Origin of the sequence: Mesorhizobium sp. M0830, from assembly GCF_040319965.1 — a bacterium.
Classification (GTDB): Bacteria; Pseudomonadota; Alphaproteobacteria; order Rhizobiales; family Rhizobiaceae; genus Mesorhizobium.
The window spans coordinates 1-57,671 of the sequence record NZ_JAMYOR010000010.1 but is presented as its reverse complement, the minus strand read 5'-3'; the positions used below and the strand labels follow the sequence as shown (position 1 = coordinate 57,671).

Genomic DNA, 57,671 nt, shown 5'->3' with positions numbered 1-57,671 from the left:
GTGTCGAGGAAGGTTACCTTCTGGCCGCTGTCGGTGACGGCCTTCTTGAAGCCGTCGAGCCGCTGGTTCTGGATGAACGAATTGAGCGCGCCGACAACGCCGATCTTGGCGGTTCCGTTCAGCTTGGTCTTGACGTATTCGGCGTAGAACTTGCCTATATCCTCGCCGGCCTTGGTGTTGTCGACGCCGACAAAGGCGACGTTGTCGCCATTCGGGATTTGCGCGTCGATGGCAATGACCGGAATTCCGGCAGCCTTGGCCGCGGTGATGGCCGGTTTCACACCGTTGACATCGATGGCGACGAGAATGATGCCGTCGACCTTCTGGGTGATGTAATTCTCGATCGCGTCGTTCTGCGCGCTTGGTACATTGTTGGCGTTGAAGATGACGAGGTCGACGCCGGCGGCCTTGGCAGCAGCCGTTGCACCGTCATTGATCTGGTTGAAGAACAGGGCCTGCTGGTTGATGGTCACCAGTGCATAGGTCTCGGCCATGGCGGAAGCAGAGCCGAGGGCGAGGGTCATGGCGATGGCTGCGGCGCAGCTTGAAAGGATCTTGGTAAGACGCATTCCGGTTCCCCTTGGTTTTACGAAAAGGCCCTTGATCGGGCTCACCTGGCGACTGAGCGCAAGGGCATAATTCAAGATGCTTGATTTCTTGTCAAGTGACTTGAATTAGCGTCAACGAAAGGAATCAGGAGATGCGCCGGATCAGAATGTCGCTGGCGTGTTCACCCAGAAAATGCTGGCGCGTTCATCTCCGACATTGCGGTACCAGTGCGGCAGTTCGGAGTTGAAGACGAAGGAATCGCCGGCGGACAGGCGAAACGTTTTTTCGCCGACCATCAATTCGATCGCACCTTCCAGGAGATAGCCGACTTCCTCGCCGGCATGCTGGATCGGGCCAGCGCTCTCACCGCCCGCTTCGATATGATGGATGTTGCACTGCAGGAGATGGCCGGGCGAATACGGAATGACCCGCTCGAGCGAAATACCTTCGCCGCGCCGAAGCGGATCGAGCGCTATCAACGGCCGCGATCCAGCCCGAAAGACGATGCCTTCCTCGCCATCGGATTCCTCGAACATCCAGCCAATGTTCGTGCCGAGCACCTCGACGAGCCGGTGAAGCATGGGAAGCGAGGGCGAGACCTTGCCGTTCTCCACCTTGGAAAGCAGGCTTTCCGAGCAGTTCGCGGCGGCAGCGAGCGCCTTCAAGGTCAGCCCTCGCGTCTGCCGGGACAGCTTCAGCCGCGTGCCGAGCCGCAAGAGGCTGGTGGCGGTCGAGCGCTCGTCACGCTTGCTGTTGTGGGTATCGATCTTGTTCATCGGGGGGCGCGAACATCTCCTCTGGTCGGGCCGACTCGTAAAACTGATCCTGTAGGATGTCCATCCTATGAAAAATGGAGGAATGGCTGGATCGCAATCAGCGACCTGCCCAGGCAAGCGCCGCCCCCGCCGTTTCAATGCTCGCGAATGGGCTCCGCCGCTCAGGCCGGTTCGCGCTTCAGCGCCTGTGCCATGCAGTGGATGCCGCCGCCGGTCTTGGAAATCTCGCTCATGTCGACGGCCGCGACCTCGAAGCCGCGTGCCTTGAGCTGACCGATCAGCGTCTGGCTGGAGGTCGGCGCGATCACCCGGTCCTTGCCCAGCGACATGAAGTTGCAGCCGAGCGCCATCGTATCCTGGAACGGCACGTCGATGATCTCGTGTCCCTTGCCCTTCAGCCAGTCGACGATGCCGGGCTCAGTGCAGGCGAGGCAAACGGCGGTCAATTTTTCGGCGATCGGCACCACCATCAGGTCGATATGGACATAGTACTCGTCGATGAAGGCGATGCGGGTCTCCCAGCCTTCCTTGTCGAACCAGGCCTGCACCTGGCGAGCGCCTTCTTCTTGCGTGCGGGCGCCGCCGCAGCCGATCAGCACGACGCCATCCTCGATGACGTTGAAGTCGCCGCCCTCGAATGTACCTGCCGTAACCATGTCGTAGATCGGGATGCCGAGTTTTTCGTAGGTGCGGATGGCGGCGTAGTTCTCGCCGCGCCGCCACCAATTGGCCATAGCGGTGATGACGGCGCCATAAGGCGTCATCACACTGGAATCACGGGAATAGACTTGCATCGGCAGTTCGGGTGTCGGTTCGTGCCAATGGATGTTGACGCCGAAATGTTCATAGGCCGCGACGAGGTCCTTGTGCTGCGCCTGCGCGATCTGGACATTGCATGGCGCCTCGCGCAGATGCTTGCGCGACAGCGAGCTGGTCGACAGATGACGCAGGAAATTGGGCGACCCGAGCAAGACATCGGTCAGGACGTCGGTCTCGTTGGCAAAACCCCAGGCGGTCAGCGGCTTGGTGCCGCCGGCCGGGTTGCGGCGCTGCAGCGAAAACGGCTCGGCGACAATACGGTCATGAACGGTCATGGGGTGCTCCTCGTGAGGTGGCTTGGGGTGTCTGATTGTTCGGGATCCACCAGTCCCGCCCGCGCGGGGTGGTGACGTATTCCGGCCAGCGAAATCCAATCGGCGGCTCGTAGTCGCAGAGCGGCGCGATCCAGTTCGAACCGCCGATGCCGCCGCCGGTGCGGGTGACGAACTCGTCCATCGCCGCACCGCGCGCGGTTTTGTCCTCCAGCAGGCGAAGGGCTGCCAGTGCGATGGTCTTCGACGCGCAGACGACCATCGGGTCGATGGTGGCAGGAATGCCGCCCAGCGCATTCATGACCCATGACGGATAGGGGTAGCCGGTCTCCGAACGCAGCGCCGGGCGGGCGACATAGAAGCGCGCAGTCGGCGCATGCCAGCTCATATCGGTGTAATCGTCGGAGGTCGAATTCACCTGCGAAGGCGGCAGATCGCGGCGCAGGATCGCCTCCGCCGCCTGCGGCTCGATCAGGCGTTCGAGTTCTTCGATGAACGGCTCGTCACTCGCCATGCGCCCGGCATTGACCTGTATCTCGCGCGCGACTGCCTTGGCCTCCTCGTCCCAGCGCGGCGGCCCGACGCTCGACAGCGCTTCATACGCGATCTCGGCCATGGTGTGATTGGCCAGCCCCGGCCGCGACTTCGACACCCAGTGCCGCTCATGGCGGCAGCCGCTCATGCTGGCAGCGGCCTCGGCATTGCGGTCGAGCACGGCTGCGATCTGCTCGGCCATCGCCAGTGTCGGCACGCGGATCATGTACTGGATCTCGGCCAACTCTGCCGGCAGGTTGTCGGCGGTCGCCTGGCCGGCGGTCAGGATCGCCTCGCTGATCGACCAGCCACCCTGGTGCGGCAGCATGGAATCGCGCAGCGCCTTGGACGTCATGTACATCATCATCAGCGCATCGTTGGCACCGGGCGCGCGCACCGCCGAATGCGCCTGCGGAATGGGCGCCGCGCCGCCCGCCGCCCGCGCCCAGCGCTCCGGTTGGTCGCAGACAAAGCGATAGATCATCGCGTAAGCCGCGCCGCAATGCGTGTCCCAGCGCGCGGTGTTGCAGAGCGGCAGCATGTAGAACGGATGAAAGGAGATCATGCCGGCAAGGCCGTCATAATACCCCTTCGCAGCATGGATCGGCTTTGATCCGCGCACCTTCTCGGCCGGCTCGCCGGTGAAGCGCAGCGTGCCCGGTATGCCGTGGCGCTGCATCGCCGCCTTGGTCGCCAATAGCCCGCCGAGGCTCGAAATGCCCAACCCGGAATGCGGATCGGTGTGGCCACCCGCATGTTCGCCGAGGCCCGGGCGAGGGCGACGGACGGTCGCCGCATCCTGGCAATTGCCCGGCACGGCGTCGTATTCGGCATACATGCCGATGGTCGGCCCGGCGCCGTTTGTCCAATGCGCGCAGAAGGCTGTGGGCATGCCGCCGGAACCTTCCTCGACGGAAAAGCCTTCGCGCTTCAGTCTCTCCACATACCAGGCAGAGGATTGATACTCGCGCCATGCAGTCTCGCCGAAGTCGAAAATGGTGCGCGTCCACGCCGACAACAGTGGCCGGATGTCGTCAAGACAGGTAAGCGCCGTTGCTTGCGCCGCAGTAGTGACCGCTTTCTCCATGGCCGGAGAAGAAAGCAGTGAAGCGGTTCATCAAAAAGTGATATGTTTTTCCGGCTCATGCAAATTCGGTTCACCTGAGGTCTCTTGCGCATACCATCGACACAAGCGCTGCGTGCGCTCGACAGCTTCGCTCGTCACGGCAGCGTCTGGCGCGCCGCCGACGAGTTACACCTGACCCGCAGCGCCGTGAGCCACCAGCTTCGCCTGCTGGAGCGCGACCTCGGCTTCGACCTGCTCGAACGCATCGGCAAGGGCGTGGCGCTGACGCCACGCGGCCAGCGCTACGCCAGCGACGTGCGCAAGGCGTTGACCGTTCTGGGCGACGCGGTGACACGCCATGCCGGCACCGGCGTCGGCGGCTCGTTCAGCATCAGTTGCACGCCCGGCTTCGCCTCGTTGTTCCTTTGCACCCATATCGGCGAGTTCCGGCAGATGTATCCCGATGTCGCGCTGCGCATCCTGACGCCGCGACGACTGGATGATGTCAGCAATGCCGACGCCGATGCCTTCATCGCCTTCGGGGTCGGCAACTGGCCGAACCGAGCGGTCGAGCTTCTGTGCGAGATTTCGTTTACGCCGCTCTGCAGCCCGACGCTGCTCAACAAGGTCGGTGGATTCTCGAAGCCAGCCGACGTTTTGCGCGCCAACCTCCTGCATCTCGGCGATACCGAGGATTGGGCGCGCTGGCTGGCGCTGTCGAAGGTCGAGAACCCCGACCCGGAGGGCGGCATCTTCTTTTCCGACATGAATCTCGTCTTCTCGGCCGCGATTGCCGGCCAGGGCATGGCCATGGGCGACGAACTGACCAGCGGCAAGGCGCTGGCCGAAGGCAGGCTGGTGCGTCCATTCGATATCGCGATCAAATCGCCGCGCTCGTACTTCCTGGTCTCCGAACACGCCAAGGCCGCGCATCCGGTGCTCGACGCCTTTGCCGGATGGTTGCGGTCGAAGCTCGCGGAAAGCAATGCCAAGGGCAGGGCTGACCACGGGCGCCACGCCAAGGGCATGGCTGACCACGGGCGTCACGCCAAAGGTATATCCGATCACGGGCGCCATCGATTGGATAGATGAATCAAATTTGCCGATCAGGCGAAAACTATTCGGTTGCGGTGAGGCCGCGCGCTGCCCTACGATTTCCCCTGAAGCGAGGAAACAGGCAGGATGCAGCAACCCGGCCGGGCCGCAGAGATCAAGGCAATTGGGATCGGCAAAAGCTTCGGCTCATTCCGTGCACTGGACAATCTGTCGCTCGATATAGGCCGCGGCGAATTCCTGACCCTGCTCGGACCGTCCGGCTCGGGCAAGACCACATTCCTGATGATCCTTGCCGGATTCGTGCAGCCGAGCGAGGGCCGTCTGTTCAGCGATGGCGTCGACATCACCGACCGGCCGGCCGAGCAGCGCGCTGCCGGCATGGTGTTCCAGGGCTACGCGCTGTTTCCGCACATGAGCGTGGAAGCCAACATCGCCTTTCCCCTCAAGGTGCGTAAGAAATCGGCGGCCGACATCAAGCGCCGGGTCGGCGAGATGATCGAACGCGTAGGCCTCAAGGGCCACGAGAAAAAGCTGCCGGCGCAGCTTTCCGGCGGCCAGCAGCAGCGCGTGGCGCTGGCGCGCGCGCTGGTGTTCGAGCCGGGCGTGCTGTTGCTCGATGAACCGTTCTCGGCACTGGACAAGGGCCTGCGCGGCCAGATGCAGGCCGAGATGAAGCGGCTGCACCAGGAGACCGGCACCACCTTCGTCTTCGTCACCCACGACCAGAGCGAGGCACTGGCGCTGTCGTCGCGCGTCGCCATCTTCAACCATGGCAAACTGCTGCAGGTCGGAGCGCCCGACGAGGTCTACGACCGGCCGGACAACCGCTTCGTCGCCGAGTTCCTCGGCGAGATCAACATGCTGCCGCTGAAGGGCGTCCACCCGGCAGGCGATGGCTCGACCGGCCTCTGCGAAGACCGTGCGGTCTCCATGCGTTGCAAGGCCGAGGCGGTGCGCGGCGATGCGATCCTGGCGATCCGGCCCGAATACATGTCGATATCAGGAGAGGCGGCAGCCGGTGAGAACGGCATCGCCGCGACAGCGACCGCCTCCACCTATCTCGGCGCGGCAACGCGGCTTGACCTGACGACGCGGCAAGGCGCCAAGGTCACGGTCTCGGTGCCCAACGAGGTGGCCGCAGCCGCGCTCAGCAAGGGCAACTCCGTCTGGCTCACCTGGCCGGCTGAAAAGGGTTTCCTCCTTCCGCAAGGAGGACAATGACGATCGGTGTGGCGAGACAAGTGCCCACCACTTTGCGGTACTATCAACGACAAAAAAGGGGAACTGACATGACACATGATACCAAGAAACAAGCCATCGAGAGCCTGTCCGCCAGGGCAGGTCGCGGCGAAATCTCGCGCCGCCAATTCACGCAGCTCGCAGCATTCGTGCTGGCCGGCACGCCGATGATGCTGCGCTCGACCGGAGCCTTTGCCGCGGCGAAGGAACTGGTGCTGGTCAACTGGGGCGGTGACGCCATCACGGCTTACGACGCAGCCTACGGCCAGCCCTTCACCAAGGAAACCGGCATCACCGTCAAGATGGATGGCTCGGGCCCGACCGAAGGCGCCATCGCCGCGCAGTTCAAGAGCGGCGCGCCGACCTGGGACCTCGTCGACGTCGACCCGTTCTCGGCCATCACGCTCGGTGCCCAGGGCGCCCTCGAGCCGATCGATTATACGATCGTCGACAAGAAGAAGATGCGCGAAGGCTTTGGCTGGGAATACGCCGCCTCGACCTATTTCTTCTCCTATGTCATCGCCTACGACTCCGAGAAGTACGGCAAGGACGCGCCGACCGGCATGGCCGATTTCTTCGACGTGAAGAAATTCCCCGGCAAGCGCTCGCTCTACAAATGGGGCGTGTCGAGCTGGGAAGCCGCCCTGCTGGCCGACGGCATCGCGCCGGCGTCGCTCTATCCGCTCGATCTCAAGCGCGCGCATGACAAGATCGCCGCCTTCAAGGAAAATGTCGTTGCCTATTGGGGCGGCGGTGCCGAAAGCCAGAGCGTGCTGCTCAATGGCGAGGCCTCGATGGCGATCGTCTGGTCGACGCGCGCTTCACTGATCGAGCAGGATTCGGGCGGCAAGATCAAGTTCATCTGGGACCAGGGCCTGATCTCGCCCGGTGCGCTCGCCGTGCTCAAGGGCAATCCTGGCGGCAAGGAAGCGGCCATGAAGTTCATCGCCAGCACCCAGGACCCGCAAAAGGAGCTGGTCATGTTCGACAAGCTCGGCCAGGGCCCTGCAAATCCGGCTGCCGACGCGCTGATTCCCGCCGACAAGAAGCGCATCAACCCGGTCGATCCCGAGAACATGAAGAAGCAGATCGCACTCGACATGGACTGGTACGCCAAGAATTACGGGGCAGCGCTCGACGAATACACCAAGATCATCTCGGCCTGATCAAGACCGGGATAATCGGGTTCATATGAGGTCCTATCTCTCCGACAGGATGGGCGCGGCGCTGTTGATGGCGCCGCTGCTCCTGTTTCTTGTCCTGGCCTATGCGTGGCCGTTCTTCGGCGTCGTCAAATGGAGCTTTACGCTGCCGACGCCGGGGCTCGGGCAGTATGAGGCGCTGCTCACCGACGATCTGGTGCAGTCGGTGTTCATCCGCACGCTGCGCATAGCGGCGGTCGTCACCGTGGTTTCGGTCGCCGCTGCCTACGCCATCACCGTCGTCTGGGTGCGAGGAACCCCGGCACAGCGCCTGATCGCCGAGTTCTGCATTCTCGTTCCCTTCTGGATTTCCGTCCTGACCCGTGCCTTCGGCTGGGTGGCGCTGTTGTCCAATCGCGGCCTGATCAACACCTGGCTGCAGGCGATCGGCTTCATTTCCGAACCGCTGGCGCTGGTGCGCAACGAATTCGGCGTCATCGTCGGCATGACGCATTTCCTCATTCCTTTCGCCGTCTTCCCGCTGGCATCGGCCATGCGCAGCCTCGACGACCGCGTGCTGCTGGCCGCGCGCGGCCTCGGCTCCAGCCGCATGCGCACCTTCTGGACGGTGTTCGTACCGATGACGCGCTCCGGCATCATCGGCGCGGCGATGATCGTCTTCGTCTTTTCGCTCGGCTTCTTTGTCACGCCGGCGATCCTTGGTGGCGGCCGCAGCGTCATGATCGCCGAGCTGATCTATCTCCGCATTTTCCAGAGCCCGGACTGGGGTCTGGGGGCGGCCATCAGCGTGGTCCTGGTGTTGTTCGTCGGCGCGCTGATGGCGCTGCTGTTCCGTTATGTCAGACCGAAGCAATTGATCTGATGCCGACCTATCGCCCCGGTCCCGTCTCGCTGATCATCGCCGCCTTCGTGGCGCTGTTCCTGCTGCTGCCGCTGCTCGCCGTCATCCCGGTGTCGCTGACGCCGAGCCGCATGCTGGCGATGCCGTCAGGTGAACTGTCGTTGCGCCACTACCGGTCGTTGGTCGAGGATCCGCGCTGGCTCCAATCAATCCTGCTCAGCATCCGCATCGGTATCGTCAGCAGCGCCTTTTCCACCGTGCTGGCACTATGCTTCAGCCTCGGGGTCTGGATGTTCCAGCCGCGCTTCACGGCGGCACTCGTCGGCTTTGTGCTGCTGCCCATGGTGGTGCCGCCCGTGGTCTCGGCGATCACGCTCTACTTCCTGCTCACCTCGATCTCAGGTTTCAGCTCGTTCTTTGGTTATGACACATGGCTTGGTGTCGCCATGGCGCATTCGGTGATGACCGTGCCCTTTGCCACCGTGCTGATGCTGGTCTCGCTCAGTCAGCTCGACCGCCGCATCGATCTTGCCGCGCGCGGCCTTGGCGCCTCGGTCTGGGAGCGCGCCACCCGGATCATCATGCCCAACATCAAATTCGGCATCATCACCGCGGCGCTTTTGTCCTTCGTGTTGTCCTGGGAAGAAATCGGCGTCACACTGTTTATCACCTCGGTCAACGCCATCACGCTTCCCCGGCTGATGTGGATGGGCCTGCGCGACAACATCGACCCGGCGATCGCCGCACTCTCGGTGATATTGATCATCATCACGGTGCTGGTGCTGGCGGTGCGCAGCTTCGTGGTCAGGCAGCGCGGGGCGCAGTGAGAGACAAAGCGCAGCGCAGGCTCACTTGAGACCTTCGGGGACAGCGCGTCCCATCCCATTCTGCCGGACATCTCGTCCACAAGGGCTCAGGGCTACCCCATCGCGCGGCGTATCGTTCTGGACAGGCGAGCAAGGAATGTCGGTCGGGACGATGCGTCGAGCTTCCACGACAGAACCGCCATGGCCATTTGTCGCGGCAGCATGCCGACAGACAGGAACCAGGCGGCAAGCACGGCGCGGCGGCGCAGGGACGCCGTCATTTCGAGGCTGGCGACAGCGCCCGCCGCCGCGAGCGCCAGGCGGGAATCGTCGGCGACGGGGTGCCGGTGCCTGTCCGTGCAGAGCGATGCCAGCCGTTCTTCCAGGTGGACAGGATCATGGCGAACAATTTCTGCCGGCACGACGGTCAGGCCGGCCTGCGATACCTGGTCCGACAGCGCCTCCATGCGGTGGAAATCGTGCTCTACCCGCCAGCGTGCCCGCTCGGCGAGCTTTTCACCGAAGACCGAATGGTTGGCGCCGTGGATTCTGTAAGCGCCGACACATTCATCGATGGACTGGACTTGGCCATAGAGCGGCGCCAGCGTCGCAAGATAGCCGTCGGCGCCCTGGCGGAAATCCGGTTCCGGAATCGGCATGATCGATTCCAGGGTCGTCCGGTCAAAGGCGAGCCCGCTGGTTACGGTCGTCTGGTAGCGCCCCTTGCGCAGAAGCTTCGGCATGACATCGCCGCTGTCGAAGGGCAGCTCCGGCGGCGGAAAGACGTCCTTGATGCGTTGCCGGTCATCGACAATGTGCAATCTGGATTGCACCTGGGCGGTTGCCTCGTCCCAGGTGTCGACGATCCTGGAGACGGCTTCCGGATAAAGATAATCGTCGGCGTCGAGGAAGAGGACGATTCTGCCGGAGCTCGCAGCAAAGCCGGTGTTGAAGGCGGCCGCGTGCCCGCCATTCTTTCGTCGCGGACAAGCAAGGATCCTGTCGCCGTAGGATTTCATGATGGTCCTGGAATTGTCCTGCGATGCATCGTCGACGACGATCACTTCGACATCGTCGTGGTCCTGCTCCAGGGCGCTGTCGATGCTGCGTTCAAGGAAACGCGCGTAATTGTAGTTCGGAATAATGATGGAAACCGGGATCTTGTGGGGGGTAGACTGCATCGCATTCGACCTCGCATCTTGCTTTGGTTTCGGCGAAGCCCGCTCGTGGGCTGCCTCGTCTTCAAGCTCGCTCCGCGAGTTTCCCGAGGAAAAGCACTCGCCTTTTCGTCGGGGACGGATCGTCACTCGTTCGCGACTTCATGCAAAGCCGCCATCGCCTTCGAGGATCGCGGTGACCGCGGTGCTGACTGAGTCAAGGGTGCCGCCGGCCAGCAAAAGCTCCGACGCTCCGGGTATCGACCAAGCTCGACGGAAATGGTGTCACGTTCGGTCACGGTAGACCGCAACGGACGCCTTGAAGGCACGTTCGATACTGGCCTTCAAATGCGGCTGGAACAAGCCGCTATCCGAAAACGGATGTCCAGACGCGTGGCCAGATGGTGTCAGGCAAAACAAACCTCACCGAGACGCGGCCAATCCTGCCTAGATCGCAACGCCGCGCAGCGCCCCTGACGACGTTGTTGGCAAAGTCGTATCAGCATTCATCAATCCGATGACGAATCGCCATCGCCTCCGCGCGTCGAATGGCTATATCTGACACAGTATGCAGAACCCAGACAGGCTTCCGAAAGGCAATGGTCGGCAGCGCAAAGGCTAGAGGAGAGGACGATGACCGCGCCCGGCGATTTGCAGCAGGCACTGTTTCTGAGGCTTAAAAGCGATGCCTCACTATCGACCTTGCTGGGCGGCGCCGGATTGCTCGAACGGGCAACCGACAATGCCGCTTTTCCCTACGTGACTTGTGGCCAGACCTCTGCGTTTGACTGGGATACGAGCGCCGAGAACAATAATGATCAACTGGTCACGCTGCATGTCTGGTCGAAAGCCAAGGGGGAAGCCGAAACGCTTGCCATCATGGACGCCATCAAGGCGCGGCTCGCCAATGCGGTGCTGGAGATTGGCCCCCACGGCCAGACACGACTCTCGCTCGAATTCACCGAGGTCCGCCATGATGAGGACCTGCTAGTATATCACGGGCTGCTGCGTTTTCGCGCGATAACGCAGGAAAACGCCTGACACGCTTTCAATATGGTCGAAACGGAGTCTAGACTGGAGCCTCGCGGGAAATCACGGTTTGAGGCGGTGAAATCCCAGGTTGACTGTCTCGCGTTGCAGGGGTGTAGCGAGGATGTTTTCGGCGACGTTCACTGTTCATTTCACGTTCAGCACCGATGCGCTACAACCTCGACCATGAAAACGCTTCGCTCCCACCTCCGAACCGCGACACTGGCGCTCTGCGCTGCCGGGCTGTTTGCGTCGCAGGCTGTGGCGATACCGGCCGTCGCGCCCGATCAGGCCAGCCCGATTGTACTGGCGGCGTCCGATTGCTACGCGATCGGTCAACAAGTGGCCGAACAGAATGGCGGAACGCTGGCCAAGGCCTCGCAATCGACGCGCGGCGGCCAGCCTGTCTGTGTCATCGTCGTGCTCGTTCCGGGCAAGGACGGACAACGTCCGCGCCGTTCCGAAATCGTCGTTCCACTGAACTGACCCTTCCGTTTCCCAGGCCGCCGGAATCGGCCTATATCTGACCCTAGCTCTTCAACAGGTATCGAACTCCGCATGCGCGTACTCGTCGTCGAAGATGACAAGGATCTCAATCGGCAGATATCGGATGCGCTGGTCGATGCTGGCTACGTCGTCGACCGCGCCTTCGACGGCGAGGAAGGCCACTTCCTCGGCGACACCGAGCCCTACGACGCAGTCGTGCTCGACATCGGCCTGCCGCAGATGGATGGCATCAGCGTCGTCGAGCGCTGGCGGCGCGGCGGCCGCAAGATGCCGGTGCTGATGCTGACGGCGCGCGACCGCTGGAGCGACAAGGTCTCCGGTATCGATGCCGGCGCCGACGACTATGTCACCAAGCCGTTCCACATCGAGGAGGTGCTGGCGAGGGTTCGGGCCCTGATCCGGCGCGCTGCCGGCCATGCCTCGTCCGAACTGACCTGCGGACCGTTGCGCCTCGACACCAAGGCGTCCAAGGCCGATGTCGACGGCGTGCCGCTGAAACTGACGTCGCACGAATTCCGCCTGCTTGCCTATCTGATGCACCATATGGGCGAGGTCGTCTCGCGCACGGAACTGGTCGAGCATCTCTATGATCAGGATTTCGACCGCGATTCCAACACTATCGAGGTCTTTGTCGGGCGTCTTCGCAAGAAGATGAGCATCGACATGATTGAAACCGTGCGTGGCATGGGCTACCGCATGCGTGAGCCGGAGGCGTAACTCGGAACCGCTCAAACCAACCGCAAGGACGCCGCTTTCGCTGCGTTTGTGGCCGCGTTCGCTGACGTTCCGCGTCATCGCCTTTTCCACTGTCTGGGCGATCGTGACGCTCGTCGTCATATTCACCCTGATCACCACACTCTATCGCCAGGCCAGCGAGCGCGGCTTCGACAGCCTGCTTTCGGCGCATCTGTTCAATTTGATCGGCTCCATCGGTATTTCCGACAACGGTGCGCTCACCGGTGCGCCCGACCTCGGCGATCTCCGCTTCTCGGAGCCGAATTCGGGCTGGTACTGGTCGGTAGAGCCCGCCTCGGAAGGCGTACATGGCGATCTTCACTCGTCGTCGATGACGCGCAAAATCCCATCGCCTGATGTCGCCGAGGTGCCCTTCAACGCCAGCTTCCAGCGCAGCTATCCGACCGAAGGCATCGATGGCGAGCAACTCGAAGTGTTCGAGAGCGAATTCGTTCTCGATTCCAAGAACCGCGCCGCGCGCTTCCGCGTCATGGGCAACCAGAGCGAACTCGAACAGGAAATCGCCAGCTTCCAACGCCGCCTGCTGACCTATCTCAGCCTGTTCGGCGTCGGCATGATCGCCATCAACGCGATTGCCATCCTGCTCGGCCTGCAGCCGCTGCGCCGGGTGAGGAATGCGCTTGCCATGGTGCGCGAGGGCACCGCGCAGAGGCTCGACGGCCAGTTCCCGGCCGAGATCGAACCGCTTGCCAACGAAACCAATGCGTTGATCGAAAACAACAGGCGCATCGTCGAGCGGTCGCGAACCCAGGTCGGCAATCTCGCCCATTCGCTGAAGACGCCGCTCGCGGTGCTGCTCAATGAGGGCCGGGCGCTTGGAGGAGCCAAGGGACAGCTGATCGCCGAACAAGCCGCTTCCATGCAGAAGCAGGTCGAGCACTATCTACAGCGCGCCCGCGTCGCGGCGCAGCGCGACAGCGTCGTCTTCCGCACGCCCGTGACGCCGCTGGTGCAGCGCATGGTGCGGGTTCTGCAGAAGCTCAATCCGCAGACAAATCTGTCGCTGTCGTTGCCTGCGACCGAAATCGTCTTCGCGGGCGAGCGCGAGGACCTTGAGGAGTTGATCGGCAATTTGCTCGAAAACGCGATGAAATGGGCAAAAAGCGCGGTGTTGGTCTCGGTCGTGCCTTTGACTGGCAAGGATGATCCGGCCGGCCTGTTTGAGATCGATATCGAGGATGACGGCCCTGGCATTCCCCACGACAAGGCGCGCGAGGCGCTGAAGCGCGGACGGCGTCTGGATGAGACAAAGCCCGGAACAGGTCTCGGGCTGGCCATTGTCGCCGACCTCGTCAACGAGTATGGAGGCGTCCTGGCGCTCGAACGGTCCGGCTTGGGCGGATTGAAGGCGGTGGTGCGATTGCGGAGCCTTCAGTGATGTTCAGGCACGGCCATTCGACATTGATGAACGGGGCATGTTATGGCGGCATGTCGATTGGTCCCGGATTGGCCGGCAGCGGCCAAATTTCAGACAAATCTCAATACTATGGCAGCGCCAACTTCTCCGATGACGCGGCCTCCGGCCTATCCATAGCAGGCTCCAACTCAAGAACACCGGTTGTTGGCATGAAGATTCGCGTCGCGCTTATTTCCGCAATGCTGGCCGTTTCCGGCTGCACCACCCTGAGCGGCAAGGGGCCGACCGTAGCAGTGACACCGGCCTCGACGCCTCCTTCCAGCGGCAAGGTCACCGCGACGATCATTTCGGCGATGGGCGGCGGCCTCATCGGCGGGTCGATCGGCGCTGGCCTCAGCGAGACCGAGAAGCGCAGTGCGCTCGAGGCTGAATATAAGGCGCTCGAATACACGACCAGCGGCCAGAAGGTAACGTGGAAAGGCGCCCAGGCTTCGCGCTATGGCGAGGTGGTTCCGGCACAACCCTATCGCGTCGGTTCGCAGGATTGCCGCCAGTATACGCAGACGGTTTTCACCGGCGGCGCCGGCGTGACGGCGCGAGGAACCGCTTGCCGTAACACCAACGGCAGTTGGACGCCGCTGACCTGACGGTGCATTTCGCTCGACCGCGCAGCGGTTTTAGGACGACGACATGCACAGAAGCTGAGACAGGGTCCGGCTGGTATCCGGTCGGTTGATGTCGATCAAGGACATGCGGCGCGCCTGCCGTCAAAGCGTCGCAGGAAGCCTGTGTTGGCACGGCAGAACTCTGCCATTATTGGAAGAACCATGCTGTTCTGGGTCATAGCCGCAATTCTCACGCTGGGTGCAAGCCTGGCGGTGCTGCTGCCGCTGGCCGCCAGCTCGAAGGGCGCGTCGTCGAGCAGCGATCACGATCTCGAAGTCTATCGCGATCAGTTGTCCGAGCTTGACCGCGACGCTGCGCGTGGCTTGATCCAGCCGGGGGAAGCTGCCGAAGCGCGCGCCGAGATCGCTCGCCGCATCCTTCGCCTCGACAATGCGGCAACGGCGGGCGATGCGTCCGTTGGCCGAATTTCGGTAGCGGCAAGGCTGGTCGCCACCGCGGCCGTTCTGGCGGTGCCGCTGGTCAGTTGGGGCCTTTACAGTCAGCTCGGCTCACCCGATTTGCCGTCGCAACCGCTCAGCGAGCGGTTGGCCAAGAACCCGGCCGACAGTTCGGTCGACGAATTGGTGGCGCGGGCCGAAGCTCATCTTGCTGCCAATCCTTCCGATGGCAGGGGCTGGGATGTGCTCGCGCCAGTCTATCTGCGCATGCAACGCTTTTCCGACGCGGCGGCGGCCTATCGCAACGCTATCCGCCTCGATGGCGACAGCGCCGTTCGCCAGGCCGGTCTTGGCGAGGCGATCGCCGGTGCGGCAGGCGGCATTGTCTCAGCCGATGCACAGAAGGCCTTCGAGGCGGCCTTGAAGCTCGACCCGGCCAATGCGAAGGCGAGCTTCTATCTGGCCATGGCGCTGGCGCAGGAGGGCCGCACCAAGGAGGCGGCCACAGCCTGGCGGGCAATGCTGGACAAGCTGCCGCCGGAGTCGCCATGGCGCAGTGCGGTCGAGCAGGCGCTGGCCAGGTCCGGCAGTCCCGCAGTCGCTTCCGGCGGCGCCACCAACGGTCCCGATGCCGGCGATATCGACGCTGCATCGTCGCTGTCTCCCGCTGATAGGGAAGCGATGATCAGCACGATGGTCGCCCGCCTCGACGACAAACTGCGGCAAAATCCGCGCGATCCGGAAGGTTGGATGCGCCTCGTTCGTTCCTATGTCGTGCTGGGCAAGGCCGATCTGGCACGTCAGGCGCTCGGTCGCGCCATTGCCGTCTTTGGAGCCGACAGTGACGAAGCGAAAAAATTCACCGCCTTTGCCGCCTCGCTTGGCCTGACGGCGACGGAGTAGAACAAGACATGACGCGCAAGCAGAAACGATTGTCGGTGATCGCGGGTGGACTGGCTTTCCTTGGCGCCGCCACCGGGCTGACCTTCTATGCGCTTGGCCAGAAGGCGTCCTATTTCTATATGCCGGCTGATCTGACCACCGCCAGTGTCCAGCCTGGCCAGCGCATCAGGCTGGGCGGGCTGGTTGAAAAAGGCACGATCCAGCGCGGGCAGGGGGCGACCGTCGGATTTTCGGTCACCGACACGCACAAATCGGTCAAGGTCACCTATACGGGCATCCTGCCCGATCTTTTCCGCGAAGAGCAGGGCGTGATCACCGAGGGCACTTTCGGCCCGGACGGCGTCTTCGTTGCCGACAGCGTGCTGGCCAAGCATGATGAGCGCTATATGCCCAAGGACGTGGCCGACGGCCTGAAGGCCAAGGGCGTCTGGCAGGAGAGCAAGAGTGAATAGCTCTGGCAGGAGAGCAAGAGTGAATTACAGCCATGGTTGAAACCGGACATTTCGCCTTGGTCTTGGCGTTTGCGCTGTCGCTTGTGCAGACGCTCGTGCCGCTGTTTGGCGCACGTCTGAACAACCAGCGCCTGATGGCGGTCGGTGGGCCAGTCGCGGTGACCGGCTTTGCCCTGACGGCGCTGTCCTTCGTGGCGTTGGCGAGCGCTTACGCAAGCTCTGATTTCTCGGTGGCGAGTGTGTGGGAAAACTCGCATTCGCTGCAACCGCTGATCTACAAGATCACCGGAACCTGGGGCAATCACGAAGGCTCGATGCTGCTCTGGGTGCTGATCCTGACCTTCTTCGGCGCCCTTGTCGCCGCCTTCGGGTCAAATCTGCCGGCGACGCTGCGCGCCAACGTGCTTGCCGTGCAGGGTGCCATCGGCGCCGCCTTCTTCCTGTTCATCCTGGCGACGTCCAATCCGTTCATCCGGCTCAATCCGGCGCCGATCGAGGGCCGCGATCTCAACCCGATCCTCCAGGATCTCGGCCTCGCCATCCACCCGCCCTTCCTCTATCTCGGCTATGTCGGCTTCTCGATCTGCTTTTCCTTTTCGGTCGCCGCTCTCATCGAAGGACGCATCGACGCGTCCTGGGCACGCTGGGTGCGGCCGTGGACGTTGGTCGCCTGGATGTTCCTGACCGGCGGAATCGCCATGGGATCCTACTGGGCCTACTACGAACTCGGTTGGGGCGGTTTCTGGTTCTGGGATCCGGTCGAGAACGCCTCCTTCATGCCGTGGCTGTCCGGCACAGCGCTGCTCCATTCGGCGATCGTCATGGAAAAGCGCTCGGCGCTGAAGATCTGGACGCTGCTGCTCGCCATCCTCACCTTTTCGCTGTCGCTGCTCGGCACGTTCCTGGTGCGTTCGGGCGTCTTGACTTCGGTCCACGCCTTCGCCACCGATCCGACACGCGGCGTCTTCATCCTGTGCATCCTGACACTGTTCATCGGCGGCTCGCTGGCGCTGTTTGCATTGCGCGCCTCGCGTCTGACGGCCGGCGGCCTGTTTCACCCGATTTCGCGCGAAGGCGCGCTCGTCCTCAACAACCTGTTCCTGACCACGGCAGCCGCGACCGTGCTCGTCGGCACGCTCTATCCGCTTGCCGTCGAGGCCTTTTCAGCCGACAAGATCTCGGTCGGCGCGCCGTTCTTCAACCTCACCTTCGGACCCTTGATGGTGCCGCTGCTGCTGGTGGTTCCGTTCGGGCCGCTGCTGGCCTGGAAGCGCGGCGATGTTTTCGCCGTCGCGCAGCGGCTGATGGTGGCGTTCGCCGCGGCCCTCCTGGCAACGCTGGTCACCGCTTTGTTCATCGACGGCGCGTCGGTGTTTGCGGCCCTGGGCGTCGGCCTCGCCGTCTGGCTGATCCTCGGGGCGCTCACTGACCTTGCCGTCAAATCGGGCTTTGGCAATGTTGCGCCGGGGATCGTGGTCAGGCGCCTGCTCGGCCTGCCGCGCTCGGTTTTCGGCACCGCCTTCGCTCATCTTGGCCTTGGCCTGACCACGCTCGGCATCGTCGGCACGCTTTGCTTCGGCACCGAGAAGATCCTGTCGATGCATGCCGGCGAGACCGTCGAACTCTCCGGCCATACGGTGCGTTTCGTCGGGCTTTATCCGGCCCAGGGGCCGAACTACAGCGAGGATCGCGGCCGCTTCGAGCTGATCGGCGTCAGCGGCAGTCCTGTTGGCGAAATCAGCTCCGCCAAGCGGTTTTATCCGGTGCGGCAGATGACGACGACTGAATCCGGCATCAGGACGATCGGTCTCTCTCAGCTCTACCTCTCGCTTGGCGACGAGGGCAATGACGGTTCCGTCGTGGTGCGTCTGTGGTGGAAGCCGCTGGTGACGTTGATCTGGGGCGGCGGCCTGGTGATGATGGCGGGCGCGGCGATGTCGCTGATGGACCGGCGCCTTCGCGTCGGCGCGCCGTCGCGGCGACGCAAGCAAGCGAGCGCGGTAACATCCGCGGGCCCGCCATGAGCACACGGCTTTCGCTGACCTCGATCGTCCTGCTGTTGGCGCTGTTCTTCGCCGGCACGGCAATGGCGGTGAAGCCTGACGAGATGCTGCCCGATCCGGCGCTCGAGGCACGAGCGCGGGCGCTGTCGGAGGGCCTGCGCTGCATGGTCTGCCAGAACCAGTCGATCGACGAATCCGACGCCGACCTTGCCCGTGACCTGCGCATCCTTGTGCGCCAGCGCCTCGTCGCCGGCGATACCGACCAGCAGGTGATGGATTACGTCGTCTCCCGCTATGGCGAGTTCGTGCTGCTGAAGCCGCGTTTCGATCTGCGCAATGCGTTGTTGTGGGGCACGCCAGTCCTGCTGTTGCTGGTGGGAGGCGTTTTCATCGTGCTGACCGCGCGGTCGCGCCGCACGCTGGCCACAAAATCCCTATCCGCCGAAGAGCAGGCATCGTTGGACGCAATATTGCGCCGCGACTGACGCCGCGGTCGCTGCTGAACATTACCAAAGTTTCATGTGTCGGAAATGGCGCTGTAATGTGCGCCTCTCTAATTCTCTCTTCCCGAGGATGCCGATCACGCAGCGTCCATTTGAAAAGAGGATACGAGAACCATGAATATTGCCCCCAATTCATATTCCGTCACCCGCAAGCGTCTCATGGCTGCCGTCGCGTCCATCGCGGTGGCCGGTGCGATCGGCGTCGGCGCGTTGACCAGTGGAACCAGCCCTGTTCTGGCCGACGCCGTGCGCATCGAGGCGCCGCAGGTGCCAGGCTTCGCCGATGTCGTCGAGCGCGTTTCTCCCGCCGTTGTCAGCGTCAAGGTAAAGGCCAAGATCAGCCCGGCGGCCGATGATGGCTCAGACCAGTCCGACGATCCGGACGGCATGAACAACATGCCCGATAACCCGCAGCTGCGCCGCTTCTTCAAGGAATTCCGCGGCTTTGGCGACCAGAACGGTCAGGACGGTAACAGGCGTTTCAGCCACCGCGACCACAATAACGACCAGCCGCGGCCGGTTGCGCAGGGATCCGGCTTCTTCATCTCCGATGACGGCTATCTCGTCACCAACAACCATGTCGTTTCGGAAGGCTCGGCCTTCACCGTGGTGATGAATGACGGCAAGGAACTCGATGCCAAGCTGATTGGCACCGACCCGCGCACCGATCTCGCCGTGCTCAAGGTCGATGGTGTCGGCAAGTTTACCTATGTCGACTTCGCGGATGATTCCAAGGTCCGCGTTGGCGACTGGGTGGTGGCCGTCGGCAATCCGTTCGGCCTCGGCGGCACCGTCACCGCCGGCATCGTCTCGGCCCGCGGCCGCGACATTGGCGCCGGCCCTTATGACGACTTCATCCAGATCGATGCGTCGGTCAACCGTGGCAATTCGGGTGGCCCGACCTTCAACCTCAACGGCCAGGTCGTCGGCATCAACACCGCGATCTTCTCGCCGTCTGGCGGCAGCGTCGGCATCGCCTTCGACATTCCCGCTTCGACCGCCAAACAGGTCGTTCGGGACCTGATGAAGAGTGGTTCGGTGCAGCGCGGCTGGCTCGGCGTCGAAATCCAGCCGGTCACGTCCGACATCGCCGAATCGCTCGGTCTGAAGTCCAACAACGGCGCGCTGGTTTCCAGCGCCCAGGACAACGGCCCCGGCAAGAAGGCCGGTATCACCGCCGGTGACGTGATCACCCAGGTCGACGGCAAGGACGTTGCTTCGCCGAAGGAACTGGCACGCCTGATCGGCGCCTTTTCGCCCGGCAAATCTGTCGACGTCACGGTGTGGCGCGACGGCAAGAGCCAAACGGTCAAGGTCGATCTCGGCACTCTACCGACCAGTGACAAGCAGGCATCAGCCGACCAGCCGCAGCCGCCCGCTCCGGCCAAGCCCGACACTCTGGCCGATCTCGGCCTGACCGTCACCAAGTCCGAAAACGGCAAGGGGCTTGTGGTGACCGACGTCGACCCCGACAGCGATGCCGCCGATCGTGGTATCCAGCCAGGCGACGTCATCACATCAGTCAATTCGACCGAGGTGAACGGCACAGACGACGTCACCAAGGCGATGACCGACGCAGTCAAATCCGGCCGCAAGGCGGTGCTGATGCAGATAACCCGCGACGACACCAATCGTTTCGTCGCACTGCCCGTCGCCAAGGGCTGACGCTGTTCGACTTTTCCCGTGCGGCCGTTTCAAACACCCCCGAGCCGCCGCACGGGAAAGCGTGGAGGAGCGCGTTAGTCAGTCATCGTGCTCTCCCCCGGCGGCAGCGGGCTCCCATCGCCCGCTGCCGCACTATCGTCTGAAAGCCTGATATTTCGGCTGAAAGCGTTCCGGCGGTCTTGGCGCAACCACAACGGGGACAAGGACTTTATCGCGTACGGCTTCGGATGATCTTGATCTCGATGCGCTTTGGCAAAGGCCACAATGCAGATGTCTGCCACTCAACGTTCCGGCGAAATCGCGTATAACAGTCCTATGAAGATTCTCGTCATAGAAGACGATCGCGAGGCTGCGGATTACTTGCAGAAAGCCTTTACCGAGGCCGGTCACACCGCGCATGTCGCCGGTGACGGCGAAACCGGCTTCGCGCTCGCCGATGCCGGCGACTACGACGTGATGGTCATCGACCGGATGATGCCGCGCCGTGACGGCCTGTCGGTCATTGCCGGTCTGCGATCCAGGGGCAACACGACCCCGGTGCTGATCCTGTCGGCGCTCGGCGAAGTCGATGACCGGGTCACCGGCCTGCGCGCCGGCGGCGACGACTACCTGACCAAGCCCTATGCCTTTTCCGAGCTTCTGGCCCGCGTCGAGGTGCTGAACCGCCGCGCCAGCGCCAAGGAAGCCGAAACCGTCTACCACGTCGGCGATCTCGAACTCGACAGGCTGTCGCATTCGGTCCGTCGCGCGGGGCGCGAGATCACGCTGCAGCCACGTGAATTCCGCCTGCTAGAGTATCTGATGCGCCATGCCGGCCAGGTGGTGACGCGCACCATGCTGCTCGAAAATGTCTGGGACTATCATTTCGATCCACAGACCAATGTCATTGACGTCCATGTCTCGCGGCTGCGCGGCAAGATCGAGAAGGGCTTCGACAAGCCCATCCTGCATACGGTTCGCGGCGCCGGCTACATGCTGAAGAGCAGTTAGCGGCGGCATGGCTCTTTCCGTGCCAGCCATCATGAAGACGACGGCAGCGCGGCTTTCGGCGCTCTATCTCCTGCTCTTCGCGCTCTGCGCGGTGGCGCTCGTCTTCTACATGACCTCCCTATCGGCGCGCATGCTGACGGCGCAGACCCAGGACACCATCAATGACGAGGTGCTCGGTCTGGCTCGCGCCTATCAACGCGGCGGCCTGCCGGTGCTGGTCCGTGTGGTCGAGGCGCGCTCGCGCCAGCCCGGCGCAAACCTCTATCTGATCGCCGACGCCAACGGCCAGATTCTGACCGGCAATGTGCAGAGCCTTGAACCAGGCGTTCTCGAAACCGAAGGTTGGACCAGCAGCCCGTTCTCCTATCAGCGCTTTGGCGAAGGAGAGCTCGAGCGTCTGCGCAATCTGCCCGCCGAGCAGGGTACCAACCAAACCGAGCAGAACGACCCGCAGGCCCAGGGCGAAACGGGCCACAATGCCATTGCGCTGGTGCTGCGGCTGCCAAATCAGATGATCATGCTGGTCGGCCGTGACCTCGGTGAGCCGGAGCGTTTTCGCGCCGTGATCCGTCGCGCCCTGATGCTGGCGCTCGGCATGATGGGGCTTGGCGGGCTGCTGATTTGGTTCTTCGTCGGCCGCGCGGCGCTGAAGCGCATCGACAGTGTGTCGGAGGCCAGCCGCCGCATCATGGGTGGCGACCTGACCGGCCGGCTGCCGGTGACCGGGACCGGCGACGAGTTCGACCGGCTTTCCGAAAACCTCAATGTGATGCTGGCCAGGATCGCCACGCTCAACGAAGGCTTGAAGCAGGTTTCTGACAACATCGCGCATGATCTGAAGACGCCGCTGACGCGGCTGCGCAACCGGGCAGAAGCGGCGCTTTCGGGCAAGCACAAGACCGCCGACTACCGTCAGGCACTGGAAGGCACCATCGCCGAGTCCGACCAACTGATAAAGACCTTCAATGCCATCCTGATGATCTCCCGGCTTGAGGCTGGCTACTCCTCGGAGAACATCGACCGCGTCGATCTTTCCGAGGCCGTTCGCGATGTCGTCGAACTCTACGAGCCGGTGGCGGAGGAGGCGGGCGTCTCGCTTAAGACCGACGTGCGGGAGACGGTTTTCGTCAATGGCAACCGCGAACTGATCGGCCAGGCGCTGTCGAACATCGTCGACAACGCCATCAAATATTCGACTGACGCCGCTCAGCCGGCTGTGCGCGTAGCCCTCGAGCGAGCCGGCACGGATGTTCGGCTCTCGGTCATCGACAATGGCCACGGCATCCCCGACGACGCCGACCGTGCCCGCGCGACGGAACGTTTCGTGCGGTTGGAAAAAAGCCGATCGCAGCCGGGTTCCGGCCTTGGCCTCAGCCTCGCCAAGGCCGTCATGACGTTCCACAATGGCCGGCTTGATCTCTCGCCCGGCAATCCTGGACTGTCTGTGGTCATGAGTTTCCCGGCACGGGAGGATCACTGATGAGCACGGCTGCGAGGGTGACGGACTGGCTGCTGAAGCCGGCGATCAGTCTTGCCCCGTTAGACGAGGACCGGGCGCGGCAAGAAATGGCCGAGATCGCCTCCGCCGCAGGCGAAGAGGGGCTGACAAGGCTGGCCAAGTTCCTGGCCCGTAAAGGGGAGGGCCAGGATCTCTTGGCAGCCATCTTCGATCTGTCGCCCTTCCTGCGCGATACGGCACGTCGCCGGCCACGGATTCTAGATGGGCTGTTCGAGCAGACGGTCGAGGTAAGGCTGAAAGCGATCGGCGCCACCATCGACCAGGCGCCATTGGCCGAGGAGGTATCGGAAGCCGGGCTCATGAGCGAACTTCGCCAGTGCAAGGCCGAGGCACATTTCCTGATCGCGCTGGCTGATCTTGCCGGCGAGGCCGAAACGGCGCTGACGGTTCGGCGGTTGAGCGACCTTGCCGATGCTTGCACCCGTGCGGCCGTCGACTTCCTGCTGCGCGACGCGCATGGCCAGGGCAAGCTCAAACTGCCGGATCTCGACAGGCCATCGAAGAAATCGGGCTGGATCCTGCTCGGCATGGGCAAGCTTGGCGCGCACGAGCTGAATTTCTCCTCTGACATCGATCTCGTGGTTTTCTTCGATCCGGAAGCGCCGGCCGTGATCGATCCGCTCGACGCCACCGAATTGTTTTCCCGCCTGACGCGCCGCCTGGTTCGTATCCTGCAGGATCGCACCGAGCACGGTTATGTTTTCCGCACCGATCTGAGGCTGCGCCCCGATCCGGGTTCAACCCCGCTGGCGATCCCAGTCGAGGCCGCACTACGCTACTATGAAGCGCGCGGCCAGAACTGGGAGCGCGCCGCCATGGTCAAGGCGCGTCCGGTGGCCGGTGACCTGGCCGCGGGCGCCTCCTTCCTCAAGGAGCTCCAGCCCTACATCTGGCGCAAATACATGGACTACGCGGCGATTGCCGACGTCCATTCGATCAAGCGACAGATCCACGCCCACAAGGGTCATGGCGAGATCGCCGTCAAGGGCCACAACGTAAAGCTCGGGCGCGGCGGTATCCGCGAAATCGAGTTCTTCGTCCAGACCCAGCAGCTCATCGCCGGCGGACGCTTTCCGGAACTGCGTGGCCGCGAGACCGTGCCGATGCTCGGCCAGCTCGCGGCGCGTGGCTGGATCACCACCGATGCGCGTGACGCGCTGGCGCGCCAGTACTGGTTCCTGCGCCGTGTCGAACATGCCGTGCAGATGGTTGCCGACGAGCAGACGCACACGCTGCCGGATGACGATGAGGGGCTGGAGCGAATCGCCCGCATGCTGGGTTTTGCCGATTCTGCTGCCTTTTCCCAAGCGTTCCGCGCTTCGCTGCAGCAGGTCGAACGCCATTACGCGGCACTCTTCGAAACCGCGCCGGAACTCTCAACCGGCATCGGCAATTTGGTCTTCACCGGCGATGTCGACGATCCCGATACGTTGCGGACCTTGCACGGTCTCGGCTTTCAGCGACCAAGCGACATCTGCCGCGTCATTCGCGGCTGGCATTTCGGCCGCTATCGCGTCACCCAGTCGGCGGAGGCACGCGAGCGGCTGACGGAACTGACGCCGGCGCTGTTGCGGTCCTTTGGCCAGACGCGCAGGGCTGATGAGGCCCTGTTGCGCTTCGATGAGTTTCTCGCTGGCCTGCCGGCCGGCATCCAGCTGTTTTCCCTGCTGCAGTCCAATCCGGCCCTGCTCAAGCTTTTGGCGACAATCATGGGTGCGGCACCCCGGCTGGCAGCGATCATCACGCGCCGGCCGCATGTTTTCGACGGTTTGCTGGATCCGGCCTTGCTGACGGAGCTGCCGGACCGCGCCTATCTGTCGGCGCGGCTTTCCGCCTTCGTCGAGGGCGACCGGCCGTATGAGGACGTGCTCGACCGGCTGCGCATATTTGCCTCCGAGCAGAAATTCCTGATCGGTGTGCGGCTGCTGGCCGGCTCGATCGACCCGGTGCGCGCCGGCCACGCCTTTTCCGACCTGGCAGATCTTACCATCGAGGCGGCGCTGCAGGCGGTGACAACCGAATTCGCAGCGCGCCACGGCACGATTGCCGGGGGCGTGGTTTCCCTGCTCGGCCTGGGCAAACTCGGCAGCCGAGAGTTGACCGCCGGCTCGGATGTCGACCTGATCCTGCTCTACGACCACGCACCGGATGCCGAGGAATCCGATGGCGATAAGCCGCTGGCGCCTTCGCATTACTACACCCGCATGACGCAGCGGCTGATCGCGGCGGTGTCCGCGCCGACGGCGGAGGGCGTTCTCTACGACCTCGACCTGCGCTTGCGGCCATCGGGCAACAAGGGTCCGGTGGCCACCCATATCGATGCCTTCAAGAAGTACCAGCGCCAGGAGGCTTGGACGTGGGAGCACATGGCGCTTTCGCGGGCGCGTGCCATTGCCGGCGACGCCAGCCTGTGCAGCGAGGTCGAGGCGGAAGTGGCGGCGGTGCTCGGCCAACCGCGCGATGCGGCAAAAGTGATGGCCGAGGCCTCGGACATGCGCGCCATGATCGAAAAGGAAAAGCCGCCACGCGATCTCTGGGACATCAAACTGATCCCCGGCGGCCTCATCGATCTCGAATTCATCGCTCAGGTGGCTGTGATCACCGGGCAGGTCGAGGCCGGGTTACGTGCCCCGGCCGTGCCAATTGCACGCGCCACCGGTACGGCCGAGATCCTGTCGCATCTGGCGCCGGGTTTCGCCGATGCCGGGGTCAGGCAGGAGCTTGGCGATGCCTATGCGCTCTATCTGGCACTGACCCAGATGACGCGGCTGTGCCTCACCGGAGCCTTCGAGCGCGACGATGTTCCGCCCGGGCTTTCGGATCTGCTTCTGGCGGTGACAGACCTGCCGGATTTCGGTGTGCTGGAAGCACATCTCAAAGAGACGTCGCAAAAGGTCAGGAAAGATTTCGACCTTTTGCTTCGTACGGGATGATCGCGACGAGCGGCTGTCTCGGACCGCATCGGGGGTGACGATGCAACAGGAGAAGACCATGAGAAAGACAACCAAACTTGCCCTTGCCTTCCTAGCCTTGGCCGGTGCTGTCGGCTCCGCGGCCTACGCCGAAAACAATGTCAGCGCAAAAATGCGCGAGGGCACGATGATGCGACTCAACAAGGCGATGAAGGATTCGAACGGCACCATCACCTTCGACCAGTTCTCCGACGCCATGAACGCTCGGCTGAAGAAACTCGTCGCCGACAATGGCGGCAAGCTGACCGTCGCCCAGCTCGCCGAGGCGCTGGAGAAGGCGCGCTTCGAGCAGATGGCCAAACGCATCATCGCCCGCTACGACACCAAGGGCGACGGCACCCTGACGGCAGACGACATCGCCGGTCGGGAGAAGAAAATCTTTGCGATGCTCGACAGGAACAATGACGGCAAGATCGAAAAGGGCGAATTGCCGAAGGGCGGCCGCTTCGGCCGCCACCGCCAATGGAGTGACGACGGCGAAGACAGCGATATGCAGTGAGGCTGTCTGGAGTAGGCTCCGGCGGTGCAGGCCGGAGCCTGCTGCTCAGGCCGCGGCCCTGATCGCCGACGCGGCTTTCTTCACCGGAATGCGCACCGATACGATCGTGCCGACACCTTCGGTCGAACGGATCTTCAGCGCGCCGCCCTGGAGTTCAGCCAGCGAGCGCGAGATGGCGAGGCCAAGGCCGGACCCGGCGTGACTCTTGGAGAACTGGTTCTGCACCTGTTCGAAGGGCCGTCCGAGTTTGCCGAGCGCATCCTTGGGGATGCCGCAGCCATTGTCCTCGATCGTCAGCACCAGCGCGGCGGACGTGTTGCGGGCCCTGACCGATATGTGGCCTCCCTGGCCGGTGAATTTCACCGCATTGGACAAAAGGTTGATGACGATCTGCTTGATCGCACGGCGGTCGGCGATCAGCGTCAGCGCGTCGGCGATGCGGGTTTCCACGGTGATGGCCTTTTGCGCCGCCTGCAACGATACGACGCGAACGGTTTCGCTGATCAGCGGGCCGAGGTCGATCTCTTCGCGGTCCAGCGAGAACTGGCCAGCCTCGATCTTGGACATGTCGAGAATGTCGTTGATGACGCCCAGCAGATATTTGCCGCTGCTGTTGATGTCGGTCGCGTACTCCTCGTAGCGCTCCGATCCGAGCGGGCCGAACAGCCCCTGTTCCATCAGTTCGGAGAAGCCGATGATCGCGTTCAGCGGCGTGCGCAACTCATGCGACATGTTGGCCAGGAACTCGGACTTGGCCCGGTTCGCCGCCTCGGCGCGTTCGGTTTCCTTCATATATTTGCGGTTGAGGTCGACCAGTTCGCGCGACCGCTCCTCTTCCGCCCGCCGCGCGAGGCTGAGATCATGGATCGTCGCCATCAGCCGGCGCTCGCTGTCGACCAGCTTCTCCTGGTGCAGCTTGATCTGGGTGATATCTGAACCGACGGCGACGATGCCGCCATCCCTGGTCTTCAGTTCGTTGACCTGCAGCCAGCGGCCATCGGCCAGCTGCCGCTCGAAAGTGGCGCCGCCTTGCAGTCCGCTGGTGTTGGCAAGCCGCCGCTCGGAAGCAAAGGCCTGCATGCGTTCTTCAAGAGCCGCTCGTGTGACGCCCGGCATCACGTCGCGGTCCGAAAGCCCGTTGTCCTGCTGGTATTTGGAATTGCACATGATCAGGCGCTGCGCCGAATCCCACAGCACGAAGGATTCGTTGATGTTCTCGATCGCTGTTCTGAGGCGAAGGTCGGCGGCCTCGGAACGCAGCGCCAGATGACGCTGTTCGGTGACGTCTACGGCGATCCCGATCAGCTGGATCTCCGGCGCTTCCGGATCGATGACTTGTGCCCGTGCGCGCATCCAGACCCACTGGCCGTCGGCATGCCGCATCCGGAACACCTGGTCGATGTGATCGATCTCTCGTGCGACAATTCTATTGGCAAGCTCGAACAGGTCGCCGTCCTCGGGGTGGATGATCTGATCGACTTCTCCGAAGGACAGCATCGTGTCGCAGGGCCTGTAGCCGAGCATGTCATACATCGATCGCGACCAGTACATCTTGCCGCGCACCATATCCCAGTCCCACAGGCCGCAGCGGCCGCGAACCAGTGCCATGTCGATGCGCTGATGCGCTTCGAGGTAGATGCGGTCAGCCGCCTGTGCGCGTGCCGCCTGGCCGAAATAGGCATAGAGGATGACGATCAGCACGCCGGCCGTCAGCACGAACAGGGTGACGTTCAGCGAAACAGTCTTGCGCCAGGCTTCGAAAACCGCGTCCTGCGGCACCAGGGCCGCCGCAGCACCCTTCTGGCCATTTGCCAGGCTGACCGCCGCATACCAGTCCCGTCCGTCAATGTTGACTTCCATGACGCCGGCGCGATCGCCGAACATGAACAAGGGTTGACCGCCCTCGACGAGGCCGTCGAGCGAATGGCCTTGCCATGGTATCGAGCGCGGCGTCACCGCGATGATCTTGAAAGCACTGTCGGTGATGACGAGCACATGGCTGCGGTCCATCGCGCCCTGACGGCTTGTGGTCTCCAGCAGATCCTGGATGGCGCCAGGCACCGTGTCCGAAGTGGTGGCGAGCGAACTGGCCAGTTGGCCCGCCGCCAGCGTCAGGATCGCCTTGGCATTGCGCTCGACATCGTCGCGCTCGTTCAGCAGCGACAGCACGCGCAGCGCCGCGATGACGATCAGGAAGGTGATGATGAGGACGGGTATCGATCGGCGCAGCAGCGGTTCGGCGGCCAGAAGTCGTCGGTACGCCGGTTCGGCGATGAGCCGCGTATTCCCGGCAAGACCGTCGCTGCGCGTCTCGCGATGCGCAAAAGCCGTCCCTTCGGGCGCGCCCCACGCGTCCGCCTTCGCCATAAATGGCACTCCCCGAATTTGCCTATGCTGCTTTGATCCGGCAAACGCCGCACATCCGAATCGTCAGTAAAGAATCAAAGGTGATTCGCCTTGTCCAGTGGCCCGGCGAAAAAAGATTAAAAATCGACTAAAATAATGCCGAAACGGCCGATCCTCCCTCGGGCGCAAGCCAAGTCTAAGCCAGCGTGCGCTCGACGATATCCCTCAGATCCGCCGACAGGTTTTCGGCGTTGGCGATCGAAAGCAGCGCTTCCCTGGCCTTGGCCTGCCGCAGAGGTTCGAGCGAACGCCACGATCTGAGCGCCGTCGCCAGTCTTGCCGCCACTTGCGGGTTGCGCTTTTCGACCTCGAGTACCGTTTGCGAAAAGAACCGGTAGCCTTCGCCGTCGGCCCGGTGGAAGCCGGTCTGGTTGGCGCTGGAGAAGGTGCCGATCAACGAGCGTACGCGGTTCGGGTTGCCCATCGAGAAGGCCGGGTGGTTGGTCAGGGCCATCACTGTGTCGACCGTTTGCGGTCCCGGGACACTGGCCTGGATCTGGAACCATTTGTCCATGACCAGCGGGTCGGAGCCATAGATCGTCTCGAAAGCCGCGAGCGCCTCGATCGCCTCGGGCGAACCGTGGTGACGATGCGCGAGCACGGCGAGTGCGGCCGCGCGGTCGGTCATGTTAGTCGCAGACTGGAAATGCCCGGCGGCGAGGGCCGCTCCGCCCGGCTGCAGCGACAGATAATCCAGCAGGGTGTTGCGCAAGGCGCGTCGCCCGGCGCTCGCCGCGTCAGGGCTGAACGCTGCCTTGTCGGCAAGGCTGAGGTACAGGCTCGAAAAAGCGCCGCGGTTTGCGGTGCCGATCGCCAGCGCCAGCGCCTCGCGGGCCGCATAGATGGCGTCGGGGTCGATATTTCTGCCGATGTCGCGGGCAATGTCGGCTTCGCCCGGCAGTGCCAGCGCCAGCGCCCGATAGGCCGGTTCGAGCGTTTCGTCGCCGGCGATGCTGCCGACGAGTTCGGTCAGCCGCGCCGCGAAGTCGGGCTGCTTGCCGCCGAGGATCTCGCGGAAGGCTGATATCAGCGCATCTGTCAGCAATGTGTTGAAGGCCTGCCAGCGCGAGAAGGCGTCATTGTCGTGACGGGCGAGGAAGAACTGGTCATCGGCTTTCTGCTCGACCGACAGCGTCACCGGCGCCGAAAAGCCTCGGTTGAGCGACACGGCTGGGCGTTCGGCGACGCCTGAGAACCGCACCATGTGGCGGCGCTTGCGGACATGGATGACGCCGTCCTCGATGCTGGCGCCCTCGACGCCGCTATACTCCACGGCCTTGCCGCCGGCGCCGATCAGGCCGAAGGCGAGCGGGATGTGCATCAGCCGCTTGCGGCTTTCGGAAGGCGTCGGCGGCACCGACTGCTCGATTTCGAGCGTGAATTCTTGCGCGGCCGGATTGTGCGTCGAACTGATCGTCAGGTTGGGCGTTCCTGCCTGATGATACCAGAGCGCGAACTGCGACAGGTCGCGGCCGGATGCATCTTCGAACACTTTGATGAAATCCTCGATCGTCGCCGCGTCGCCGTCGTGCCGCTCGAAATAGAGGTCCATGCCGGCGCGAAAGACCTCGGCCCCGAGAATCGTACGGATCATTCGCACAACTTCGGAACCTTTCTCGTAGACCGTCGCCGTGTAGAAATTGTTGATCTCGCGGTAGCGGCGCGGCCGCACCGGATGCGCCAGCGGGCCCTGATCCTCGGGAAACTGGTGGGCGCGCAAGGTGCGCACCTCGGCGATGCGCTTGACCGCCCGCGAGCGCTGGTCGGCGGAGAATTCGTGGTCGCGGAAGACCGTCAGCCCTTCCTTCAGGCAAAGCTGGAACCAGTCGCGGCAAGTGATTCTGTTGCCTGTCCAATTGTGGAAATACTCATGCGCGATGATCGCCTCGATATTGGCGAAATCAGCGTCCGTCGCGGTCTCGCGATCGGCCAGCACATATTTGTCGTTGAAGATGTTAAGGCCCTTGTTCTCCATCGCGCCCATGTTGAAGTCGGACACGGCGACGATGTTGAAGACGTCGAGATCGTATTCCCGTCCGAACGCCTCCTCGTCCCATTTCATCGACCGCTTCAGGGCGTCCATCGCGTAGCCGGCCAGCTTCTCCTTGCCGGGCTCGACATAGATGCCGAGCTCGACCGCGCGGCCGGACAGGGTGACGAAACTGTCGGCGAGCTGGCCGAGATTGCCGGCCACCAGCGCGAACAGGTAGGACGGCTTGGGGAAAGGATCGTGCCATCTGGCATAGTGCCAGCCGTCGCCGAGATCGCCTCTGTCGAGCGGGTTGCCGTTGGACAGAAGCAGTGGCGCCTCGTCACGCAGCGCTTCGATCCGCACGGTGTAGACGGACAGGATGTCGGGGCGATCGAGGAAATAGGTGATGCGGCGAAAGCCTTCGGCCTCGCACTGCGTGCAGTAGACATTGCTCGAGCGGTAGAGGCCCATCAGGGCTTCATTGCCCGCCGGCGCCAGCTCGGTCTCAATCAACAACTGGAAGCGACGCGCGGCGGGCGGCTTGAGGATGGTCAGCTGGTCTGGGCTCGCTAGAAGATCCGACGATTTTACTTTCTTGCCGTCGATCTCGATGCGCTTGAGCGTCAGGCCGTCACCGTCGAGCACCAATGGTGCCGACATGGAGACGCCGTCACGTCGCTCGACAGTAAGCAAAGCGGTGACGCGCGTTGCGTCTGGCGAAAGGCGGAAGGTGAGGTTGGTTTGCGGAATGAGGTAGTCGTTGGGGCGATAGTCTTCGAGCTTGAAGACCTGGCCGGTGTCCGTGCGCATTCCGTGGCTTTCCTGTCGATTGCGTTGGCGGCGGATTGTGTCCGCTGGCCAAGAAATTTGAAGTCCGCGCTCTTTACACGAAACGGCCCCTCGACAAAACTAAGGCAATGCCTATTTCAGGCGTTCTTCTCCCGTCATCATCACGAGGCAACTCATGACCGTCGTCACACCGAAATTCGGCATGGGCGCATCCGTGCTGCGGCGCGAGGATGCCGCCTTCATCCAGGGGCAGGGCCGCTATACCGACGATATCCAGCCGGCTGGGGTCCTGCATGGCTATGTCCTGCGCTCACCGGTCGCCAAAGCCAGCTTCACCATCGGTTCAACCGAGGCCGCGAAGACGGCGCCTGGTGTGCATCTGGTGCTGACCGGCAAGGATCTTGCTCATCTGGGAGATCTCAGGTCCGGCGTCATGCAGGAACAGCCGGACGGCACCAAGGCGCCGACGCGCGACATCCCGATCCTGTGCCGCGACCGGGTCCACTATGTCGGTGATGCCGTTGCCTTTGTTGTCGCCGACAGTCGCGCCTTGGCGCAGGATGCCGCTGAGCTGATCGACGTCGACTATGACAGCGAAGGCGCGGCTTCCGGGACGGCAGCGGCGCTTGCCGAAGGCGCGCCGCTGGTCTGGCCGGAACTCGGTTCCAACCGCGCCTTCAGCTACCACATGGGTGACAAGAAAAAGACCGACGCGGCTTTCGCCAAGGCCGCCCATGTCACGCGCATCGAATTCGTCAACAACCGGCTGGTCTGCAACTACATGGAGCCGCGCTCGGCAATCGGCGAGTGGAACGTGGAGGAGAACCGCTTCGTGCTGACCACGGGGTCGCAGGGCGTGCATTCCATGCAGTACATTCTGGCCGTCCTGTTCAAAATCAAGAAGAATCAGCTGCGCGTCATCACGCCGGATGTCGGCGGCGGTTTCGGGCCGAAGACCTTCGTCTACCGCGAATATCCGCTGGTGCTGGAGGCGGCAAAGCGGCTTGGCCGCCCGGTCAAATGGGCCGGCGACCGCACCGAACACTTCCTGACCGATGCGCAAGGGCGCGACAATGTCGTGACGGCCGAGATGGCGCTGGACAAGGATGGCCGATTCCTCGGCATGAAGGTGGACCTGCTCGCCAACATCGGCGCCTATATCTCGCAATACGGCCCGTTCATTCCCTATATCGGCGTCACCATGTCGACCGGCGTCTATGATATCCAGGCGCTCGACGTCTCGGTCACCGGCCTCTACACCAACACCTGCCCGGTCGACGCCTATCGCGGTGCCGGCAGACCGGAGGCAGCGTTCCTGCTGGAAAAACTGGTCGATGCCTGCGCGCACGATCTCGGCCTGCCTGTCGAAGAGATTCGCCGCCGCAATTTCATTCGGCCTGAACAGTTTCCCTACCGCACCCAAACCGGCCGCCTCTACGACACCGGTGAATTCGAAGGCCATATGGAGCGTGCCATCGAACGCTCCGAATGGAAAGCGTTCCCGGCGCGGCTGGCGCAGTCGAAAGCCGGCGGCAAGATCCGCGGCCTCGGCATGGCGACCTATATCGAGGCTTGCGCTTTCCCCGGATCGGAACCGGCCTTCGTCGAACTCAACGGCGACGGCACGGTGACGCTGAAAATCGGAACCCAGACCAACGGGCAGGGGCACGCCACTGCCTATGCGCAGTTCCTGTCGGAAAAGCTCAATCTCGACATCGACAAGATCCATGTCCGCCAGGGTGACACCGACGAGCTGAAGGCTGGCGGCGGCACCGGCGGCTCGCGCTCCGTTCCGCTCGGCGGCGTGTCGGCATCGCGGGCCGGCGAAGACCTGGCCAACAAGATCAAGCGCATCGCTGCCGATGAGCTGGAAGCCTCGGCCGGCGACATCGAGCTGTCTGATGGCGCTGCCCGCATCGTCGGCACCGATCGCTCGATCGATTTTTCCACCATCGCCAAGGCCGCCAAGACGCCTGATGATCTCAAAGGCTTTGGCGAGTTCGTGCAGGACGAATGCACCTACCCGAACGGTACCCATATCTGCGAGGTCGAGATCGACCCGGATACCGGCGCCACCGAGATCGTCCGCTACACCATTGTCGACGATTTCGGCGTCACCGTGAATCCGATCCTGCTCGCCGGCCAGGTGCATGGCGGTGTCGTGCAAGGCATCGGCCAGGCACTGATCGAAGACACGATCTACAGCGAGGACGGACAGCTTTTGACGGCGAGCTTCATGGACTACGCCATGCCGCGCGCCGACAATTTCCCGTTCTTCCATTTCGAGACCCGCAACGTGCCTTCGACCACCAATGCGCTCGGCATCAAGGGGGCAGGCGAGGCCGGCACCATCGGCTCGACCCCGGCCGCACTCAACGCGGTGACCGACGCGCTCTGGCGCGCGTATGGCGTCAGGCACATCGACATGCCGGCAACGCCGGCGCGCATCTGGGCAACCATCCGCGAAGCTGTGGGAGCGTGAAAGCCGGCCACGGCAGCCCCACAGTCAGCGACCATGCTGGCGGGCACAACACGCTCACCGGCATCATGCTCAAGATCGTGTCGGTGGCCGTCTTCGTCGGCATGCAGACCTGCATCAAGGCCGCAGGCACCGTTCCAGCGGGCCAGATCGTCTTCTTCCGTTCTTTCTTCGCTATCTTCCCGATTATCGCGTTTTTGGCTTTCAAGGGAAAACTCGGCACTGCCTTCACCACCAAGCGCCCGCTCAACCACATCGCCCGCGGCCTTGTCGGCGTCGGCGCCATGGGGCTCGGCTTTTTCGCGCTGACGCGGCTGCCGCTGCCGGAGGCGATCACGCTGAACTACGCGCAGCCGCTGCTGGTGGTGGTATTCAGCTCGATCTTTCTCGGTGAAACCATCCGCGTCTATCGCTGGAGCGCGGTTGCGGTTGGCCTGGTCGGCGTGCTGATCATCTCGTGGCCGGAATTGACACTGCTCAGTTCCGACCAGGCGCTCGACGACCAGGAGGTGCTTGGCGTCATTGCCGCCCTTGTCGCCGCGGCGATCTCGGCGGTCGCCATGCTGTTGGTGCGCAATCTCGTGCAAAGCGAACGCACCGCGACCATCGTGCTGTGGTTTTCGGTGACGGCGAGCGTCATGTCGCTCTTGTCGCTGCCGTTCGGTTGGCGGATGCTGACACCGCTCCAGGCGGCTCTTCTGGTTGCCGCCGGCTTCTGCGGCGGCCTCGGCCAGATTCTGATGACGGCAGCCTATCGCCATGCCGAGGCCTCGGTGGTGGCGCCGTTCGAATATAGCTCGATGATCCTTGGCCTGGTTGTCGGCTATCTCGTCTTCGGCGACGTTGCCACGGCTCACATGCTTGTCGGCGGCCTAATCGTTGTTGCCGCCGGGATATTCATCATCTGGCGCGAGCGCCAGCTTGGCCTGGAGCGCACTCGCACCCGCAAGGCGTCTTTGCCAGAAGGCTGATTACGACCGTTCTGCCCGCTCCTTCGCCAAGCGTACCAGAACCGTCCTCGTCTGATCATCGGCCGGGAAAAACGATTCGATCGCCAGTTCCGACAGTGTCACGTCGAGTGGTGTGCCGAACACCGTGATGGTGCTGATGAACGACAAAACCTGATCGCCATGCGCCAGCCTGAGCGGGTGCACGATGGCATTCGGCTCGACCGGCGCCGGCCGGCTGCCTTTCAAACCGGACGGGTAGCTGCGCAACTCGCGCTCCAGATCGACCAGCACCGGGTCGCCGCTGGCGTCAATCTGGTGTTTGAGACGCTCGAGCAGATGCGTCCGCCATTCCTGGAGATTGACGATGCGCGGGGCGATGCCGCCGGGGTGCAGGCTGAGGCGAAGCACGTTGACCGGCGGCTTGAGCAGCGACGGCTCGCTGACATCGGCTAGGAACGGAGCGATAGCGGCATTGGCCGAAACCAGGTTCCAGTAGCGGTCGACAGCGAGTGCCGGGAATGGCTCATGCCCCTTCAGCACGATCTCGACCGCCGCCATCGCCGGCGCCAATGTCTTGTCGGTCAGCGAGCGCTCGCCGAAGCTCGGCGCAAAGCCGGCGGCGAGCAGCAACTGGTTGCGCTGCCTGAGCGGGATCGAAAGCTGTTCGGCCAGATGCAGCACCATGTCGCGCGAGGGCGCGGCGCGGCCGCTTTCGACGAAGCTCAGATGCCGCTGTGAGATCTCGGCCTCCATGGCGAGTTCGAGCTGTGACATTCGTCGGCGCGTCCGCCATTCGCGAATGAGGCTGCCGGTGGTATTTTGGGCTGATGTCATGGAGGCATGGTTAGATCGGCGGACAGCGCATTTCAATTACCTGCGAGGTTATGGTCCTGTCCTTCTCCCACAAGGGAGGGCCGCCAAGCGTCTAGCCAATCGCCCGCAATTTCGCCTTCACCTCAAGCAAATCCCGCCACGCCAGCTTCTTGTGCGACGGCGTTCGCAGCAGATACGCGGGATGCAGCGTTGGCATGGCGGGAATGGCGACGCCGGATGCCGTCGTGTGGACGCGCCAGTTGCCGCGCAGGCGCAGGATGCCTTCGCTGGTGTTGAGCAAGGTCTTGGCCGACGGACCGCCGAGGTTGATCAGCACTTTCGGATTGACCAGTTCGATCTGCCGCTCGATGAACGGCCGGCAGATCTCGGTTTCGTGCGGCGTCGGCGTGCGATTGCCCGGCGGCCGCCACGGAATGACGTTGGCGATGTAGACCGAGGTCCGGTCGAGCCCAATCGCCGCCAGCATGCGGTCGAGCAGCCGGCCCGAGCGGCCGACGAAGGGCAGGCCCTCGATGTCCTCGTCGCGCCCCGGCGCCTCGCCGACCAGCATCACGGCGGCTTCCGGGTTGCCGTCGGCGAACACAAGGTTCTTGGCCGTGGCTTTGAGATTGCAGCCGTCGAACGCCGCCATGTGCTGGCGAAGCTCGTCCAGGGTCGTTGCCGTCGTTGCCAACTGGCGGGCCAGCGCCGCCTGCGCTTCGTCGGGAACCGTCGCCGACGGTGCGCGTGCAACGGGTGGTGCATTTGCTCTGTCGATGGCTTCGGGGCGAGACACGGTCGTTGAACGCTGCTGCGCGGCGGTATTGCCCGAGGGCGTCGCCGTCGGCGCACGCTCCATCGGCTTTGGCACGACCTCGGCGAACCGGTTCACCGGCTGGTCTTCAAGCGCCTCGTCGACGCCGACGCTGGCATAAAAGGCCAGTAGGTCGGCAATGTCTGGTCTGTTATGTGGGGAAGCGGCAGTCATGCCGGCACATTCGCCCCCATGACGGCAATTTGCAAGGCTGGCTGGTTGTTCTACCCGGTTGGTATGCGTGGATCCTGCACCAGATAGAAGGTCCAGCGCGGCGTATAGTCGGTCATCAGGAATTCGAATCTGGCGGTTTTCAGCGGGTCGACCTTGCCATTCCGGAACAGCAGCCGGTCATAGGGTTCGAAATCGCGGTCGAAATCGGCGAAATTGCTCGACCAGATGTTATCGGGCGTCTTGTTGCGCTGGTCGAACGAAAGTCCGTCGCCGAACACGCTCGGCTGATTCAGCATCTCCTGCAGCTCGAACTGGAATTCGATCCAGGCCTGGCCGCTGTTGTTGAGCACGTCAATGCGCATATACATGATGCCATTGGCGAATGCGCCGGCCGGGCCGAAAGCCTGGATCGGCTTTGTCGTGCGGATGGTCAGGGTCACCGGCGTTGACGAATTCAGCTCTTCGGTGATGACCAGCGGATCGTCTCTCGTTCCAACGCCTGAAGCGCCGGTGATGTGGAAGCCGCCAAGCTCGTCGGAGAAGGAGTAGGCGCCTGCCGCCCATACTTTCACTTCGTCCGCTGCGGCATGGCCCGGGGCCAGCACCAGAGGGGCCAAAAGGAGCGCCCCGCAGACACGGCCGGGCGTGAAAAGAAAGCGCGTCGATGAAAAGCCGGCTGGCTCAGGAAAGCGCATGGTTCGAAGTATGGCCGATAAGCAAGCCGTCGAACAATTAAAAACGTGGGCGCGCTGCGCCTCGGCGGGGCAAAACAGCCGCCCAGCACCGCAATGCGCGACTTTTTGGCCAAAACGGCATTGTCACGTATGCGCCGGTTTCCTGTCGCCGATTGATGCGCTATGCAGCGCAGGAGCCAGCAAGATACCCAAATGGGATAAGCCAGTGCGGAGGGGTTGATGAGCGACATCGAACGCGAAAGCATGGAATTCGACGTGGTCATCGTCGGCGCCGGCCCGGCCGGCCTTGCCGCCGCCATCCGCCTCAAGCAGGTCAATCCCGAACTCTCGGTCGTCGTCCTGGAAAAGGGCGGCGAGGTCGGCGCCCATATCCTCTCCGGCGCCGTCGTCGATCCGATCGGCGTCGACCGGCTCTTGCCGGGCTGGCGCGACGAGGATGGGCATCCCTTCAAGACGCCGGTCACAGACGACCATTTCCTCGTCCTTGGCCCAGCAGGCTCGTTCCGTCTGCCCAACATCCTGATGCCGCCGCTGATGAACAATCACGGCAACTTCATCGTCTCGCTCGGCAATGTCTGCCGCTGGCTGGCTGGTAAGGCCGAGGCGCTCGGCGTCGAGATCTATCCCGGCTTCGCCGCGGCGGGCCTGCTCTACAATGACGCCGGCGCCGTTACCGGCGTGGTGACCGGCGACATGGGCGTCGAGAAGGACGGCACGCATGGTCCGGGTTTCGCGCCGGGCATGGCGCTGATGGGCAAATATGTGCTGATCGGCGAAGGCGCGCGTGGCTCGCTCGCCAAGCAGCTGATCGCCAAATACAAGCTTTCCGATGGCCGCGAGCCCGGCAAATACGGCATCGGCCTCAAGGAACTCTGGCAGGTCAAGCCAGAAAACCACAGGCCGGGCCTGGTCCAGCATTCGTTCGGCTGGCCGCTCGACATGAAGACAGGTGGCGGCTCTTTCCTCTACCATCTGGAGGACAACCAGGTGGCGGTCGGCTTCGTCCTCCACCTCAACTACAAGAACCCCTGGCTGTCGCCGTTCGACGAATTCCAGCGCTTCAAGACCCATCCGGCAATCAGGGGCACCTTCGAGGGCGCCAAGCGCCTGGGTTACGGCGCGCGCGCCATCACCGAGGGTGGCTGGCAGTCAGTGCCGAAACTTTCCTTCCCCGGTGGCGCGCTGATGGGCTGCGCGGCAGGCTTCGTCAACGTGCCGCGCATCAAGGGCTCCCACAACGCGGTCCTTTCGGGAATGCTGGCGGCCGAGCATGTCGCCGAGGCGATCGGCGCCGGCCGTGCCAATGACGAGCTTTCCTCCTACGAGGCTGCATGGCGGGACACCGACATCGGCAAGGACCTGAAGAAGGTGCGCAACGTCAAGCCGCTCTGGTCGCGCTTCGGCACCATCATTGGCATCAGCCTTGGTGGCCTCGACATGTGGCTGAACACGCTGTTCGGCTTCTCGCCCTTCGGCACGCTGAAGCATGGCAAGGCCGACTATGCCACGCTCGAGCCGGCCGCCAAGCACGAGAAGATCGCCTATCCGAAGCCGGATGGCGTGCTGACCTTCGACCGCCTGTCCTCGGTGTTCCTGTCAAACACCAATCACGAGGAAAACGAGCCGGTCCATCTGGTTGTCGGCGACATGGACCTGCAGAAGCGCTCCGAGCATGATGTCTTTGCCGGACCCTCGACACGCTATTGTCCGGCCAGCGTCTACGAATGGGTCGACAAGGACGGCAATGCCGCCGCCGATCCCGCGGCAAAGGACGTGCGCTTCGTCATCAACGCGCAGAACTGCGTCCACTGCAAGACATGCGACATCAAGGACCCGAACCAGAACATCAACTGGGTGCCGCCCCAAGGTGGCGAAGGTCCGGTCTACCAAGGTATGTAAGCTACGCGCTGGTGGACCGTCTCGCCGGCCGCACGCAAAATGTTGGTCATGGCCCGGGTTGCCGGGCATGTGAAATATTAGGGCTGTTGAAACTGCCGCGCGCTTGTGGTTCCATCCCCAGACGACAGGGAGATGGCCAATGCGCTTGGCGGTTTTAGTATGCCTTGTGGTGATCGGCGCTGTGTGCGGTTCGGCTTCGATAGCCTCGGCTGGCACCAGGGTGCTGATCAAGACGCGGACCTATGACATCACCGGGAACACTGGCCTGGCGCTGATGAAGGCGATGGACCGCAAGGGGCCGAAGCACGGCTTCATGACGCATGCTATCGCCCAGACGGGCTACACCGTGGATTGGAACCTTGACGCCGGCCAGGACAATGGCTTCTGCCGCCTGCGGCGGGCCGACGGCACGCTCAATCTGTTTTACACGTTTCCGCGTCTCGCCTCGGCCACCGCGCCGGCGCTCCAGAAGCACTGGTCGCGGTTCTTCGCCGGCGTCCGCGCGCACGAAGAAACCCATGGTCGCATCGCCAGGGAAATGATGCGGGCCATCGAAACATCCATCTCCGGCCTCAGGATTGCCGACGACCCGTCCTGCTCCAAGACACGCCGCGAGGCGCAGCGGCGCATCAAGGCTACCTATGCCGCGTATGAGGTAAAGCAGATCGCCTTCGACGCCCGCGAGCATCGCGACGGTGGCCATGTCGAGCATCTGATCACCGCTTTGATCAAGCCTTGATCTCTTAACCTGGCGTCCTGCCGGTCTGGACTATCGCCGCGGTCGCGGTTTCATGATCATCGACCGGCTTCTGTTGTGCCTCCCTGAGCGAGAACTCCACCATCACCGGCAGGTGATCCGAGCCAGTGTCCTCCAGACGTGTTGCAGAATGGATGGTCAGCCCGCCCTTGCTGAAAACCTGGTCGATCGGCAGGCCGGCGAAGCGCCGCACGAAGTCCGGCAGCCTGATTTGGATCCAGGTCGGTCCGGCGGACGGCATGACGGTCAGGCCGCCGAGCGAGGCGACGCGCCGTACGGCAGCACTCCACGGCACGGCGTTGCAGTCGCCCGCCATGATGGCCGTCTCGCCGAGCGCGGAGAGCGATTCCGCAAGTTCGCCGATCTGCCAATACTGCTCGCGTGGCCACGGCCAACTGAGATGGATAGCGGCGACATCGACGTCAATGCCGCCGAAGTCGACGGTCGCTGTCGCCATGGCGCCGCGCCGTTCGCAACGCGCCTCGGTGCCGGCGGCAAAGGGCCGCCGCGAGATCAGCGCGACGCCGAATATGCCGTTGGGATAAGGGCAGAGGATCCGGTATGGATATGCACTGCTGATATAGCCAAGCTCGGTCGTCCACATCGCCGACACCTCGTCGAGGGTGATCACGTCGGGATTGGTCCGGCCGATCAGCGACAGCACCTTCTTCGGCGTCGGATTGTTGTAGCGCAGGTTCATCTGCAGCAACTTGTAGATCGCGCGATCTTCGACCTTGGCTTCATAGGCAGCCTGAACCGGCCATAGACTGGGCAATGTATTCAAGGTCGTGGCAAAGGCCGCCACGGCAAAAAGCAGTGCCACGGCCGCTTGCAGGCGAAATGTCGTGGCCAGCAGCGGCAGTGCGCAAAGCGCCATCAACACGGCAAGGTGGACGCGGAAATGCGAGAAAGAATCGAAGGCCGGATGCAAGGTACCTAAGAACCCGGCGACCAGCGCAACCGAGAACATCATCAGCGCGATAAATGCCAGTGATGCCGCCATGTGTCGACTGCGTCTCATCGGGTCAGGTCCGCGCGGATGGTCGGAAAATACCGGCTTGGTTATCGGCAGAAATGCGGCCCAATCAAGATGACGAGATGCTCGGGCAGCGCACAGATCATCCTATTGGAACGCGGTCTCCGAAAAACTTCTCAGTTTGCGCGAATGCAGCCGATCCATCGGCATTTCCGCAAGCTTTTCCATCGCCCTGATGCCGATGGTCAGATGCTGCGCCACCTGGCGCTTGTAGAATTCGGTCGCCATGCCGGGCAGCTTCAACTCGCCATGCAGTGGCTTGTCCGAAACGCACAGCAGCGTGCCGTAGGGAACGCGGAAACGGAAGCCGTTGGCGGCGATGGTCGCAGATTCCATGTCGAGCGCGATCGCCCGCGACTGCGACAGGCGCTGCACTGGGCCGCGCTGGTCGCGCAGTTCCCAGTTTCGGTTGTCGATGGTGGCGACGGTGCCTGTGCGCATGATGCGCTTCAAGTCGTAGCCGGACAGGCCGGTGACTTCGGCGACGGCTTCCTGCAACGCCACCTGGATCTCGGCCAGCGGCGGGATCGGGACCCAGACCGGAAGATCGTCGTCGAGGACGTGGTCCTCGCGCACATAGGCGTGCGCCAACACATAGTCGCCCAAAGCCTGGGTATTGCGCAGCCCGGCGCAGTGACCGAGCATCACCCAGGCATGCGGCCTCAGCACGGCGATGTGGTCGGTAATCGTTTTGGCGTTGGAAGGCCCGACGCCGATATTGACCATGGTGATGCCTCCATGGTTCGGCTTCTTCAGGTGATAGGCCGGCATCTGCGGCAGGCGAGGCGGCGCGACCCCGAGACCGGGCGCGCTTTGTCCGGCCAAGGTGATGACATTGCCCGGCTCGACGAATTCGGTATATCCGCCGCCGCCATCGGCCATCAGGTCGCGAGCGCGGGCAACGAATTCGTCGATGTAGAATTGGTAGTTGGTGAACAGCACGAAATTCTGGAAATGCTGTGGCGTGGTCGCCGTATAGTGCGACAGGCGATGCAGCGAATAGTCGATGCGCTGCGCCGTGAAGGGCGCCAACGGCCTCGGTTCGCCCAAGGCCACTTCGAAAGTCCCGTTGGCGATCTGGTCGTCGGTGCCGTCGAGATCCGGCACGTCAAACAGGTCGCGGATCGGCCGCTTGATGCGTTCGGCCGCCGCGCCGTCGACATGGGTGCCTTCGAGAAAGGCGAAATGCAGCGGGATCGGCGTGGTCGATTCCGACACCGTGACCGCAACGCCATGATTGCGCATGATCAGACGCAACTGCTCGACAAGGTAGCTTTCGAACAGGGCGGGCTGGGTAACGGTGGTCGAAAAATGCCCAGGCGTCGGCATATGGCCATAGGCCTGACGCGAGTCGATCTGGGTGAACGAGGTGGTGGTGACGCCGATCTCCGGGTAGAAGGCCCGGTAGCGCTTGCCATTGTCGCCGCCCGCCGCCGCCAGTTCAGCAAAGGAGTCGCGCAGGAACTTGGTGTTGCGGTCGTAAAGCAGCCGAAGTGCCGCGACGGCCTTTTCGGCGCGATCAAAGCTTTGCCGGCCAAAAGGCTCCGGCATGACGACAGATTCGATGGCCTGAGGGTAGATTCGCTTTTCCATGACTCAATATAGAGATTTGGATCGGCACTTGGGAGGGGTGTCGCGACCGAAGGCGGCTTAAGGGTCGTTTTTCTTTCCGCTGCATGTCGCCCCAAAGAGCGCAGCGATTTTGGGCGACATGCACGAAACGTGCTTATCCGCGCTGCAGGCTGACCAGGAGCACAAAGCCGATCCCGGACTTCTTCAAAGCCGGCGCTTCGATCGTCGAGCCGGCATCGGCGCGCATCATCGGCACGGCCAGAACCGGAGCGGCCAGAACCGCCAGGATAAGCGCCGCCCGCGGCAGGAGCCGAAGGATCTTTAGTGCGGTGGCGGCGATGCGGTTCATGGTGTTTCAGCTTTTCTTTTTGAGGTCTGGCTCTTTTGTTTAGTTGCGAAGGTGGGTGGGGCAGGCGAGGCGGCAGGTTCTGGAACTGGCTTCGTCCCAGGCGCGGGCCGGACGACCCGCTTCAGCGACGAGGATGGCGAAGAACATTCCAAACAGGCTCATCAGCAGGCAGACGATGGTGAAGCGGCGAGCAAGCATTGGTCGGGTCTCCTTCAACACGCCGGAGAATGCCCTGATGCAACTGAACCGGCTCTGATGCCGGCGTTCATCTGCGGTTCAAACTGATGGGCGGGATTTAGCGTCGACGGCGCCTGTTTCGGCAGGATGCCGAGGTTAGGGCGTTGCGCCGCGACAAACGAAAACGGAGCCCGTCAGAGCCCCGTCTTCATGTCACAAGGATATATATCTGTATATAGGTCGATCAGAGCTTGTGCCAAGTCTGGCTTTTGCAGATCAGTCCGCCGAGCACGCAGCCGCTCATCTTGAGCGAGCTGCCGGAAAGGGTCGCCTTGCCCGAATAGGTTCTGTCGTTTGCCGGATCGGTGATGTTGCCGGCATATTTGTTGTCGCCAGCCGCCTTGAGCGAGCCGATGGTTTTTCCGGCATACTTGCCGGACTTGAGCGTGATGGAAAACGAGCCGCCGCCGACGATGGCCGCGGTGTCGCCGGCCTGCGTCTTCCAATCACCCTCGATCGGATCGGCCGATGCCGCACCCGCCACGATCAATGTGGCCGCAAGAGCCAGGCTCACTTTTCGAAACATGTCTTCCTCCCTTTGGATGTCCGACCGGATGCTCCGCCCCTCGCCGGTCTGCCGCTTACGCTAACGTAAGCTAATCCAGCTCCCGGCAAAACAAAAGCGGTGCCGCTGCGGAAGACTTTCGGATTCTTGAAAGCGTCCGAATGCGTCCCATCGGCGAGAAAATGAAATGACCGGCGCAGCGCCTTTGTCTCCCGTGGTTAGCAAAGTCTTGACTTGGCAGCGGAGGATTTTTGTCAAATTTGACGCAAGCTCGCTGAATTGCTGGCTTTGTATCCTTAACGAATTTCCGCGTTTACCTCTTGTTTTAGCTTTGTTTTCCTCAAATTAAGCACGCCATTTAACGACGGATTCAAGCCTGCACGGCATTCTCGAAAGCATCGGAAGAGCAGCCGCAAGCACGAAAGAAGGCAGCTCTCAGGAGCCTGACAGGGGCCGGAAACAGGGGATTGAAATGGCACGTTTTGAAATGCTTGAAGCAGGTTTCGGCGCCATGGGGGCAACTGCCCAGGCCGACATTCTTTTCGAACTGGGCATGATGTATGCGACCGGCCGCGATTGCGAGACCGATGTCGTTGCCGCCCACAAATGGTTCAACATTGCCGCGATCAAGGGCTCGGTCCGCGCCGCGGAACTGCGTTCCGAACTGTCGGCGGCAATGTCGAAGGTCGAGATCGCCAAGGCGCTTCGCGAAGCCCGCGAATGGATGACCATCCACTAAGATCTGCCTACAGACCTATCGAAGACAGGGAAGCTCCGGGATCAAGACCGCACAGACGGCCAGACCCGGCACGACAGAAGGCCGCGCAAGACGGTCGATGACCTCCAGGAAAAGTGTGAAGCGGGTTTCCGTCCGGAATCGCGTCAAAACAAAGAGTTAGAGCGGTTCGCCGTTTCCGTGAGACGGTGAAATGCCCAAAGTGGAATCCGGTTCTCTCCGACAAGCGGAAACCGTTTGCCCCGGGATCATGCTCTGAAGAAGGAGAACGCGGCAGGCCGCAAGGTCCAGTCGCGCACGACACGGGGAGGGCGAGCGGGATTTTTAGGCGCGGGGCGCTCGGGAACAGCTCGACAGGCAAAAGCCGCGACCGGCCGGAACAAGGCCGGCGCGGCTTTTGCCCTGTTTGCCGCGGCGCGTTGCAGGCCCAATCGAGTGCCGCCAATGCGCCTAGACAGGTCCAAGGAAGGGTGAAATTGTCCCGGCTCTCTGGAAGAAGTGCGGCCGGAGCGGCCGCGCGTGAGTGGAGGAGTTCTACTGCAATGAAAAAATTGGGTATTTTGAACGCGGCCATTTTCGGCCTGATGATGAGCACGCCGTTCGCATTCGCCGACGACATCACTTTTGCGGTGGTCGGCCCGATGACCGGACAACTCGCCACCATCGGCGATCAGTTCAAGCAGGGCGCGCAGGCCGCTGCTGACGCGATCAACGCAGCGGGTGGCGTCGGGGGCCGACAGATCAAGCTGAGTATCGAAGACGACCAGTGCGATCCCAAGCAGGCAGTGTCGGTCGCCAACCGCGTCGTCGCCGACGGCGTCAAATTCATCGACGGCCATGCTTGCTCGGGTTCGAGCATTCCGGCCTCTGCTGTCTATGCCGAAGCTGGCGCTCTGATGATGACCCCGGCTTCTTCCAATCCGGTGCTGACCGACGCGGCGGCCAAGGCCGGCTGGCCGACGATCATGCGGCTTTATACGCGTGACGATGCGCAGGGCGCCTTCATCGGCCCATGGATCGCCAAGAAGTTTGCCGGCAAGAACGTCGTCGTCCTGCATGACAAGAGTGCCTACGGACAGGGCGTGGCTGACGCCGTCAAGGCAACGATGAATGCCGGCGGCCTCAAGGAGGTCTATTATGACGGCATCAACGCTGGCGAGAAGGACTATTCGGCTCTCGTCACCAAGCTCAAGGACTTGAAAGCCGACGTCGTCTATTTCGGCGGCTATCATCCTGAGGCTGGTCTGATCCTGCGTCAATCGGCGGAACAGAACCTGAAGTTCCAGTTGATCATGCCGGACTCCATCGCTTCGCCGGAATTCTGGCAGGTTGCTGGCCCGGCAGGCGAGGGCACCATGTTCGTGTTCCCGTCGGATCCGCAGGCAAAGCCGGAAGCCAAGGCCGCCGTCGAGAAGATCAAGGCGGGCGGCTTCGTGCCGGAGGGCTTCACGCTGTTCTCCTATGCCGTGATCCAGGCCTTCGCCGAGGGCGTCAAGCGCGCCGGCAGCGACGATCCGGCGAAGGTTGCCGAAGCGTTGAAGAATGGCACGCCCGTCAGCACCGTCGTCGGCAACGTCACCTTCGACGAAAAGGGCGACCTCAAGAATGCCAGCTACGACATCAACCAGTGGCATAATGGAAAGTACGCACCGATCGCCCAGTAACCGATCGCCTAGTAATCGTCGCCCTGGCGACTGGATAGGATGGCGAAATGGCCGGCTCGTCCCGGCCATTTTCTCGTTTGCCCCGTCGACGGCTTTCGGCTGTCAGCTCGCTACCGCGGTCGGGCGTTGTGCTCCTCCACGAACCGCACCAGCACCGTCCCATCGGTGACCTGCGCGCCCTCTGTCGCGATCTCGGCGATCACGCCATCATGTGGCGCGGCGATGGTGTGCTCCATCTTCATAGCCTCGAGGATCAGCAGTGGTTGGCCCTTGATCACTGCATCGCCTCTTGTCACGCGCACCAGTTTGACCAGCCCCGGCATCGGCGCGCGCAAGCTGCCTATACCTGCGGCTGCCTCATCGGCGCGCGCCAGCGGGTCCGGCACGGCGAAGGTGTAGCCAACAGCGCCTTCGAACACGGTGATGTGGCCTGGCCAGCGGGCGAGGCGCGGTGCAGTGCGAAAATCATGCGAATTTGTGCTGTCATAGGGCGCATCGAGCGCCACCCGGAACCGTCCATCCGGCCGCAGCGAAACCTTTGCCACGATATCGTCATCGCTGAACGTCAGCCGCGTGCGCCGCGCCACGTTGTGGAAATGCGCATAGCCGGCAAGGGACGACCAGGGATCGTCGGATGGCGGCGATGCTCCGGCGCCTGAGGCTGCGACAGCGGCGGCGGCAACGGTTTCGCCGGTCGGCGGCGGGACGATCGTCAATGTCTCCTGGTGCCTGCCGATCAGGCTGGTGTCGACGTCGCCCGAGCAAAAATCCCGATCGGCGGCAAGAGCGGCGAGAAAGGCGGTGTTGACGGTGGAGCCGGCGACCTCGGTTCGCGACAGCGCCGCACCAAGCGCTTGCAGTGCCGCCTGCCTGTCCTTGGCGTGAACGACCAGCTTGGCGATCATCGGGTCGTAGTAGGGCGAGATCGCATCGCCAGCCCGCACGCCGGTCTCGATACGTATCGCGGCGCCTTCGGGCGCTGCATCCGGAAATTTTAGATGATGCAGCGTGCCCGTTGCCGGCAGGAACCCCTTTGCCGCATCCTCGGCATAGATGCGCGCTTCGAAGGCATGACCGGCGAGCGCGATCTCGCTTTGTGTCTTCGGCAGTTTTTCGCCCGATGCGACCCGCAGCTGCCACTCGACCAGGTCGGTGCTGGTAACCATTTCGGTGACGGGGTGCTCGACCTGCAGGCGGGTGTTCATTTCCATGAACCAGAAGCGGTCGGCTTTCAGCCCCTGCGAGGCATCGACGATGAACTCGATGGTGCCGGCGCCGGAATAATTGATCGCCTTGGCGGCTTTCACCGCCGCGTCCGTCATCGCCTTGCGAAAAGCCGGTGTCATGCCGGGGGCGGGCGCCTCCTCGATCACCTTCTGGTGGCGGCGCTGCGCCGAGCAGTCGCGCTCGTAGAGATGCACGACATTGCCGAGACTATCGCCGAACACCTGCACTTCGATGTGGCGCGGCTTGTCGACGTATTTTTCGACCAGCACGCGGTCGTCACCGAAGGCGGCTTTCGCCTCGCGCCGTGCGCTGGACAGCGCTTCGGAAAACTCATCGGGATGCTCGACCCGCCGCATGCCCTTGCCGCCACCGCCGGCGCGCGCCTTGATCAGCACGGGATAGCCGATCTCGCGCGCCTTGGAGGCAAGCAGCACGATCTCCTGCGCCTCGCCATGGTAGCCGGGCACGACCGGCACGCCGGCCTTTTCCATCAGCCGCTTGGCGGCATCCTTCAGCCCCATGGCACGGATCGAGGCCGCCGACGGGCCGATGAAGATGAGCCCCGCCGCTGCCACCTGGTCGACGAAATCGGGGTTTTCGGACAGGAAGCCGTAGCCGGGATGAATGGCTTCAGCGCCCGTCGAAAGGGCAGCCGCGATGATCTTGTCGCCGCGCAGATAGCTTTCGCCGACAGGCGAGGCGCCGATATGAACGGCCTCGTCGGCCATCTCGACATGCAGGGATTTCGCGTCGGCGTCCGAATAGACGGCAACAGTGCGCACGCCCATCGTCCGTGCCGTGCGGATGACACGGCAAGCGATCTCGCCCCGATTGGCGATCAGGATCTTGGTGAACATCGAGCCTCCTGGGACACAGTTTGCTTGAAGCGACGCAGGCGCTCCGTCGCGCCCCCCTCTGTCCTGCCGAGATGTCCGGCAGGACAGAGGGGGGCGCTGTCCCTCCAACCTATCCGTTCAGACGTTCGCCCAATACCGTAGAGCACTCCCTTACCAAGGGAGTGCTCTACCTGGCGGTCGGTTGTACCTATTTGGACGCGGCGATCTCGCAGCCGCCGCCGGTCGTAACCTTGTAATGGCTGCCGGTGGCGAGACAGGATTTCATCGCCAGCTCTTCGGCCGCCTGCTGCGACGCATTCAGGTGCGTGCCGCAGACGATGCTGATGAATCGATTGCGCCATACAGTTCAACCTTCTCGAAGGGCAGCAACGGCATGCCGGTATAGTTCAGCCGTTTGCTCGTCGAAGCAGCAGAAAATGACGATTTCCGGTCTGCTTGTCTCGTTCAGGAATGCGTTGATAGTGCTGACGGCGATCCGCGTCGCCTCGTCTTTCGGGTAGCGGTAAATACCGGTCGAGATCGCTGGAAATGCGACCGAGCGGCAGTCATTGGCGGCGGCGAGTTCGAGCGACCTGATATAGCAGGAAGCCAGCAACTCGGCTTCGCCCTTGCCGCCGCCCTGCCAGACGGGGCCGACTGTATGGATGATGTGTCGAGCCGGCAGTTTGTAACCCCTGGTGATCTTCGCGTCGCCGACCTTGCATCCGTTCAGCATCCGACATTCGAACTCAAGCTCGCGGCCTGCGGCGCGGTGGATGGCGCCATCGACCCCGCCACCGCCAAGAAGCGACGTGTTGGCGGCATTGACGATGGCGTCGACATCCAGTTTCGTGATGTCGCCGGTGTGGATGCGGATCCTGTCCAGCGCCTTGCTCATCTCACATCCTGAACACGCCGAAGCGCGTTTCCTCGATCTCGGCGTTGAGCGCGGCTGACAGGCTGAGTGCCAGCACGTCGCGCGTCTTCGCCGGGTCGATGATGCCGTCGTCCCAGAGGCGAGCGGACGAGTAGAGCGGATGGCCCTCATGCTCGTATTTCATCAGGATCGGCTTCTTGAATTTCGCCTCTTCCTCGGCGGTCCATTCCCCGCCCTTGCGCTCGATGCCCTCGCGCTTGACCATGGCGAGCACGGTTGCCGCCTGTTCGCCGCCCATCACAGAGATGCGCGCATTCGGCCACATCCACAGGAAGCGCGGTGAAAAGGCGCGGCCGCACATGCCGTAATTGCCGGCGCCGAACGAACCGCCGATGATGATCGTCACCTTCGGCACCCTGGCGGTGGCAACCGCCATCACCAGCTTGGCGCCGTCTTTGGCGATGCCGCCGGCCTCGTATTTCCTGCCGACCATGAAGCCGGTGATGTTCTGCAGGAAGACAAGCGGTATCCTGCGCTGGCAGCACAGTTCGATGAAATGCGCGCCCTTCAGCGCGCTTTCCGAAAACAGCACGCCGTTGTTGGCGATGATGCCGACCGGCATGCCATGCAGATGGGCAAAGCCGGTGATCAGCGTGGTGCCGTAGTTCTGCTTGAACTCATCGAACTCGGAACCGTCGACGATGCGCGCGATCACCTCGCGCACATCATAGGGCTGGCGCAGGTCGGTCGGCACGATGCCATAGAGTTCATCCGCCGGATGAAGTGGCGGAATCGACTTCTGTAAGTTCAGGCTTACAGTCTTGTTCCGATTCAGGTTTTTGACGATCCGCCGGCAGATGGCGAGTGCATGGTCGTCGTCCAACGCATAGTGGTCGGCAACGCCGGACAGCCGCGTGTGCACATCGGCGCCGCCAAGATCCTCGGCGCTGACGTCCTCGCCGGTGGCCGCCTTCACCAGCGGCGGGCCGCCGAGGAAGATGGTCGCCTGGTTGCGCACCATGATCGTCTCGTCCGACATCGCCGGCACATAGGCGCCGCCTGCCGTGCAGGAACCCATGACGCAGGCGATTTGCGGGATACCCGCCGCCGACATGTTGGCCTGATTATAGAAGATGCGGCCGAAATGTTCGCGGTCGGGAAATACCTCATCCTGGTTGGGCAGATTGGCGCCGCCGCTGTCGACCAGATAGATGCAAGGCAAATTGTTCTGCAGCGCGATCTCCTGGGCCCGCAGATGCTTCTTCACCGTCAGCGGATAATAGGTGCCGCCCTTCACCGTGGCGTCGTTGACGACGACCATCACCTCGGTGCCCTCGACGCGGCCGATGCCCGCGATCATGCCGGCCGAAGAAATCTCCTCGCCATACATCGACCATGCCGCGAACTGGCCGATCTCGAGGAACGGCGAGCCGGTGTCGAGCAATTGCGCGAGGCGCTCGCGCGGCAACAGCTTGCCGCGCGAAACGTGGCGCTCACGCGCTTCCTCCGAGCCGCCGCGCTCGACGATGGCAGCTTTTTCCGCGATGTCGGCGACCAAGGCGCGCATGCGCTCGGCATTGGCGCGGAAGGTCTCGGAGGCGGGAGAGATCTGGGTTTGAAGTGCTGCCATACTATACCCCCTCCGCCATGATTTCCCGCCCGACCAGCCAGCGGCGGATTTCGCTGGTGCCGGCGCCGATCTCGTAGAGCTTGGCGTCGCGCAACAGGCGGCCGGTTGGATAGTCGTTGATATAGCCATTGCCGCCAAGCAGTTGGATGGCGTCCAGCGCCATCAGCGTCGCCTTCTCGGCGGCAAACAGCACGCAGCCGGCGGCATCCTTGCGCGTCGTCTGGCCGCGATCGCAAGCGGCGGCGACGGCATAGACGTAGGCGCGTGCGGCGTTCATCGTCGTGTACATGTCGGCAAGTTTACCCTGCACCAGCTGGAACTCGCCGATCGCCTGGCCGAACTGCTTGCGCTCATGCACATAGGGGATGGCCACGTCGAGGCACGCCGCCATCAGGCCGATCGGGCCGCCGGCAAGCACGGTGCGCTCATAGTCGAGGCCCGACATCAGCACCTCGACACCGCGGCCTTCCTCGTGCAGCACGTTGTCGAACGGCACTTCGACATCCGAAAAAACCAGCTCGCCGGTGTTGGAGCCCCGCATGCCGAGCTTGTCGAGCTTTTGCGCCACGGAAAATCCGGCCATCGTGTTCTCGACGATGAAGGCGGTGATGCCGTGTGATTTCAGCTCCGGATCGGTCTTGGCGTAGACGACCAGCGTCTGGGCGTCCGGCCCGTTGGTGATCCACATCTTGGTGCCGTTGAGCACGTAGCGATCATTGCGCTTTTCGGCGCGCAGCTTGAGCGACACGACATCCGAACCAGCGCCGGATTCCGACATCGCCAGCGCGCCGACGCGTTCGCCTGAACACAGCGGCGGCAAGAACTTTTCCTTCTGCGCCGTCGTCGCCCAGCGGTTGATCTGGTTGACGCAGAGATTGGAATGGGCGCCGTAGGAGAGGCCGACCGAGGCCGAGGCGCGCGAGATTTCCTCGACGGCGATCACATGCGCGAGATAGCCCATGCCGCTGCCGCCGAAATCGGGGTCGGCCGTGATGCCGAGCAGGCCAAGCGCGCCGAGTTCGCCCCACAGATGCGCCGGGAATTCATTCGAACGATCGATATCGGCGGCGATCGGTGCGATCCTGTCCTGGGCGAAGCGCCGAACCATATCGCGCAGCGCCTCGATCTCCTCATCATGCCCGAAGCTGAGCGTGTTCGTGTACATGTTATCCTCCCTGCCGCATGACCCCGAAAATCGACTTCGATTTCCGGAAGGGATCCGCGAAATTAAAGTGCTACAGCGTCCTTTGCGCGGCCAAAGGGACGCGCGGCGCTGTAGGCGCCGATCTTCGCGCCGACGAGCCGCATCGTCATCGACAGATAGGTCGCCGTCACTTCGGCGATCGACAGCCGTTCGCCCGGCCGAAACCAGACGATGACGCCGGTCATCATCTGGATCAGCGCCATGGCCGTCAGCCCGGTGTCGTCGATGCTGAAGACGCCCGCCTCGGCGCCGTCGCGCAGAATGGTGCGCAGCTCCTTTTCGTAGGCAGTCCGCATGCGCAGGATCTGCGTCAGCCGTTCGGGCGACAGGCTGCGCAATTCCATGTTCGACACATGCGTGGCGTGCCGACGCTCGATATGAAAGGCGATGTGGTTCTCGACAAAGGCTGACAGCCGTTGCGCGGGATCCACACCCATAGGGCGGGCTGCTTCCCACGCGCCTGTGAGACCTTCCATGTGTTCGCGCATCAGCGTGAACAGAAGCTCTTCCTTGGTTGGAAAATAGCGGTAGAGCGCGGCAGCCTGGACGCCGACTTCGGCGGCGAGTTGGCGCATCGACATCGCCTCGTAGCCGAAACGCGCAATCAGATTGACGGCCGCCTCGCGGATGGCTGCCTCGGTCTTTTCACCATCGGATCCAGTCGTGCGTGCCATTGTCGGCCTCGATACGAGGCAATAATAAAACGAACGTTCAATTAATTCAAGGGCGCTGAATCAAATCCACCATCATGCAACAATCCTGAACTCGGCGAATGTATTTCCGGGTGCCAACTCCTCGACGTCGACCCTGGAAACCAAAGCCCCGGACGGGCCCTTCCACAGTCGTTCGATCATTGTCGAGACCGCCTCGTCGAGACCTGCAATCCGGGTCGTTACGGAACCGTCAGCTTCATTGCGAATCCAGCCCGCGAGACAGAGGCTAATGGCCTCGTCCCGGGCCCAGATTCTGAATCCGACGCCTTGCACATTGCCGTAGACGCGCGCCCGCACTTCCCTGCCAGGACCAGCCATGACGATCTCCAAGCCTATCTCCTTGGAATCTGGCGCACTGCGCCGGGAAGGCAACCTGAGCATAGCGCATGACAGCTGTGCTCTCTGGCCTTCGAAATTTAATTGACTCAGTCCACTAATTTTTGAAAAATGCAGTTGCCTATTGGGAGTTGGACGCAAAATGTTGGACGAACGAAAAGCATTGGTGGCCGATATCAGGCGCTTCAATCGCTTCTACACGCGCACCGTCGGTCTTCTCGACGAGACGCTGACACAAAGCGCATTCACGTTGACGGAGGCGCGCGTACTTTTCGAACTCGGCCACCTTAATCGTCCGGCGGTTTCTGAAGCCGCTGGGGAGCAGGGCTTTCTTGCCAAGGCTTTCCATCTGGAGATGGGCCCAACGGCTTCCGATATTGCCAGGCAACTGCGGGTCGATGCAGCGTATCTGACACGAATTCTGCGCAAATTCGCCAGTGGGGGACTGACCGAGACGCGGACTGATCCGGCCGACAAGCGCCGGCGGATTCTGTCGCTCACGGCAAGAGGCGAGGCGGCCCTTTCGGAGCTCCAGGCTGCGGCGGATCGCGATACTGCACGGCTCATCGAGAATTTGCCTGACCAAAGATTGCAGGAACTGGGTGGCGCCTTGCGCAAGGTCGGGGAATTGTTAGACGATCCCGACACTAAGAGCGGCGAGGTGACGCTGCGGCCGCACCGCATCGGCGACGTCGGCTGGGTCGTGCAGCGGCAGGCCCGGCTCTATGCCGAGGAATATGGCTGGAACATCGAATTCGAGGCCATGCTTGCCGAGATTGGCGCCGATTTCATCCGCAATTTCGTGCCCGGCCGCGATTTCTGCTGGATCGCCGAGCGTGGCGAGGAGCCAGTTGGTGCGGTGTTCCTTGTTCATCAGGACGACGAGGTGGCAAAGCTGCGGCTGCTGCATGTCGAGGCGCCTGCGCGCGGCCTGGGTATCGGCAAACGCCTGGTCGCGGAATGCGTGAACCAGGCCCGCGCCTGCGGCTATAGCAAGCTGGTGCTGTGGACCAACGACGTCCTCGTGGCGGCGCGTGCGATTTACGAGCGCGCCGGCTTCAGGCTGGTCTCGCAGCAGCCTCACCACAGTTTCGGCAAGGATCTGACCGGCCAGACCTGGGAACTGGATTTGTAAGCGCGCCCTGTGATTGCGCTTTGCCTACTGGCGGATCCTAGTTCCGCCGCGCCGCGGCGAGTGCGCCCGGCAGTTCCTCGGCAAAGATGTCCAACTCGTGATCGAGGCCGACGCTGACCCGGATGCAGCGGTCGAGCCGTGGCACCATCGGCTTGCGGATGAAAACGTCGCGCGACAGCAGGCCTTGCAGCACTTTCAGCGCAAAGGCGCCATCGCCGCCGCAGTCGATGGTGACGAAATTGGTTGCCGAGGCCAGTGGCTTCAACCCGTTCTGCTCGGCGATGCCGGCGATCCGTCGGCGGCCGGCAGCGACCCGCGCCACCACGCTCCTGAGATAGTCCTGATCGGCAAGCGCCTCGACGCCGGCGACCTGCGCCATGCGGCTGACGCCGTAATGGTTGCGGATCTTCTCGAAGTCACGGATCACCTGGGTCTCGGCCACCGCATAGCCGCAGCGTATGCCGGCGAGCCCATAAGCCTTCGAGAAGGTGCGCATGCGGATGACGTTCGGCCGGGAGATATCGATCGGCGGCAACGCCGAGGCCGGCCCGAGTTCGCCATAGGCCTCATCGAGCACCAGCATGGTAGTGTCCGGCAGCGCTTCGATGAAGCGGATAATCTCGCCCGCCTCCCACCAGCTGCCCATCGGATTGTCCGGGTTGGATAGGTAGACCAGCGGCGCCTTATCCTTGCGCACTGCCGCAAGCAGGCCGTCCAGGCTTTCCCTGTCGTTCTCGTAGGCGACCGTGACCAGCCGCCCACCGACACCGGCAACATGGAAGTTGAAGGTCGGATAGGCGCCGAGCGAGGTGACCACGGCATCGCCCGGCGCCACATACATGCGGGCCACCAGGCTGAGGAGGCCGTCTATGCCTTCGCCAACCACGACATTCTCGGCCTTCACGCCGTGATGCGCGGCAACCGCCACTTTCAGGTCGTGATTGTCGGGGTCGCAATACATCCACATGTCGCCGGCGATTCCAGCCATGCGCTCGATGACGCGCGGCGAAGGCCCAAAACTGCTCTCATTGGCACCGATGCGGGCGCGAAAAGCGCGGCCGCGCTCGCGCTCCTGCGCTTCGGGTCCGACAAAGGGCACCGTCGAGGGAAGTGCGTCGACGAGAAGCGTGAGGGGAGGGCGCTGGCGCATGGCGAAGGCTCACTTGAAAGGGGCTTTCTTGCTAGCGTGGAGGCATGTTGGGCGCAAGATGACAATGCCGCACTGGATTTCGCCGATCCGTTTTGCTAGCGAACTAGAATGAGCAACCGATTGCCGCCCGCTTGGGCCAAGCACCTTAAAACCCGAGCAGCGCCGAAGGGCGCACCGCCGACGGTTGGGCAACCGAAACCTCAGCCCGCAAAGGCGGCTCCGTCTCGCGCTCAGGCCAACGATATGATGTTGAGGCAGGCGCTCGAGTTCCAGCAAGAGAATCGATTGCCTGAGGCGGAAGAACTCTGTCATCGCGTTCTGGCGAGAACGCCCGAACATCCGCTAGCCCTTTTTATACTGGGGACGCTTGGGATCGGGTACGATGAGGAAAAGGTCCTGCGGTATTTTGCTCGGGCCATCGCGCAGGAGCCTCTAAATCCCTACTATCACCTAAGCCTCGGTCAAGCCTATTTGAGGCTCAGCGAGTTTACACCGGCGATCAAACACATTCAGTACGCACTGGCATTGAAGCCGGATCTGGTGGAAGCGCTGTGCGCTTTGGGCGATGCATACAATTCGTTTGACAAGGGGGAAATGGGGCTGCCGCTCTTTGAGAAGGCGCTCAGGGTCGACCGAGATCATCCCATGGCCCTGTTGGGGCTGCCTCGTGCGCTGGCAAGCCTCGGCCGTATGGACGAAGCCGCGGTTCATCTCAAAAAAACAATAGACCGGCGTATCGCGGTACCTGCTGCCTACAATGCACTTGTACGCACGCACAAATTCACTGAAGAGCCACCAGAACTCGCGGCGATCCTGACGGAGCTTCAAGACCCTGACCACGGATCCGAGGGAGCGACGGCGCTCCATCACGCGGCCGGAAAGCTGCTCAACGACCTCGGTCGCTACAAGGAGGCGATGGATCACTTCAAAAAAGGAAATCAAGCCGGCGGCCAGAGCTTCGATGTGCAATCCTACCGTGGTTGGGTCGACGCCCTGATCGAAACCTTTACACCGGATTTGGTGGCTTCAAGGACTGCTTCTGGCAATGTCTCGGAGGTGCCCGTGTTCGTAGTCGGGATGCCTCGCTCGGGCACAACACTGACTGAGCAGATCTGCGCCAGCCATCCCAATGTTCATGGCGCTGGCGAGTTAACAAAGCTTAGACGCACATCGAATGGGCTCGATCTTAGGTATGGATCCGGCATAAGCCCAGGTGAGGCGATCGCATCGATGACTCCACAGCTGTCCAGGGCGCTGGCTGCGGAGCATCTTGCCTACCTGCGCGAGCGGGCGCCAGACGCGCTTCGAATTATCGACAAGATGCCTCACAATTTCGAGCTGGTCGGCCTGATTGGCATCCTTTTCCCCAACGCGCGCATCATTCATTGTCGCCGCGACGCCATTGACAACTGCATCTCTTGTTTTGTCCTGCAACTCAGTGAAGCGCATAGCTATAGCGCCGATCTGGAGACACTGGGGCTTTACTACAGGGAGTATGATCGTCTGATGCGGCATTGGGACAAGATTTTCCCGGGCCGCATCTTCGAAAACCGATACGAGACGTTGATTGAAAATCAAGAGAGGCAGTCGCGCTGTCTCATAGATTATCTCGGACTACCCTGGGACGATACCTGCTTGCGCTTTTTTGACAGGGGCGGCTCCGTACAGACCTATAGCAATTGGCAGGTCCGCCAGCCGATCTATACATCATCCGTCAAGCAGTGGACGAACTACGAAAGCGAGATCCAGCCGCTGATTGAGTCATTGGGCGACCTTGCCGATATCTGATCCGAATTTGGAAAATTTGCAGCGATCTGGACCGAGCCGTTGTTGGTTCTGGCGATGTGGATCAGCCGGATGTCGATTTGAGCGCGCCGAAGCATCGCACGATCTGATAGGGGTACCGAGAGGTGAAAAACCCGGCGGTTGCCCGCCGGGTTTTCAATTTCGCCGAAGCGAAATTTATTAGAACGAGCGCTGGAAGCGGAGGAGACCGCCGACGCTGCTCTTCTTGGTGGCGCCAGTCCAGTTGGAGAAGTCGGCGTCGTCGAACTTGCCTGCATTGAGGTAGTCGACTTCGGCCGTGACGGTGAAGCCAGGAACAACATCATAGGCGATGTTCGCTGCGACGCCGAGGTTCTTCCATTCGTCATACGAGATCTGAGAGTTGACAGAGGTCTTCTAGATGAACTTGTAGGTGCAAACGCCCCAACCTGACC

At 62.6% G+C, this 57,671-nt stretch carries 49 protein-coding genes and 1 pseudogene (1 of these 50 running past the window's edge); 27 read left to right on the top strand and 23 right to left on the bottom strand.

Annotated elements, in window-relative coordinates; translation table 11 throughout:
• From NKI20_RS08635 to NKI20_RS08620, 4 genes are all read right to left on the bottom strand, one after another.
• On the bottom strand, window positions 1–569 hold the 5' portion of the coding sequence (locus NKI20_RS08635) for an ABC transporter substrate-binding protein (RefSeq protein WP_352599320.1). It extends 373 nt beyond the left edge of the window; only the first 569 of its 942 coding nucleotides appear in the window; the start codon lies at window positions 567–569; the stop codon falls past the left edge of the window.
• A gap of 141 nt (window positions 570–710) precedes the next feature.
• Complete coding sequence (locus NKI20_RS08630) at window positions 711–1,325, bottom strand: cupin domain-containing protein (protein ID WP_352829861.1); 615 nt, start codon at window positions 1,323–1,325, stop codon at window positions 711–713.
• A gap of 161 nt (window positions 1,326–1,486) precedes the next feature.
• A complete protein-coding gene (locus NKI20_RS08625; RefSeq protein WP_023760469.1) occupies window positions 1,487–2,419 on the bottom strand; it encodes a dimethylarginine dimethylaminohydrolase family protein in 933 nt (310 codons plus the stop codon).
• Complete coding sequence (locus NKI20_RS08620) at window positions 2,406–4,037, bottom strand: zinc-binding metallopeptidase family protein (protein WP_352829858.1); 1,632 nt, start codon at window positions 4,035–4,037, stop codon at window positions 2,406–2,408. Before NKI20_RS08620 ends, NKI20_RS08625 begins: the two co-directional genes overlap by 14 nt.
• A gap of 84 nt (window positions 4,038–4,121) precedes the next feature.
• Between NKI20_RS08620 and NKI20_RS08615 the strand changes: the two genes are divergently transcribed.
• The 5 genes from NKI20_RS08615 (at window position 4,122) to NKI20_RS08595 (ending at window position 9,142) form a co-directional block, all read left to right on the top strand.
• Entirely contained in the window at window positions 4,122–5,108 is a 987-nt protein-coding gene (locus NKI20_RS08615) for a LysR substrate-binding domain-containing protein (protein WP_352829856.1), read from the top strand.
• Window positions 5,109–5,198: 90 nt separating this feature from the next.
• The gene (locus NKI20_RS08610) at window positions 5,199–6,293 is read left to right on the top strand and encodes an ABC transporter ATP-binding protein (protein WP_352829854.1); all 1,095 of its coding nucleotides are present in this window, start codon (window positions 5,199–5,201) and stop codon (window positions 6,291–6,293) included.
• Between the two features lie 68 nt (window positions 6,294–6,361).
• Window positions 6,362–7,477, top strand: coding sequence for an ABC transporter substrate-binding protein (locus NKI20_RS08605; protein WP_352829852.1), 1,116 nt, complete (start codon window positions 6,362–6,364; stop codon window positions 7,475–7,477).
• Between the two features lie 25 nt (window positions 7,478–7,502).
• Window positions 7,503–8,336 (top strand): ABC transporter permease, encoded by an 834-nt coding sequence (locus tag NKI20_RS08600; protein ID WP_352829850.1) that lies wholly within the window; start codon window positions 7,503–7,505, stop codon window positions 8,334–8,336.
• Entirely contained in the window at window positions 8,336–9,142 is an 807-nt protein-coding gene (locus NKI20_RS08595; protein ID WP_352829848.1) for an ABC transporter permease, read from the top strand. Before NKI20_RS08600 ends, NKI20_RS08595 begins: the two co-directional genes overlap by 1 nt.
• A 92-nt stretch (window positions 9,143–9,234) precedes the next feature.
• Here the strand turns inward: NKI20_RS08595 and NKI20_RS08590 are convergent, their stop codons facing one another.
• Complete coding sequence (locus NKI20_RS08590; RefSeq protein WP_352829846.1) at window positions 9,235–10,302, bottom strand: glycosyltransferase family 2 protein; 1,068 nt, start codon at window positions 10,300–10,302, stop codon at window positions 9,235–9,237.
• A gap of 609 nt (window positions 10,303–10,911) precedes the next feature.
• On the opposite strand from NKI20_RS08590, the gene NKI20_RS08585 reads away from it, so the two are divergent.
• From NKI20_RS08585 to NKI20_RS08520, 14 genes are all read left to right on the top strand, one after another.
• A complete protein-coding gene (locus tag NKI20_RS08585) occupies window positions 10,912–11,319 on the top strand; it encodes a DUF3168 domain-containing protein (protein WP_352829844.1) in 408 nt (135 codons plus the stop codon).
• A gap of 174 nt (window positions 11,320–11,493) precedes the next feature.
• Window positions 11,494–11,793: a hypothetical protein gene (locus NKI20_RS08580; protein WP_352829842.1), complete on the top strand. Its 300-nt coding sequence runs from the start codon at window positions 11,494–11,496 to the stop codon at window positions 11,791–11,793.
• Window positions 11,794–11,865: 72 nt separating this feature from the next.
• A complete protein-coding gene (locus tag NKI20_RS08575; RefSeq protein WP_023760459.1) occupies window positions 11,866–12,531 on the top strand; it encodes a response regulator transcription factor in 666 nt (221 codons plus the stop codon).
• The gene (locus NKI20_RS08570) at window positions 12,515–13,948 is read left to right on the top strand and encodes an ATP-binding protein (RefSeq protein WP_352829840.1); all 1,434 of its coding nucleotides are present in this window, start codon (window positions 12,515–12,517) and stop codon (window positions 13,946–13,948) included. The genes NKI20_RS08575 and NKI20_RS08570 overlap by 17 nt, the downstream gene beginning before the upstream one ends.
• Before the next feature lie 188 nt (window positions 13,949–14,136).
• A complete protein-coding gene (locus tag NKI20_RS08565; RefSeq protein WP_352829838.1) occupies window positions 14,137–14,574 on the top strand; it encodes an RT0821/Lpp0805 family surface protein in 438 nt (145 codons plus the stop codon).
• Window positions 14,575–14,754: 180 nt separating this feature from the next.
• Entirely contained in the window at window positions 14,755–15,894 is a 1,140-nt protein-coding gene (ccmI, locus tag NKI20_RS08560) for a c-type cytochrome biogenesis protein CcmI (protein WP_352829836.1), read from the top strand.
• A gap of 8 nt (window positions 15,895–15,902) precedes the next feature.
• Window positions 15,903–16,346 (top strand): cytochrome c maturation protein CcmE, encoded by a 444-nt coding sequence (gene ccmE / locus NKI20_RS08555; protein ID WP_352829834.1) that lies wholly within the window; start codon window positions 15,903–15,905, stop codon window positions 16,344–16,346.
• Between the two features lie 32 nt (window positions 16,347–16,378).
• Window positions 16,379–18,370 carry a heme lyase CcmF/NrfE family subunit gene (locus NKI20_RS08550; RefSeq protein ID WP_352829832.1) on the top strand — a complete coding sequence of 664 codons (1,992 nt, stop codon included), beginning with the start codon at window positions 16,379–16,381 and terminating at the stop codon, window positions 18,368–18,370.
• A complete protein-coding gene (locus NKI20_RS08545) occupies window positions 18,367–18,834 on the top strand; it encodes a cytochrome c-type biogenesis protein (RefSeq protein ID WP_352829830.1) in 468 nt (155 codons plus the stop codon). The genes NKI20_RS08550 and NKI20_RS08545 overlap by 4 nt, the downstream gene beginning before the upstream one ends.
• 132 nt (window positions 18,835–18,966) lie before the next feature.
• On the top strand, window positions 18,967–20,517 hold the full coding sequence (locus tag NKI20_RS08540; RefSeq protein ID WP_352829828.1) for a Do family serine endopeptidase: 1,551 nt from the start codon (window positions 18,967–18,969) through the stop codon (window positions 20,515–20,517).
• A gap of 315 nt (window positions 20,518–20,832) precedes the next feature.
• Window positions 20,833–21,507 (top strand): response regulator transcription factor, encoded by a 675-nt coding sequence (locus NKI20_RS08535; RefSeq protein WP_352829826.1) that lies wholly within the window; start codon window positions 20,833–20,835, stop codon window positions 21,505–21,507.
• Between the two features lie 7 nt (window positions 21,508–21,514).
• On the top strand, window positions 21,515–22,987 hold the full coding sequence (locus NKI20_RS08530) for a sensor histidine kinase (RefSeq protein WP_352829824.1): 1,473 nt from the start codon (window positions 21,515–21,517) through the stop codon (window positions 22,985–22,987).
• Complete coding sequence (locus tag NKI20_RS08525; RefSeq protein ID WP_352829823.1) at window positions 22,987–25,959, top strand: bifunctional [glutamine synthetase] adenylyltransferase/[glutamine synthetase]-adenylyl-L-tyrosine phosphorylase; 2,973 nt, start codon at window positions 22,987–22,989, stop codon at window positions 25,957–25,959. The genes NKI20_RS08530 and NKI20_RS08525 overlap by 1 nt, the downstream gene beginning before the upstream one ends.
• Before the next feature lie 58 nt (window positions 25,960–26,017).
• Complete coding sequence (locus NKI20_RS08520; protein ID WP_352829821.1) at window positions 26,018–26,497, top strand: EF-hand domain-containing protein; 480 nt, start codon at window positions 26,018–26,020, stop codon at window positions 26,495–26,497.
• Between the two features lie 45 nt (window positions 26,498–26,542).
• On the opposite strand, the gene NKI20_RS08515 is transcribed toward NKI20_RS08520, so the two are convergent.
• Together NKI20_RS08515 and pepN are read right to left on the bottom strand one after the other, a co-directional pair.
• Entirely contained in the window at window positions 26,543–28,864 is a 2,322-nt protein-coding gene (locus tag NKI20_RS08515) for a PAS domain-containing sensor histidine kinase (protein ID WP_352829819.1), read from the bottom strand.
• Window positions 28,865–29,039: 175 nt separating this feature from the next.
• On the bottom strand, window positions 29,040–31,685 hold the full coding sequence (gene pepN, locus NKI20_RS08510) for an aminopeptidase N (protein ID WP_352829817.1): 2,646 nt from the start codon (window positions 31,683–31,685) through the stop codon (window positions 29,040–29,042).
• A gap of 154 nt (window positions 31,686–31,839) precedes the next feature.
• Between pepN and NKI20_RS08505 the strand changes: the two genes are divergently transcribed.
• Together NKI20_RS08505 and NKI20_RS08500 are read left to right on the top strand one after the other, a co-directional pair.
• On the top strand, window positions 31,840–34,146 hold the full coding sequence (locus tag NKI20_RS08505) for a xanthine dehydrogenase family protein molybdopterin-binding subunit (protein WP_352829815.1): 2,307 nt from the start codon (window positions 31,840–31,842) through the stop codon (window positions 34,144–34,146).
• 65 nt (window positions 34,147–34,211) lie between these two features.
• Window positions 34,212–35,114, top strand: a complete 903-nt coding sequence (locus NKI20_RS08500) for a DMT family transporter (RefSeq protein ID WP_352829945.1) — start codon at window positions 34,212–34,214, stop codon at window positions 35,112–35,114.
• On the opposite strand, the gene NKI20_RS08495 is transcribed toward NKI20_RS08500, so the two are convergent.
• From NKI20_RS08495 to NKI20_RS08485, 3 genes are all read right to left on the bottom strand, one after another.
• A complete protein-coding gene (locus NKI20_RS08495; protein WP_352829813.1) occupies window positions 35,115–35,927 on the bottom strand; it encodes a helix-turn-helix domain-containing protein in 813 nt (270 codons plus the stop codon).
• A gap of 91 nt (window positions 35,928–36,018) precedes the next feature.
• Window positions 36,019–36,894, bottom strand: coding sequence for a uracil-DNA glycosylase (locus tag NKI20_RS08490; RefSeq protein ID WP_352829811.1), 876 nt, complete (start codon window positions 36,892–36,894; stop codon window positions 36,019–36,021).
• A gap of 50 nt (window positions 36,895–36,944) precedes the next feature.
• Window positions 36,945–37,589 (bottom strand): hypothetical protein, encoded by a 645-nt coding sequence (locus NKI20_RS08485; RefSeq protein ID WP_352829810.1) that lies wholly within the window; start codon window positions 37,587–37,589, stop codon window positions 36,945–36,947.
• A gap of 219 nt (window positions 37,590–37,808) precedes the next feature.
• Between NKI20_RS08485 and NKI20_RS08480 the strand changes: the two genes are divergently transcribed.
• Both NKI20_RS08480 and NKI20_RS08475 read left to right on the top strand, forming a co-directional pair.
• Window positions 37,809–39,488 carry an electron transfer flavoprotein-ubiquinone oxidoreductase gene (locus tag NKI20_RS08480; protein WP_352829808.1) on the top strand — a complete coding sequence of 560 codons (1,680 nt, stop codon included), beginning with the start codon at window positions 37,809–37,811 and terminating at the stop codon, window positions 39,486–39,488.
• A 139-nt stretch (window positions 39,489–39,627) separates the two neighbouring features.
• Window positions 39,628–40,227, top strand: a complete 600-nt coding sequence (locus NKI20_RS08475) for a DUF922 domain-containing Zn-dependent protease (RefSeq protein ID WP_352829806.1) — start codon at window positions 39,628–39,630, stop codon at window positions 40,225–40,227.
• Between the two features lie 4 nt (window positions 40,228–40,231).
• On the opposite strand, the gene NKI20_RS08470 is transcribed toward NKI20_RS08475, so the two are convergent.
• From NKI20_RS08470 to NKI20_RS08450, 5 genes are all read right to left on the bottom strand, one after another.
• Window positions 40,232–41,266, bottom strand: a complete 1,035-nt coding sequence (locus NKI20_RS08470; protein ID WP_352829805.1) for an endonuclease/exonuclease/phosphatase family protein — start codon at window positions 41,264–41,266, stop codon at window positions 40,232–40,234.
• Between the two features lie 102 nt (window positions 41,267–41,368).
• Complete coding sequence (locus tag NKI20_RS08465) at window positions 41,369–42,832, bottom strand: AMP nucleosidase (RefSeq protein ID WP_352829804.1); 1,464 nt, start codon at window positions 42,830–42,832, stop codon at window positions 41,369–41,371.
• Between the two features lie 175 nt (window positions 42,833–43,007).
• Window positions 43,008–43,202, bottom strand: a complete 195-nt coding sequence (locus NKI20_RS08460; RefSeq protein ID WP_352599260.1) for a hypothetical protein — start codon at window positions 43,200–43,202, stop codon at window positions 43,008–43,010.
• Window positions 43,203–43,241: 39 nt separating this feature from the next.
• Window positions 43,242–43,400: a hypothetical protein gene (locus NKI20_RS08455; protein ID WP_168992200.1), complete on the bottom strand. Its 159-nt coding sequence runs from the start codon at window positions 43,398–43,400 to the stop codon at window positions 43,242–43,244.
• 223 nt (window positions 43,401–43,623) lie between these two features.
• Window positions 43,624–43,965, bottom strand: coding sequence for a DUF2147 domain-containing protein (locus NKI20_RS08450; RefSeq protein WP_352599258.1), 342 nt, complete (start codon window positions 43,963–43,965; stop codon window positions 43,624–43,626).
• Window positions 43,966–44,416: 451 nt separating this feature from the next.
• On the opposite strand from NKI20_RS08450, the gene NKI20_RS08445 reads away from it, so the two are divergent.
• A complete protein-coding gene (locus NKI20_RS08445; protein ID WP_023760434.1) occupies window positions 44,417–44,683 on the top strand; it encodes an SEL1-like repeat protein in 267 nt (88 codons plus the stop codon).
• A gap of 539 nt (window positions 44,684–45,222) precedes the next feature.
• On the top strand, window positions 45,223–46,344 hold the full coding sequence (locus NKI20_RS08440; RefSeq protein ID WP_352829801.1) for an ABC transporter substrate-binding protein: 1,122 nt from the start codon (window positions 45,223–45,225) through the stop codon (window positions 46,342–46,344).
• Window positions 46,345–46,454: 110 nt separating this feature from the next.
• On the opposite strand, the gene NKI20_RS08435 is transcribed toward NKI20_RS08440, so the two are convergent.
• The 6 genes from NKI20_RS08435 to NKI20_RS08410 form a co-directional block, all read right to left on the bottom strand.
• Window positions 46,455–48,428, bottom strand: a complete 1,974-nt coding sequence (locus tag NKI20_RS08435; protein WP_352829799.1) for an acetyl/propionyl/methylcrotonyl-CoA carboxylase subunit alpha — start codon at window positions 48,426–48,428, stop codon at window positions 46,455–46,457.
• Between the two features lie 346 nt (window positions 48,429–48,774).
• On the bottom strand, window positions 48,775–49,305 hold the full coding sequence (locus NKI20_RS08430; RefSeq protein WP_352728175.1) for an O-acetyl-ADP-ribose deacetylase: 531 nt from the start codon (window positions 49,303–49,305) through the stop codon (window positions 48,775–48,777).
• Window position 49,306: 1 nt separating this feature from the next.
• Window positions 49,307–50,914, bottom strand: coding sequence for a carboxyl transferase domain-containing protein (locus NKI20_RS08425; protein WP_352829797.1), 1,608 nt, complete (start codon window positions 50,912–50,914; stop codon window positions 49,307–49,309).
• Window position 50,915: 1 nt separating this feature from the next.
• Window positions 50,916–52,079 carry an isovaleryl-CoA dehydrogenase gene (locus NKI20_RS08420; protein WP_352829795.1) on the bottom strand — a complete coding sequence of 388 codons (1,164 nt, stop codon included), beginning with the start codon at window positions 52,077–52,079 and terminating at the stop codon, window positions 50,916–50,918.
• A 62-nt stretch (window positions 52,080–52,141) separates the two neighbouring features.
• Entirely contained in the window at window positions 52,142–52,792 is a 651-nt protein-coding gene (locus NKI20_RS08415) for a TetR/AcrR family transcriptional regulator (protein ID WP_352829794.1), read from the bottom strand.
• Between the two features lie 72 nt (window positions 52,793–52,864).
• On the bottom strand, window positions 52,865–53,149 hold the full coding sequence (locus NKI20_RS08410; RefSeq protein WP_352829943.1) for an acylphosphatase: 285 nt from the start codon (window positions 53,147–53,149) through the stop codon (window positions 52,865–52,867).
• A gap of 160 nt (window positions 53,150–53,309) precedes the next feature.
• Here NKI20_RS08410 and NKI20_RS08405 point away from each other — a divergent pair, with 160 nt between their 5' ends.
• A complete protein-coding gene (locus NKI20_RS08405; RefSeq protein WP_352829793.1) occupies window positions 53,310–54,302 on the top strand; it encodes a bifunctional helix-turn-helix transcriptional regulator/GNAT family N-acetyltransferase in 993 nt (330 codons plus the stop codon).
• A gap of 37 nt (window positions 54,303–54,339) precedes the next feature.
• Here NKI20_RS08405 and NKI20_RS08400 read toward each other — a convergent pair whose 3' ends face one another.
• A complete protein-coding gene (locus NKI20_RS08400) occupies window positions 54,340–55,452 on the bottom strand; it encodes a pyridoxal phosphate-dependent aminotransferase (RefSeq protein WP_352829791.1) in 1,113 nt (370 codons plus the stop codon).
• A 108-nt stretch (window positions 55,453–55,560) separates the two neighbouring features.
• Between NKI20_RS08400 and NKI20_RS08395 the strand changes: the two genes are divergently transcribed.
• Window positions 55,561–57,240, top strand: coding sequence for a tetratricopeptide repeat-containing sulfotransferase family protein (locus NKI20_RS08395; protein ID WP_352829789.1), 1,680 nt, complete (start codon window positions 55,561–55,563; stop codon window positions 57,238–57,240).
• A gap of 177 nt (window positions 57,241–57,417) precedes the next feature.
• On the opposite strand, the pseudogene NKI20_RS08390 reads toward NKI20_RS08395, so the two are convergent.
• Window positions 57,418–57,671 (bottom strand): annotated as a pseudogene (locus NKI20_RS08390) (porin); the annotation flags it as partial.

Bases quoted from the DNA above. Each gene is read 5' to 3' on its own strand.
- NKI20_RS08630 (WP_352829861.1), bottom strand. From the start codon at position 1,325: ATGAACAAGATCGATACCCACAACAGCAAGCGTGACGAGCGCTCGACC.
- NKI20_RS08625 (WP_023760469.1), bottom strand. From the start codon at position 2,419: ATGACCGTTCATGACCGTATTGTCGCCGAGCCGTTTTCGCTGCAGCGC.
- NKI20_RS08620 (WP_352829858.1), bottom strand. From the start codon at position 4,037: ATGGAGAAAGCGGTCACTACTGCGGCGCAAGCAACGGCGCTTACCTGT.
- NKI20_RS08610 (WP_352829854.1), top strand. From the start codon at position 5,199: ATGCAGCAACCCGGCCGGGCCGCAGAGATCAAGGCAATTGGGATCGGC.
- NKI20_RS08605 (WP_352829852.1), top strand. From the start codon at position 6,362: ATGACACATGATACCAAGAAACAAGCCATCGAGAGCCTGTCCGCCAGG.
- NKI20_RS08600 (WP_352829850.1), top strand. From the start codon at position 7,503: ATGAGGTCCTATCTCTCCGACAGGATGGGCGCGGCGCTGTTGATGGCG.
- NKI20_RS08595 (WP_352829848.1), top strand. From the start codon at position 8,336: ATGCCGACCTATCGCCCCGGTCCCGTCTCGCTGATCATCGCCGCCTTC.
- NKI20_RS08590 (WP_352829846.1), bottom strand. From the start codon at position 10,302: ATGCAGTCTACCCCCCACAAGATCCCGGTTTCCATCATTATTCCGAAC.
- NKI20_RS08585 (WP_352829844.1), top strand. From the start codon at position 10,912: ATGACCGCGCCCGGCGATTTGCAGCAGGCACTGTTTCTGAGGCTTAAA.
- NKI20_RS08580 (WP_352829842.1), top strand. From the start codon at position 11,494: ATGAAAACGCTTCGCTCCCACCTCCGAACCGCGACACTGGCGCTCTGC.
- NKI20_RS08575 (WP_023760459.1), top strand. From the start codon at position 11,866: ATGCGCGTACTCGTCGTCGAAGATGACAAGGATCTCAATCGGCAGATA.
- NKI20_RS08565 (WP_352829838.1), top strand. From the start codon at position 14,137: ATGAAGATTCGCGTCGCGCTTATTTCCGCAATGCTGGCCGTTTCCGGC.
- ccmI (WP_352829836.1), top strand. From the start codon at position 14,755: ATGCTGTTCTGGGTCATAGCCGCAATTCTCACGCTGGGTGCAAGCCTG.
- ccmE (WP_352829834.1), top strand. From the start codon at position 15,903: ATGACGCGCAAGCAGAAACGATTGTCGGTGATCGCGGGTGGACTGGCT.
- NKI20_RS08550 (WP_352829832.1), top strand. From the start codon at position 16,379: ATGGTTGAAACCGGACATTTCGCCTTGGTCTTGGCGTTTGCGCTGTCG.
- NKI20_RS08545 (WP_352829830.1), top strand. From the start codon at position 18,367: ATGAGCACACGGCTTTCGCTGACCTCGATCGTCCTGCTGTTGGCGCTG.
- NKI20_RS08540 (WP_352829828.1), top strand. From the start codon at position 18,967: ATGAATATTGCCCCCAATTCATATTCCGTCACCCGCAAGCGTCTCATG.
- NKI20_RS08535 (WP_352829826.1), top strand. From the start codon at position 20,833: ATGAAGATTCTCGTCATAGAAGACGATCGCGAGGCTGCGGATTACTTG.
- NKI20_RS08530 (WP_352829824.1), top strand. From the start codon at position 21,515: ATGGCTCTTTCCGTGCCAGCCATCATGAAGACGACGGCAGCGCGGCTT.
- NKI20_RS08525 (WP_352829823.1), top strand. From the start codon at position 22,987: ATGAGCACGGCTGCGAGGGTGACGGACTGGCTGCTGAAGCCGGCGATC.
- NKI20_RS08520 (WP_352829821.1), top strand. From the start codon at position 26,018: ATGAGAAAGACAACCAAACTTGCCCTTGCCTTCCTAGCCTTGGCCGGT.
- NKI20_RS08515 (WP_352829819.1), bottom strand. From the start codon at position 28,864: ATGGCGAAGGCGGACGCGTGGGGCGCGCCCGAAGGGACGGCTTTTGCG.
- pepN (WP_352829817.1), bottom strand. From the start codon at position 31,685: ATGCGCACGGACACCGGCCAGGTCTTCAAGCTCGAAGACTATCGCCCC.
- NKI20_RS08505 (WP_352829815.1), top strand. From the start codon at position 31,840: ATGACCGTCGTCACACCGAAATTCGGCATGGGCGCATCCGTGCTGCGG.
- NKI20_RS08500 (WP_352829945.1), top strand. From the start codon at position 34,212: ATGCTCAAGATCGTGTCGGTGGCCGTCTTCGTCGGCATGCAGACCTGC.
- NKI20_RS08495 (WP_352829813.1), bottom strand. From the start codon at position 35,927: ATGACATCAGCCCAAAATACCACCGGCAGCCTCATTCGCGAATGGCGG.
- NKI20_RS08490 (WP_352829811.1), bottom strand. From the start codon at position 36,894: ATGACTGCCGCTTCCCCACATAACAGACCAGACATTGCCGACCTACTG.
- NKI20_RS08485 (WP_352829810.1), bottom strand. From the start codon at position 37,589: ATGCGCTTTCCTGAGCCAGCCGGCTTTTCATCGACGCGCTTTCTTTTC.
- NKI20_RS08480 (WP_352829808.1), top strand. From the start codon at position 37,809: ATGAGCGACATCGAACGCGAAAGCATGGAATTCGACGTGGTCATCGTC.
- NKI20_RS08475 (WP_352829806.1), top strand. From the start codon at position 39,628: ATGCGCTTGGCGGTTTTAGTATGCCTTGTGGTGATCGGCGCTGTGTGC.
- NKI20_RS08470 (WP_352829805.1), bottom strand. From the start codon at position 41,266: ATGAGACGCAGTCGACACATGGCGGCATCACTGGCATTTATCGCGCTG.
- NKI20_RS08465 (WP_352829804.1), bottom strand. From the start codon at position 42,832: ATGCCGGAGCCTTTTGGCCGGCAAAGCTTTGATCGCGCCGAAAAGGCC.
- NKI20_RS08460 (WP_352599260.1), bottom strand. From the start codon at position 43,202: ATGAACCGCATCGCCGCCACCGCACTAAAGATCCTTCGGCTCCTGCCG.
- NKI20_RS08455 (WP_168992200.1), bottom strand. From the start codon at position 43,400: ATGCTTGCTCGCCGCTTCACCATCGTCTGCCTGCTGATGAGCCTGTTT.
- NKI20_RS08450 (WP_352599258.1), bottom strand. From the start codon at position 43,965: ATGTTTCGAAAAGTGAGCCTGGCTCTTGCGGCCACATTGATCGTGGCG.
- NKI20_RS08445 (WP_023760434.1), top strand. From the start codon at position 44,417: ATGGCACGTTTTGAAATGCTTGAAGCAGGTTTCGGCGCCATGGGGGCA.
- NKI20_RS08440 (WP_352829801.1), top strand. From the start codon at position 45,223: ATGAAAAAATTGGGTATTTTGAACGCGGCCATTTTCGGCCTGATGATG.
- NKI20_RS08435 (WP_352829799.1), bottom strand. From the start codon at position 48,428: ATGTTCACCAAGATCCTGATCGCCAATCGGGGCGAGATCGCTTGCCGT.
- NKI20_RS08430 (WP_352728175.1), bottom strand. From the start codon at position 49,305: ATGAGCAAGGCGCTGGACAGGATCCGCATCCACACCGGCGACATCACG.
- NKI20_RS08425 (WP_352829797.1), bottom strand. From the start codon at position 50,914: ATGGCAGCACTTCAAACCCAGATCTCTCCCGCCTCCGAGACCTTCCGC.
- NKI20_RS08420 (WP_352829795.1), bottom strand. From the start codon at position 52,079: ATGTACACGAACACGCTCAGCTTCGGGCATGATGAGGAGATCGAGGCG.
- NKI20_RS08415 (WP_352829794.1), bottom strand. From the start codon at position 52,792: ATGGCACGCACGACTGGATCCGATGGTGAAAAGACCGAGGCAGCCATC.
- NKI20_RS08410 (WP_352829943.1), bottom strand. From the start codon at position 53,149: ATGGCTGGTCCTGGCAGGGAAGTGCGGGCGCGCGTCTACGGCAATGTG.
- NKI20_RS08405 (WP_352829793.1), top strand. From the start codon at position 53,310: ATGTTGGACGAACGAAAAGCATTGGTGGCCGATATCAGGCGCTTCAAT.
- NKI20_RS08400 (WP_352829791.1), bottom strand. From the start codon at position 55,452: ATGCGCCAGCGCCCTCCCCTCACGCTTCTCGTCGACGCACTTCCCTCG.
- NKI20_RS08395 (WP_352829789.1), top strand. From the start codon at position 55,561: ATGAGCAACCGATTGCCGCCCGCTTGGGCCAAGCACCTTAAAACCCGA.